45 protein-coding genes, 1 tRNA gene and 1 pseudogene (2 of these 47 cut by a window edge) are annotated in these 57,671 nt (G+C 62.4%); 32 read left to right on the forward strand and 15 right to left on the reverse strand.

What is annotated here, in order from left to right:
- The 4 genes in view from rpsD to rpmJ are tightly spaced (at most 32 nt apart) and all read right to left on the reverse strand, a layout consistent with a single transcriptional unit that may run on beyond the window.
- Positions 1-376, reverse strand: partial view of a 30S ribosomal protein S4 gene (gene rpsD / locus ACILSQ_RS18925; protein ID WP_395745216.1) — the 5' portion only. Its footprint begins 239 nt before the window's first position; only the first 376 of its 615 coding nucleotides appear in the window; the start codon lies at positions 374-376; its stop codon lies beyond the left edge, outside the window.
- A gap of 30 nt (positions 377-406) precedes the next feature.
- The gene (gene rpsK / locus ACILSQ_RS18930) at positions 407-958 is read right to left on the reverse strand and encodes a 30S ribosomal protein S11 (RefSeq protein ID WP_395745217.1); all 552 of its coding nucleotides are present in this window, start codon (positions 956-958) and stop codon (positions 407-409) included.
- A 32-nt stretch (positions 959-990) separates the two neighbouring features.
- Positions 991-1,365 carry a 30S ribosomal protein S13 gene (gene rpsM, locus ACILSQ_RS18935; RefSeq protein ID WP_395745218.1) on the reverse strand — a complete coding sequence of 125 codons (375 nt, stop codon included), beginning with the start codon at positions 1,363-1,365 and terminating at the stop codon, positions 991-993.
- 30 nt (positions 1,366-1,395) lie between these two features.
- Positions 1,396-1,509, reverse strand: coding sequence for a 50S ribosomal protein L36 (gene rpmJ / locus ACILSQ_RS18940; RefSeq protein WP_133796336.1), 114 nt, complete (start codon positions 1,507-1,509; stop codon positions 1,396-1,398).
- Between the two features lie 193 nt (positions 1,510-1,702).
- Here rpmJ and ACILSQ_RS18945 point away from each other — a divergent pair, with 193 nt between their 5' ends.
- The 7 genes from ACILSQ_RS18945 (at position 1,703) to ACILSQ_RS18975 (ending at position 7,174) form a co-directional block, all read left to right on the forward strand.
- The gene (locus ACILSQ_RS18945; RefSeq protein WP_395745219.1) at positions 1,703-2,359 is read left to right on the forward strand and encodes an SGNH/GDSL hydrolase family protein; all 657 of its coding nucleotides are present in this window, start codon (positions 1,703-1,705) and stop codon (positions 2,357-2,359) included.
- Positions 2,356-3,381, forward strand: a complete 1,026-nt coding sequence (locus ACILSQ_RS18950; RefSeq protein WP_395745220.1) for a quinone-dependent dihydroorotate dehydrogenase — start codon at positions 2,356-2,358, stop codon at positions 3,379-3,381. The genes ACILSQ_RS18945 and ACILSQ_RS18950 overlap by 4 nt, the downstream gene beginning before the upstream one ends.
- Positions 3,382-3,465: 84 nt before the next feature.
- On the forward strand, positions 3,466-3,708 hold the full coding sequence (locus ACILSQ_RS18955) for a CDGSH iron-sulfur domain-containing protein (RefSeq protein ID WP_395745221.1): 243 nt from the start codon (positions 3,466-3,468) through the stop codon (positions 3,706-3,708).
- A 98-nt stretch (positions 3,709-3,806) separates the two neighbouring features.
- Complete coding sequence (locus ACILSQ_RS18960; RefSeq protein WP_395745222.1) at positions 3,807-5,765, forward strand: thioredoxin family protein; 1,959 nt, start codon at positions 3,807-3,809, stop codon at positions 5,763-5,765.
- 117 nt (positions 5,766-5,882) lie between these two features.
- Positions 5,883-6,257: a leucine-rich repeat domain-containing protein gene (locus ACILSQ_RS18965; protein ID WP_395745223.1), complete on the forward strand. Its 375-nt coding sequence runs from the start codon at positions 5,883-5,885 to the stop codon at positions 6,255-6,257.
- Positions 6,258-6,262: 5 nt separating this feature from the next.
- Complete coding sequence (locus tag ACILSQ_RS18970; RefSeq protein WP_395745224.1) at positions 6,263-6,619, forward strand: VOC family protein; 357 nt, start codon at positions 6,263-6,265, stop codon at positions 6,617-6,619.
- 45 nt (positions 6,620-6,664) lie between these two features.
- The gene (locus ACILSQ_RS18975) at positions 6,665-7,174 is read left to right on the forward strand and encodes a macro domain-containing protein (RefSeq protein ID WP_395745225.1); all 510 of its coding nucleotides are present in this window, start codon (positions 6,665-6,667) and stop codon (positions 7,172-7,174) included.
- 77 nt (positions 7,175-7,251) lie between these two features.
- Here the strand turns inward: ACILSQ_RS18975 and ACILSQ_RS18980 are convergent, their stop codons facing one another.
- Both ACILSQ_RS18980 and ACILSQ_RS18985 read right to left on the reverse strand, forming a co-directional pair.
- Positions 7,252-10,932, reverse strand: coding sequence for an ATP-binding cassette domain-containing protein (locus ACILSQ_RS18980; RefSeq protein WP_395745226.1), 3,681 nt, complete (start codon positions 10,930-10,932; stop codon positions 7,252-7,254).
- Between the two features lie 166 nt (positions 10,933-11,098).
- Positions 11,099-12,451: a hypothetical protein gene (locus ACILSQ_RS18985; protein WP_395745227.1), complete on the reverse strand. Its 1,353-nt coding sequence runs from the start codon at positions 12,449-12,451 to the stop codon at positions 11,099-11,101.
- A gap of 289 nt (positions 12,452-12,740) precedes the next feature.
- Here ACILSQ_RS18985 and ACILSQ_RS18990 point away from each other — a divergent pair, with 289 nt between their 5' ends.
- The 7 genes and pseudogenes from ACILSQ_RS18990 to ACILSQ_RS19020 all read left to right on the forward strand — a co-directional run bounded on the left by ACILSQ_RS18990 (position 12,741) and on the right by ACILSQ_RS19020 (position 19,214).
- The gene (locus ACILSQ_RS18990; RefSeq protein ID WP_395745228.1) at positions 12,741-14,096 is read left to right on the forward strand and encodes a sigma-54-dependent transcriptional regulator; all 1,356 of its coding nucleotides are present in this window, start codon (positions 12,741-12,743) and stop codon (positions 14,094-14,096) included.
- A gap of 514 nt (positions 14,097-14,610) precedes the next feature.
- Complete coding sequence (locus ACILSQ_RS18995; protein WP_395745229.1) at positions 14,611-14,955, forward strand: hypothetical protein; 345 nt, start codon at positions 14,611-14,613, stop codon at positions 14,953-14,955.
- Positions 14,956-15,204: 249 nt separating this feature from the next.
- The gene (locus ACILSQ_RS19000) at positions 15,205-16,050 is read left to right on the forward strand and encodes a ferredoxin family protein (RefSeq protein ID WP_395745230.1); all 846 of its coding nucleotides are present in this window, start codon (positions 15,205-15,207) and stop codon (positions 16,048-16,050) included.
- A gap of 31 nt (positions 16,051-16,081) precedes the next feature.
- The gene (locus ACILSQ_RS19005; RefSeq protein WP_395745231.1) at positions 16,082-16,438 is read left to right on the forward strand and encodes a hypothetical protein; all 357 of its coding nucleotides are present in this window, start codon (positions 16,082-16,084) and stop codon (positions 16,436-16,438) included.
- Between the two features lie 30 nt (positions 16,439-16,468).
- Positions 16,469-17,119 (forward strand): annotated as a pseudogene (locus ACILSQ_RS19010) (DUF2625 family protein).
- A 131-nt stretch (positions 17,120-17,250) separates the two neighbouring features.
- Positions 17,251-18,513: a polysaccharide pyruvyl transferase family protein gene (locus ACILSQ_RS19015; protein ID WP_395745232.1), complete on the forward strand. Its 1,263-nt coding sequence runs from the start codon at positions 17,251-17,253 to the stop codon at positions 18,511-18,513.
- A gap of 176 nt (positions 18,514-18,689) precedes the next feature.
- Positions 18,690-19,214, forward strand: coding sequence for a hypothetical protein (locus tag ACILSQ_RS19020; RefSeq protein WP_395745233.1), 525 nt, complete (start codon positions 18,690-18,692; stop codon positions 19,212-19,214).
- A gap of 57 nt (positions 19,215-19,271) precedes the next feature.
- Here the strand turns inward: ACILSQ_RS19020 and ACILSQ_RS19025 are convergent, their stop codons facing one another.
- The 3 genes from ACILSQ_RS19025 to ACILSQ_RS19035 form a co-directional block, all read right to left on the reverse strand.
- Complete coding sequence (locus tag ACILSQ_RS19025) at positions 19,272-22,397, reverse strand: efflux RND transporter permease subunit (protein ID WP_395745234.1); 3,126 nt, start codon at positions 22,395-22,397, stop codon at positions 19,272-19,274.
- 6 nt (positions 22,398-22,403) lie between these two features.
- Entirely contained in the window at positions 22,404-23,612 is a 1,209-nt protein-coding gene (locus tag ACILSQ_RS19030; protein ID WP_395745235.1) for an efflux RND transporter periplasmic adaptor subunit, read from the reverse strand.
- A gap of 185 nt (positions 23,613-23,797) precedes the next feature.
- Positions 23,798-25,903, reverse strand: coding sequence for an acetate--CoA ligase family protein (locus tag ACILSQ_RS19035; protein WP_395745236.1), 2,106 nt, complete (start codon positions 25,901-25,903; stop codon positions 23,798-23,800).
- Between the two features lie 126 nt (positions 25,904-26,029).
- On the opposite strand from ACILSQ_RS19035, the gene ACILSQ_RS19040 reads away from it, so the two are divergent.
- The 5 genes from ACILSQ_RS19040 to ACILSQ_RS19060 all read left to right on the forward strand — a co-directional run bounded on the left by ACILSQ_RS19040 (position 26,030) and on the right by ACILSQ_RS19060 (position 43,408).
- On the forward strand, positions 26,030-27,262 hold the full coding sequence (locus tag ACILSQ_RS19040; protein ID WP_395745237.1) for a hypothetical protein: 1,233 nt from the start codon (positions 26,030-26,032) through the stop codon (positions 27,260-27,262).
- 149 nt (positions 27,263-27,411) lie between these two features.
- A complete protein-coding gene (locus ACILSQ_RS19045) occupies positions 27,412-28,647 on the forward strand; it encodes a DUF5722 domain-containing protein (RefSeq protein WP_395745238.1) in 1,236 nt (411 codons plus the stop codon).
- Positions 28,648-28,930: 283 nt separating this feature from the next.
- Complete coding sequence (locus tag ACILSQ_RS19050) at positions 28,931-29,800, forward strand: helix-turn-helix domain-containing protein (protein ID WP_395745239.1); 870 nt, start codon at positions 28,931-28,933, stop codon at positions 29,798-29,800.
- Between the two features lie 162 nt (positions 29,801-29,962).
- A complete protein-coding gene (locus tag ACILSQ_RS19055; RefSeq protein WP_395745240.1) occupies positions 29,963-38,557 on the forward strand; it encodes a beta strand repeat-containing protein in 8,595 nt (2,864 codons plus the stop codon).
- A 108-nt stretch (positions 38,558-38,665) separates the two neighbouring features.
- Entirely contained in the window at positions 38,666-43,408 is a 4,743-nt protein-coding gene (locus ACILSQ_RS19060) for a beta strand repeat-containing protein (RefSeq protein ID WP_395745241.1), read from the forward strand.
- Here ACILSQ_RS19060 and ACILSQ_RS19065 read toward each other — a convergent pair.
- Together ACILSQ_RS19065 and ACILSQ_RS19070 are read right to left on the reverse strand one after the other, a co-directional pair.
- On the reverse strand, positions 43,365-45,620 hold the full coding sequence (locus ACILSQ_RS19065; protein WP_395745242.1) for a hypothetical protein: 2,256 nt from the start codon (positions 45,618-45,620) through the stop codon (positions 43,365-43,367). The two genes, ACILSQ_RS19060 and ACILSQ_RS19065, sit on opposite strands and share 44 nt — an antisense overlap.
- Before the next feature lie 199 nt (positions 45,621-45,819).
- On the reverse strand, positions 45,820-46,842 hold the full coding sequence (locus tag ACILSQ_RS19070; protein ID WP_395745243.1) for a cytochrome-c peroxidase: 1,023 nt from the start codon (positions 46,840-46,842) through the stop codon (positions 45,820-45,822).
- Between the two features lie 152 nt (positions 46,843-46,994).
- Here ACILSQ_RS19070 and ACILSQ_RS19075 point away from each other — a divergent pair, with 152 nt between their 5' ends.
- From ACILSQ_RS19075 to ACILSQ_RS19115, 9 genes are all read left to right on the forward strand, one after another.
- On the forward strand, positions 46,995-48,362 hold the full coding sequence (locus ACILSQ_RS19075) for a right-handed parallel beta-helix repeat-containing protein (RefSeq protein ID WP_395745244.1): 1,368 nt from the start codon (positions 46,995-46,997) through the stop codon (positions 48,360-48,362).
- 15 nt (positions 48,363-48,377) lie between these two features.
- Complete coding sequence (locus ACILSQ_RS19080) at positions 48,378-50,099, forward strand: putative ABC transporter permease subunit (protein WP_395745245.1); 1,722 nt, start codon at positions 48,378-48,380, stop codon at positions 50,097-50,099.
- Positions 50,100-50,133: 34 nt separating this feature from the next.
- Positions 50,134-50,820: a hypothetical protein gene (locus ACILSQ_RS19085; protein ID WP_395745246.1), complete on the forward strand. Its 687-nt coding sequence runs from the start codon at positions 50,134-50,136 to the stop codon at positions 50,818-50,820.
- 29 nt (positions 50,821-50,849) lie between these two features.
- A complete protein-coding gene (locus ACILSQ_RS19090; RefSeq protein WP_395745247.1) occupies positions 50,850-51,230 on the forward strand; it encodes a hypothetical protein in 381 nt (126 codons plus the stop codon).
- 46 nt (positions 51,231-51,276) lie between these two features.
- On the forward strand, positions 51,277-51,531 hold the full coding sequence (locus ACILSQ_RS19095; protein ID WP_395745248.1) for a DUF4160 domain-containing protein: 255 nt from the start codon (positions 51,277-51,279) through the stop codon (positions 51,529-51,531).
- A 6-nt stretch (positions 51,532-51,537) separates the two neighbouring features.
- Complete coding sequence (locus tag ACILSQ_RS19100; protein WP_395745249.1) at positions 51,538-51,828, forward strand: DUF2442 domain-containing protein; 291 nt, start codon at positions 51,538-51,540, stop codon at positions 51,826-51,828.
- 189 nt (positions 51,829-52,017) lie between these two features.
- Entirely contained in the window at positions 52,018-52,227 is a 210-nt protein-coding gene (locus ACILSQ_RS19105) for a CsbD family protein (RefSeq protein ID WP_395745250.1), read from the forward strand.
- A gap of 112 nt (positions 52,228-52,339) precedes the next feature.
- Entirely contained in the window at positions 52,340-52,519 is a 180-nt protein-coding gene (locus ACILSQ_RS19110) for a hypothetical protein (protein ID WP_395745251.1), read from the forward strand.
- A 17-nt stretch (positions 52,520-52,536) separates the two neighbouring features.
- Complete coding sequence (locus tag ACILSQ_RS19115) at positions 52,537-52,863, forward strand: cupin domain-containing protein (RefSeq protein ID WP_395745252.1); 327 nt, start codon at positions 52,537-52,539, stop codon at positions 52,861-52,863.
- Positions 52,864-52,982: 119 nt separating this feature from the next.
- Here ACILSQ_RS19115 and sucD read toward each other — a convergent pair whose 3' ends face one another.
- From sucD to ACILSQ_RS19130, 3 genes are all read right to left on the reverse strand, one after another.
- On the reverse strand, positions 52,983-53,891 hold the full coding sequence (gene sucD, locus ACILSQ_RS19120) for a succinate--CoA ligase subunit alpha (protein ID WP_395745253.1): 909 nt from the start codon (positions 53,889-53,891) through the stop codon (positions 52,983-52,985).
- Positions 53,892-53,982: 91 nt separating this feature from the next.
- Entirely contained in the window at positions 53,983-54,351 is a 369-nt protein-coding gene (locus ACILSQ_RS19125; RefSeq protein ID WP_395745254.1) for a diacylglycerol kinase family protein, read from the reverse strand.
- Between the two features lie 4 nt (positions 54,352-54,355).
- Positions 54,356-55,420 (reverse strand): hypothetical protein, encoded by a 1,065-nt coding sequence (locus tag ACILSQ_RS19130; protein WP_395745255.1) that lies wholly within the window; start codon positions 55,418-55,420, stop codon positions 54,356-54,358.
- Between the two features lie 148 nt (positions 55,421-55,568).
- Here ACILSQ_RS19130 and ACILSQ_RS19135 point away from each other — a divergent pair, with 148 nt between their 5' ends.
- Together ACILSQ_RS19135 and ACILSQ_RS19140 are read left to right on the forward strand one after the other, a co-directional pair.
- Positions 55,569-55,892, forward strand: a complete 324-nt coding sequence (locus ACILSQ_RS19135) for a heavy-metal-associated domain-containing protein (protein ID WP_395745256.1) — start codon at positions 55,569-55,571, stop codon at positions 55,890-55,892.
- Positions 55,893-55,976: 84 nt separating this feature from the next.
- A tRNA-Ser gene (locus tag ACILSQ_RS19140) sits at positions 55,977-56,067 on the forward strand.
- 97 nt (positions 56,068-56,164) lie between these two features.
- On the opposite strand, the gene ACILSQ_RS19145 is transcribed toward ACILSQ_RS19140, so the two are convergent.
- Positions 56,165-56,884: a metallophosphoesterase family protein gene (locus ACILSQ_RS19145; RefSeq protein WP_395745257.1), complete on the reverse strand. Its 720-nt coding sequence runs from the start codon at positions 56,882-56,884 to the stop codon at positions 56,165-56,167.
- 155 nt (positions 56,885-57,039) lie between these two features.
- Between ACILSQ_RS19145 and ACILSQ_RS19150 the strand changes: the two genes are divergently transcribed.
- A complete protein-coding gene (locus ACILSQ_RS19150) occupies positions 57,040-57,432 on the forward strand; it encodes a DUF488 domain-containing protein (RefSeq protein ID WP_395745258.1) in 393 nt (130 codons plus the stop codon).
- A gap of 189 nt (positions 57,433-57,621) precedes the next feature.
- Positions 57,622-57,671, forward strand: the 5' end (the start) of a protein-coding gene (locus ACILSQ_RS19155) for a serine hydrolase (protein ID WP_395745259.1). Its footprint extends 2,638 nt past the window's final position; only the first 50 of its 2,688 coding nucleotides appear in the window; the start codon lies at positions 57,622-57,624; the stop codon falls past the right edge of the window.

A 57,671-nucleotide genomic window follows, 5' to 3' on the forward strand; every position in this document is an offset into this window, starting at 1 on the left:
CCTTGCCGTTCACGGTGATGTGGCGGTGGCTGACGAGCTGGCGGGAGGCCAAGCGGGTGTTGGCGAAGCCCATGCGGTACACCACGTTGTCGAGGCGGAGCTCAAGCATCTGCAGCAGGTTTTCACCGGTCACGCCCTTGCGGCGCTGAGCTTCGGCGAAGAAGCGGCGGAACTGCTTTTCCATGAGGCCGTACTGGTAGCGCAGCTTCTGCTTTTCAGCGAGGGCGGTGCCGTACTCGGAAGTCTTGCGGCGGGTGTTGCGCGCGCCGTGCTGTCCTGGCGGGAAATTGCGGGTTTCGAGGGATTTGGAAGGGCCGAAAAGCGCAATGCCGAAGCGGCGATTGATTTTTTCGCGAGGACCAGTGTAGCGTGCCATAGTGGGTGGTAGAAAGGTGCTGAGAAGTGATTAGACGCGACGGGCCTTGGGCGGACGGCAGCCGTTGTGCGGGATGGGGGTGACGTCCTTGATGGTGGTCACTTCGACACCGAGGGCCTGAACGGCACGGACGGCGGACTCACGGCCGGAGCCTGGGCCGCGGAGGCGGACTTCAGCTTCACGGAGACCGTGACCCATGGCCTGACGGCAGGCGTCCTGAGCGACGACCTGAGCGGCGTAGGCGGTGCCTTTGCGGGAGCCACGGAAGCCCATCTTGCCAGCGGTGGACCAGCCGATCACACCACCCGCGCGATCGGTGATCGTGACGATGGTGTTGTTGAAGGTGGCGTACACATGGACGATGCCCTGGGAGACGTTCTTGGAGCCCTTGGCCTTGACGACCTTCTGCTGCTCGGCGCTTTCGCCACCGATCTCAAGCCAGACGCTCTGGGAGACCTGCTTGTCACCACTGGTGGAGGTGCGCTGGTCTGCGGGTGCGGCAGGGGCAGCGGGGGTTGCAGGTGCGGCAGGAGCAGGGGCTGCTGCTGCGGCAGGTGCGGCGGGGGTCGTTTCGTCAGCCATGGTGTGTAGGAAAGGGGCGTTGCTAAATCAGATTACTTGGCCTTCTGGGCGCCCACGGTCTTACGCGGACCTTTACGGGTGCGGGCGTTGGTGTGGGTGCGCTGACCGCGCACTGGCAGGCCACGGCGATGACGGTGGGCGCGGTAGCAGTTGATGCCCAGGATGCGCTTCATGTGCATCTGCAGCTCACGACGAAGGTCGCCTTCGATCGGAATCTTCATCGCCTGAACGGTCTGAGTGATCGCGGTGATCTGCTCGTCGGTCAGCTCACCCGCCCGGATGTTCGGGTCGATGTTGGTGGCGGCAAGAATCTTGCGGCTGACGGGAAGACCGATGCCGTAGATATAAGGCAGCGAATATTCGATTTTCTTTTCGTTCGGGATTTCGACTCCAAGCAGGCGGGCCATAATTCAGTAGTGTGGGATTTGAAGAAAGGATTAACCCTGGCGCTGTTTATGGCGTGGATTTTTGCAGACAACACGGACAACACCTTTGCGGCGGATGACACGGCAAAGTTCGCAGAGAGGTTTAACGGAGGTACGGACGCGCATACAGGAGTAGTGAAAGAAGGTGAGTCGGGGGGAACTCAAAACCCCGCTTTTGGAGCGGGGGGCAGGATGTCTAACACAGACGAAAATCTGCGCAAGCTGGATTTTTACAGTTTTACACAGGTATTCGGGGAGTTATTCACAGTCGCGGAGAGCAGTTGCCCGGGCCCGGAGGAGCGCCATACATGCATGCCTGATGAAAAACATTCTTTGCTTTGGCGACTCCAACACCTGGGGCTTCATGCCCGAAAGCATCTCCGCCCCCTGCCCTGAACGCCACCCGCACGATATACGCTGGACCGGCGTACTGGCACGGGAGCTGGGCACCAGCTTCCGCGTGATCGAAGAAGGACAGAACGGCCGCACCACGGTGCATGACGATCCCTTTGCCCTGGCGAGGAACGGCAAGACAGTGCTGCCAGCCCTGCTGGAATCTCACAAGCCGCTGGACCTCGTGGTGATGATGCTGGGCACAAATGACCTGAAAGCGGTGTTTGGCGTGTCCCCGGGGGAGATTGCCACCGGCTTCAAGATGCTGGCGCAGATGATCCTGGCCAGCGATGCAGGCATCGGCCACAAGGCGCCGAAGCTGCTGCTCCTCTGCCCGCCCGCCATCGGAGACCAGATGCACCTGTCAGATGTGGCGGCCAAATTTCCAAACGGCCAGAAAGACAGCCGCCGGCTGCCGAAATACTATGAGGCGGTGGCCAATGCGCTGGGCTGCGGTTTTCTGAACACGCAGACCTTGATCGAGCCTGGCAGCGACGGCATTCATCTGGACGCCGCTGCGCATGGACGGCTGGGCAAAGCCGTGGCAGCCCTGGTGAAATCCATCCTCCCGCCTGACGCATGACTTTGATCGAAAAACTCTACCCCGTGATGAAACCGTGGCTCTTCCGCCTGGATGCGGAGCGCGCCCACACGCTGACAGTCAAGATGATGATCATGGCCCACAAGGTGGGGATGCTGAAGTCCGTGGTCAGCGGGCCGCAGCAGCCGCGCAGCGTGATGGGCCTCACCTTCCCCAATGTGCTCGGACTCGCCGCAGGCATGGACAAGTCCGCCAGCGCGGTGGAGGCCTGGGGTGCGCTGGGCTTTGGCAGCGTGGAAGTAGGCACCCTCACACCGCGCCCGCAGCCAGGAAATCCCAAGCCGCGCCTCTTCCGCCTGCCGGAGCACCAGGCGCTGATCAACCGCATGGGCTTCAACAATCCCGGCATTCAGTCCGCGGTGAAGAAACTCAGGAACCGCCGCACCAAAGCAGTCGTCGGTGTGAACATCGGCAAGAACTTTGACACGCCCAATGAAGATGCGGTGAAGGACTACCTCATCTGCCTGAAGGCGGCTTATTCCGTCGCAGATTACATCGCGGTGAACATTTCGTCTCCGAACACGAAGGGCCTGCGCGATCTCCAGGCCGAAGGCGCCGTGCGGGACCTGATCTCCTCTTTAAAGAAGGAGCAGGCTGCGCTGAAACAGGAACATGGCAAAACGGTGCCGCTGCTGGTGAAGATCGCGCCGGATCTCAATGACATGCAGATCGAGGCGCTGGCGCGCGTGTTTAATGAGCAGAACATCGACGGGGTCATCGCCACGAATACGACGATTGACCGCGAGTCCGTGGCTGGTCATCGGCTGGCGAATGAAGGCGGAGGTCTGAGCGGCGCGCCGGTGCGCGAGCGCTCCACTCTGGTGCTGCAGGCCTTTCGCATGCTGCTGAAGGAGCAGATCCCGCTCATCGGCGTGGGCGGCATTCTTTGCGGAGCGGATGCGGCGGAGAAACTCAAACTGGGTGCGTCACTGGTGCAGGTGTACAGCGGGCTGGTGTATCGCGGGCCGGGGCTGGTGCGTGAGGTGCTGGAGACGGTGAAGTAGCGTGCAGACGGAGGCCTGTCCTCCGCCGCTTTCCCCTGCTCGACCGCCTTGACGCTTTCCCCATCTCCTGCAAAGCTCCTGCCCATGGAGACTTCCCTTCCCAAGATTCACGACAAACAACCCGTCGCCGTCGAACTGCCTGCCGGAGACCATTGGTGGTGCGCCTGCGGCTTGAGCGGCCACCAGCCGAACTGCGATGGCAGCCACAAGGGCACCGGTTTTGGCCCGAAGAAATTCACCCTGCCCGAGGCGAAGAAGGTCTGGCTGTGCAACTGCAAGCACACCAAAAACCCGCCCTTCTGCGACGGCAGCCACAAGGCGCTCTGAGCCGTAGTCCCGATATTCCATTTCCATGCCACGCGCCGTGATGGGAATAACCCGCACGGCGCGTTCTCCTACCTGCCAATCCCCTTCTCCACCCGACCATGAACCGAAGCTGTTTCCTGTCTCTCGCCGCATTGCTGCTCGCCGCCGTCTCCGCCCAGGCGCAATCGTTTGGTTTTGGCGATCCCGGTGCGCCGAAGGCGCAACGCGTCACCGCCGAGGTCGTGGCCGCGGTCACGACCGCCGCGCCGGGCCAGCCTTTCCAGGCCGCGGTGAAACTGGTGCATGCGAAGGACTGCCACACCTATGGCAAAGTGCTGCCTGAAGGCGTGATCGGAAAGCCCACCAAGCTGACCTGGACGCTGCCGGAGGGCTGGCAGATCGAGGAACAGCCCTGGCCCGCGACTCATAAAGTGGCCTCCACCGATGGCGCGACCAGCGAGGGCTATGACGGCACCGTTTACCTGCCCGTGAAGATCACCCCGCCGGCCGGTGCTGCGGTGGGTGGCAATGTGGAGCTGAAGGTGAAAGTGAACGCCCTGGTGTGCGATCCGAAAAGCTGCATGCCCTTTGTCAAAGAAGTGGCGCTGACACTCGGCGTGGCCGCGACACCGGTGCCCAACGCCGCGAATGCCGCCGCGCTGGGTGGAGCGCCCTCCGCGGAAAAAAAAAACACTGATGCCGCCCCGGTAACGCCCCCGAGCGAGCCCAAGCCGGTCGCCACAGCACCGCCTGCGGTCGCGCCCAAGCCTGCTGTCACGGCACCTCAGGCAGGTGAGGCGAAGACTGCTGCCGCCCCGGCGGTGCCCGCGGTCAGCATCGCGAAAGAGCCCCAGCCGTTCTCCCGCCTGCTGCTGTACGCCTTCCTCGGCGGGCTGATCCTGAATGTGATGCCCTGCGTGTTTCCGGTGCTGGGCATCAAGGTGACGAGCGTGGTGCAGCAGGCGGGCATGGACCGCAGCAAGGTGGTGATGCACGGCTTCAGCTACACCGTGGGCATCCTGCTCTCGTTCTGGGTGCTGGGCGCGCTCGCCATTGCGCTGAACAAAGGCTGGGGCTCGCAGCTCCAGTCTCCTGCCTTCAACTACTGCCTGGCCGCCTTCTTCCTGGTCTTTGCCCTGAACATGGCGGGACTGTTTGAGATCGGAGCTTCGGCCGTCGGCGTGGGCTCCGGCCTGCAGTCCAAAGGGGGCCTGGGCGGCTCCTTCTTCTCCGGCCTGCTGGCCACCGTCGTAGCCACGCCCTGCTCCGCCCCGTTTCTCGGCACCGCCCTCGGTGCCACCATCACCCTCACGCCCGCGCAGTCGATCCTGATTTTCACCCTCATCGGCATCGGTCTCGCCAGTCCCTTCCTGCTGCTGTCAGTTTTCCCCGGCCTTATCTCCGCGCTGCCACGTCCTGGAGCGTGGATGGAAAGCTTCAAGCAGGGCATGTCCTTCCTGCTGTTTGGCACCGTGGCTTTCATGCTCTACGTGCTGACCACGCAGATCGAAGGCCTGCCGCTGATGTTCTCCTTCCTGAGCCTCGCGCTCATCGCGTTGGGCTGCTGGATCTACGGCCGCTGGGCGCTGCCGCACAAGGCCGTTCGCACGCAGAACATCGCGCGGGTGATCACCCTCATCGCCATCGTAGGCGGCCTGTGGGTCGGCCTGCCGAATGCTTCGGCCAAACGCCGGCACGTGGAAGAAGCCGAAAGCTCAACGGAAGCCGACGCCCTTCACTGGGAAACCTGGTCGCCTGAAAAAGTCGCCGCGTTGCGCGCCGCGAAGCAGCCTGTGTACATCGACTTCACCGCCTCGTGGTGCTTCACCTGCCAGGTGAACAAGCGCGTGTACACGGACGCCAGCCTGCGCGCCCTCTTCAAGCAGTACAAGGTCGCGACGCTCAAGGCCGACTGGTCCGACGAAAACGAAACCATCCGCCTCGCGCTCGAAGCCCTGGGCAAACGCGCCGTGCCGGTGAACGTACTGTATATCCCCGGTGTGGAGGAACCGTTTGTCTTGGATGAACTGCTCACCGTGGGGAATGTGACAGAGGCGCTGAAGAAGCTGGGGAAGTGAGGAGTGGCGATGTTTAAGCCGCCATTGATCACATCTCTCGAGGAAGTGGCGCGAGCGCCACACTGCGTGCGACGTTTGCAGCTTTTTGGCAAAACTTTTTCCAGCAATTCATTCTCCATGCGCGAATGCGCAGAGCTGCTGCCTTGGTGCACGCGCCTCCGTGAACTCAGCATTGGCTGGCTCGACTGGACAGAGCTGCCGCGCGAGCTGGCATCGCTGGAGAGTCTTCGCGCATTGATCGTTTTAAACACCCCCGTCAGGGAGTTTCCCAGCTTCCTTTCGAGATGCCCCAAGCTTTCGACTCTGACACTCCGGGGAACGGATATCACCGCCATTCCAGACTCCCTCGTGGATTTCCGGGCACTGCGTGAGCTTGACCTTGGCAACAACGCACTGACTTCATTTCCTGAAGGCATGCGCTCCGCGCGGCGGCTCCGCAGGCTCAACCTAAGAGACACACCTTTCGTCCAGGAGCAGCGCCAGCCTTCATGAGCCACATGACATTGAATCTCGTTGTTCTGCGCTCTGCTGATCTGGAACAGGCTGCGCGGTTTTACGAATGCCTCGGCCTGCGATTCACCCGCCATCGACATGCCAGCGGCCCCGAGCATCTGTCTGCGGAACTTGGAGGCTGTGTGTTTGAGCTGTATCCACAAAGCAAGGACGGCTCTTCAACTCTCGGCACGCGCATCGGGTTCAGCGTGCCATCGATCGAGGCGGCAGTCGCTGCTCTTGGCGATTTCCCGGACGCCATCGTCTCGCCGCCCAAGAGCTCTCCCTGGGGCTTCCGGGCAGTTGTGGCAGATCCCGATGGACATCGGGTTGAGCTTGTGGAGGTTTCCAGCAGTCCTTGATTCCACCAGGTCTGCCGGTTCATCGTCTTTCTCCATTCACGAAGTTTGAATTTGCATCTCATAGACTCCGACATGGAGGTTGCCTCGGCATTAAAAGATGCCTTTGCCTGTTTTAATGAAGTCGAAGTGATTCATGGAGACATTCTCTGCCGTGCCGAGGAATGCATCGTTTCGCCTGCGAACAGCTTTGGTTTCATGGACGGAGGATTTGACCGGGAGCTCTATTCGTTTTTTGGCCCCTCCATCCAGACGCGCGTTCATGAAACCATTCATCGCAGGCCAGAGGGCTGCCTTCCGGTGGGCGCGAGCTTGATTGTGCCCACCGGTCATCAACGGATTCCCTATCTCCTGATCGCGCCAACCGTAACGCTCCCGGAACAAGTCGGGCCGCTCAACGCATATCGAGCCATGCGTGCAGTGCTCCGGGCTGCAGAGGCCGCGAGCGACGTCTTCTCACATATCTTTTGTCCGGGGCTGACCACTGGCGTTGGAGGTGTGGCGCCCGAAGAAGCCGCTGAACAAATGGCAAAGGCCTTCAAAGACTTTTACTCATGAGCACCCCTAAAAAGCGCTCAAGACTGTGAAGGCGCTGACCGACGGACAGGAATGGCCATCGTACGGGCCTCGCCGCCCTACACCTTCGTCAGCTGCCGTCTCAAACTGATCTCCACGGCGGTGATGATGAGCGCCAGGGTGAACAGGATCACGATGCTGTTGATCCAGAGGGTGTTGTACTTGGTGCCGAGGTAGGTCTTGCGGGTGCCGAAGAAGACGTTGGGGCTGTTTTTGCGGCGGTAGTCTTCGCGCTCCATTTCGGCCTTGGTCACGAGGTCGAGCACCTTGCGGTTCACGTAGATTTCCTCGGCGCTGACGCCGTCGTTCTGCTCCAGCATGCGGTCCAGCATGGGGGGCTCGATGCGGCCGCTGATGACGGCATCGCGGATGGTGCCGAGGCGCTTGGAAATTTCCCGCGGATTTTCGGCGTAGAGACCCGACACCACGGCGAGGGACTGCTTGGTGAGCTCCAGCTCGTGGCGCTGGCGGTCGTTCATGTCCGCGCCTGAAGGCGGCACCAGGGACTGGATGCGCTCGTCCAGAAAGTCCTGATTGCGCGTGAGCGGGTTGAGCTTGGACTGGGAGATGACCATGCCCTCATAGGACCAGCGCAGCGGCATGAACTGGCAGATGAAGGGCACCTTGAGCTTGCTGGCGTTTTCCTCGTCGTTGCCGGATTTCCGCAGCCAGCGGCTCACCGAGTACACCAGGTCGAGGTTCTTGTTCATCTCCTCATATTTGATCAGGGCACCACCCAGAATGATCTGCGGAATAAGGATGAGCGGGATGGCGTTCACCGCGGTGCGGTTGTCGCTGACGATGCTGGAGATGAAGAGGCCGAGACAAACGCCCGTGAGGGAGGTCATGAACATCCACCATAGGTGGATGAGAAACATGTCGCGGATCTCCAGCACCCAGTTGCCAATGAGCAGGTAGATGACGCACTGAATCAGCGCAAAGGTGGAGAGCGAGATGATCTTGCCGCTGAGGTAGTAGAACGTCCGCAGGTTGTGATTGCGTTCCCGGCTCAGCGTGTGGCGGTCGCGGATGATCTCATCGGCGCTGTTGGTCAGCCCCAGGAACATGGCCACCACGAGGCTCATGAAGAGATACGTGGGGATGTGGAAGGCGGTGGCAAAGGTGTAATGCTTCTCCTCCGAGTACTTCAGCACGCTGGAGATGAGCCAGGCGAGCAGCGGCGCCTCCAGCAGGGTCGTCAGCAGGTTGGTGCGGTTGCGCAGCTTGCTGAGGAAGGCGCGCTTGAGCAGGGTGAAGAACAGAATGCTCTCCTCACGGAAGGTGTGCTTCGGCGGCTTGGGCGTGCTGCGCATGCGGCTGGCGCTGTGGCTTTCGTCCCGTTTGGGCCGGGCGATGAGGCTGGTGCTCCCTGGAGCGGCGCGCTGCTTGGCCATGCTCTCCATGATGAGGTGGCGCTGGTAGGAGTCCCGCCAGAAGTTCGGCGGGAACCGGCGCGCGGCCACCAGATGCCCGTCCGCACTGCGCTCGTGGATGATGTCCCCGCTGATGTCTCGCAGCGGAGTTTCGAGCACGTCGAAGACGAAGTCGGGAGTCAGATTGTTCGGCGGCTGCGCCTCGGCATCGCCAGACTGGCCCGTCTCGGTGTGGTACACACGCCAGAAGTACTCGATCATGCCCTGCGGCGTGCCGTAGTAGGCCAGCTTGCCGCCCTTGTCCAAGAGCAGGGCCTTGTCAAACATCTGCAGCAGGCGCGAGCTGGGCTGGTGAATGGAGGTGATGACGATCTTGTTGCGCGCGAGGCTGCGGATGATCTCCAGCACGTGCTCGCTGTCCTTGGATGAAAGGCCGGAGGTAGGCTCGTCAAAGAGGTACACGTCGGAGATGCCGATCATGTCCAGGCCGGCGTTGAGGCGCTTGCGCTCGCCACCGCTGAGGAACTTCTGCTGCGCTGTGCCGGCCAGGCGGTCGCGCAGGTCGGCCAGGCCAAGTTCGGCCAGCTTGGCATCCACGCGCTTGCGGCGCTCCTCGGTCTTGAGATGCGGGCAGCGCACGGAGACTGAAAAATCCAGGTTTTCCTGCACCTTCAGCAGCGGATCAAAGGCATCCTCCTGAGGAATGTAGGCGATGTAAGGAGTGAGGTTGTGCAGGTTCTCATACAGCGCCATGCCGTTCATGAGCACCTCTCCGCCCTTCGGTTTGAGCTGGCCGCCGAGGATGCGCAGCAGTGTGCTCTTGCCGCAGCCGCTGGGACCCATGACGCAGATCATCTCCCCGCGCCGGGCCAGGAAGCTCACGCCATCCTGCGCGGTGTCGCGGCCGTCGAAGCGGTGGCTGAGCTCGCGCACTTCGATCTGGCGCACGGTGTTGCGCTCCTCCTCAATGATGCGGTCGGCAAAGTGGCAGCGCAGGTACTGTCCCTCCCCCAGAGTGATGGTGTCGCCGTCATTGAGGTTGATGCGGTCACGCACCGGAATGAGGCCGATGTAGAGCGGGCGCGAAGAGCGCAGCACCTCCAGCACGCCGGTCTTCTGCGCGTAGTTGCACTCGATGCGCAGGAGGATTTCGCCGTCTGTGTCTTCAGAGAGGAGAATGTCCCCCTCGTCCAGCAGCTCGGGCTTGTTGGAGACGAGGTAGGTGTTGCGGCTGCCCTCCAGGCGAAACTGGCCGCCAAACTCCTGCGCGCGCACGCGCAGATCGCGCAGGGCGATCTCCACCTCCCCATGGGCGATGATGCTGTCCTCGATGCTGGCCTCCACCACGGTGCCGCTGCTGAGCACGACGCCATTGAGGGTGGCCTTGGTGGTGCGCAGCGCCTCCACGGTGACACCCAGGCCAAAGCTGAGGCGCAGGTTCGTACCTCGCGCACGCTGAGGGGCGATCTCCGCGCTGCCATTCTCCGTCAGCGTGAGGTAGATCTGGGTGCCTGAGAGGGTCTTCTTGGAGTTGAAGTAGGTGAGCAGGTCATTGTAGTCCAGCGTCACGTCCTCCAGCACCACGCGTTCGCCGGGATACAGCCGGGAAAACTCCCCTGGGGGCTGCCGCCGGCTGCGTACCAGAATGGAGATGCTGCCGGTGTTTTTCAGCAGCACGAGGTTTTGAAACCGGAAGGCCACCACGGAGCAGTCGTCTGAAAGCGAGCGCAGCAGCACATCGCAGTTTTTCGTGGCGCCGATGCGCAGGGTGTCCAGCGGCTGGCCGCCTTTCGTGGAAAAGCCCTCCTCCGGCGGCTTGTCCCCGGCATTGAGCTGATAGACGATGTCGATGGCCTGGGCGGCGATGCCCAGGTTCGTCATGAAGAGGTAGAACTCCACCATCTGCCGCTGGTTCTGCTGCGCGCGGGAGATGAGCAGGTACAACTGCACGCCCAGCAGGATCTTCTGCTCCTGCGTGAGCTTCTGGCTCAGCTCCTTGGCGCGCTGCGTCAGGTCCTGCGGCTCCTGCAGGGCCTCAAAGTAGAGGCGGCGCATGTCGGCGTAGATGGCCTCAGGGTAGTCATAGCGCAGGTAGCCGAGGCTGGATTCGACTTCCTCCTCCTCAATGTTGCCGTCCAGCTTGCTGAAGGCGGCGAAAACTTCGATGAGCACCGGCAGCATGGTGTTGGCCGTGGCGGCAGTGGCAGCAGAAGCAGCCGCTGCGGCGGATCCCGGGGTCTTGCCATTCCAAAGGTGGGCCCAACGATCCAGCGACCACCATGGCAACTCCGCCGGGCCGTCAGCGCCGTTCGCAGAGGGCTGCGCGTTCGGGCTTAACTTTTTGGCGAGTTTTTTGACCAGGCTCATGCGGTGGGTTTCGGGGCAGCCCATGGGGGCCGCGGGGCGGACGCGACTATGGAGTTCGTTTGTGCAAACACAACTCACCAGACGCAAATGCCGCGCGCAAAGATGCAAAAAAAAGCGGCCCGGTTGTCCGGGCCGCCATCGCGCAGAACTCAACACTCTCGCAAACTCACACACTGCGATCCCGCCGGTCGCCTTCGAAGCCACGCTGATGCCGCATCGGCGGCGGGCCCTGCGGGGCGCGTTCGCCCGGGTTCATCGGTGGTGCAAAGTACGGATGGCCGCCTGGCTGCGGACCAGCCCCTGGGCCGTGGTTTCCACCGTTCATGCCGGGCTGCGGCTGGTACTGATGCTGGTGCATCGGCCCCTGGAAGGACTGCGGGCCGGGGCCATGAGGGTGCCCACCGCCCTGCGGCTGTCCAAACGGCTGCAGTCCAGGCCCTTGGTTTCCACCGGGCATACCGGGCTGTGGTTGGTGCTGATGCTGGTGCATGGGTCCCTGAAAAGGCTGCGGGCCCGGGCCGTGATGCTGCCCGCCGCCGAACGCCTGTGGTCCAGGTCCCTGATTCCCGAAATTCATGCCGGGCTGCGGCTGGGGCATGGGACGGTGGAAGTGCTGCGAGTTTGGGCCCGGGTGCTCGCCACCACGCGGCTGTCCGAACTGCTGGGGGCCGGGGCCGCGATGCTGATCAAAGCGCGGCGCAGGACTGCTGCGCGGACTGCCGAATCTCAGATCGTCACGCGGGCCGCCAAACTGCTGCGGCTGCTGGCGGCCGCCAAAGCGACGGCCGAAGCCGCGCCCCATGCCCCTGCCGCCCTGTGCCCCGTGACCACGGCCGCGGTGCATGTGTCCAGGCTGAGGTCCGCCCTGAGGACGGAAGCCCTCACCACCACGCGGTGCTCCAAATGTGCCCGGCTGGGAAAAGGACTGCGGCGCGCGGCCTTCGCTCCGCGGCTGGAAACCACGCTGCCCCTGCCCCTGCGGTGCCGGAGGCTGACGGAAAGCATCACGCCCGCCCATAGGCGGCTGCCCCCTGTGTCCTTCATGCGGGGGATTCACCGGCCCCGGATTTCCCTGCGGCTGCGGGCCACCTCGCTGGGGCTCGGCTCCTGGCTGGCCGTCCATGGGCGGACGGCGAAAGCCCTCGCGTCCATGTCCTGGCCCCTGGTCGGGGGTGCGACCGCGGGCGTCGGGTGGATTCATCGGTCCCGGACCGCCATTGGGCGGTGGATTCACCGGGCCTCGGTCGCGCTGCGGCTCCGCGCCCTCGCGTGGGCCGCGCTGGCCGTCCCGCTGCGGCTCACGGAGATCGCCAGGCTGGGGGCCATTGCCATCACGGCGCTCTTCTGGGCGTGGCTGGGCCGGCGGTCCTGGAGGGGCCGAGGGCATGTCCCTGCGGGGAGCCGCCACCGGAGGAGGCGCGGCGGGGTCAGCAGGCTTGGCGTCCTGGGCCAGCAGAGGGGCGGCGCTGAGGGCCAGCGCCCCGCACAGGCAGGACAATCGGTTGGTCTTTGGTTTCATAGGAGAGTGCTGTTTAGGTTGACTGCGGGAGCTGAAACCCAGTTCGGGAACGAGAGTTTCAATGCCCCAACGCCGCCGCTTCGAGCCCTTGTGTAAAAATCGCGGAGTGGGAGCCTGACAGCACCCACAAACTTCTTCCAGTCACCTGCGGGAAGCCCTCTAAAACAAGGTCCTTTTTTGGTCACTCTGAGCCTTCATTCTCTTTTTTGAGAATCCGGGATTGACGCAATCCTGCGAGCCGTTTAGCTTATTTAACAATCAACCATGCCTCTCACTTCACGAAAATAATATGGCTAAACTAGTAATCATAGACGACGAAGCCGCGATTCTGGAGCTCATGACCAAGCTCTGCAAAGCGGCGGGGCACCAAGTGTTCGGCTGCACCACCGGTATTGATGGCATCGCGGCCATTCGCTCCAACCAGCCCGACCTCGTCATTGTGGACCTCCGCATTGGCGATGTGAACGGCCTCGATCTCGTCAGCATGTGCCGGGACCAGTTCCCCAGCACCGCCGTCATCATGGTCACCGGCCATGGCAGCGTTGAGACCGCCGTGGAGGCCATGCGCCTGGGCGCCTTTGACTACCTCACCAAGCCCTTTGACCTGGGCGACCTCATCAAGACGGTGAACCAGGCGCTGCAGCGCAACGGCATCGCCGCCGCCACGCCTACCAGCATTCCCAGCACCACCCTGCGCTCCGCTTCAGCCTCCAAGCTGATCGGTCACAGCGATGCGATCCAGCGCATTTTTGACATCGTGCGCCGTGTGGCAAACAACGACAGCCCGGTGCTGCTGGAAGGCGAATTTGGCGTGGGCAAGCACATGGTGGCCCGCGCCCTGCATGAGGCCAGCCGCCGCAGCAGCGCCCCCTACAAAGAACTGCAGTGCAGCGCCATGCCGGAAGACGCCCTGGAAACGGAGCTTTTCGGCCAGACGGCCATCTTCAACCGCGCCTCCGGCGGCACCGTGCATCTGGCGGAGGTGAACCAGCTCCCCGCCCGCATCCAGGCCCAGCTTAACACCTTCCTCGATGAGGCGCAGTCCAAGAAAAGCTGGGGCACCGGATCCAGCAGCGGCGACTTCCGCCTGGTGGTCTCCAGCACCGTCTCGCTGGAAGACGCGGTGAAGGCGGGCAAATTCCGCGAGGACCTTTTCTACAAGCTCTCCGTGGTTCCGCTCAAGATCCCGCCGCTGCGCGAGCGCCGCGTGGATGTGAAGCCCCTGGTGGAGCACTTCCTCAAGGACCTGGCCGACCGCACAGACACCAAGCCCAAGACCATCGAGACCAGCGCCATCGAGTTTCTGGAGAAGTACACCTGGCCGGGCAACGTGAGCGAGCTGCGCAACGCCATCGAGCGCGCCTGCGCCTTTGCCGAAAACGACCGCGTGCGCCCCTCCGACCTGCCCACCAAGGTGACGCAGCAGATCGAGGTCCCCACCCCTTCCACCAACGAGGGCATCACCAAGCTGCCCATCGGCTCCACGCTGGACGACTTCATCAAGGGCCAGGAGCGCGCCTTCATTCAGGAAACCCTCAAGTACAACAGCGGCTCCCGCGAGAAGACGGCCAGCATGCTGGGCGTCTCCATCGCCACCCTGTACCGCAAGATGGGGCTGAATGTGGAGCGCAAGACCACCTCATAGGAGGCGGCCGAAGAATTCAGTCAGGGCATGAAGCCGGCCGCAGGGCCGGCTTTGTGTTTTTCGGGGAGCCGCTTCCAGTGCCAACCCGGCTTCCTGCAAGCTGCTTCAACAACTTCAACCAATTCAACGCCGGGGGTGTCCCCGGCCCGACTGGTTGGTAAAAAATGGGCGGTAAAAGATTTTTCCAAACCTCTGGGTCTAAAATCTTTTACCAGCCCTCTGATCCAAGCAATCTGCAGAGCCTCTGCCCCGGACCCGGCCCTCCGGCAGGAGAGGGATCATCCTGATCCCTCAACGCTCCGCGTTCATCCACTGCAACGCCCTCCATGGCTCTCCGCTTTCGAAATGAAGCCAGCCCTCCTTTCAACCGTTGGTGGCACGAAAAATCAAAATCTCAGCGTTCTCCGAATCTCCGCATCGTCCCGGCCCGTTCAGTGTTCTCAGCAGCAATCGTTTCCGAAGGTTGCAGAGCCCCTCCCCTGCGCCCACATTAGAACTTCCCATTCCCCTCCATTTGAGCACCCCCGCTACCATCCTCTACTGCCGCTGTGCCTACGCCCAGGTCGTTCCATCCGGCGTGAAGAACGACGTCCTGCAAAAGCTCTGCGCCTCGGACACCAGCTTTGAAACCGTCTCCGACCTCTGCGAGATGGCCGCCCACCGCGATCCCCGCCTCAAAGCCATCGCATCCTGTGGCAAGCTCCGCATCGCCGCCTGCTACCCCCGCGCCGTGAAGGGCCTCTTCCAGCAGGCGGGCACTCCCCTGCCCGATGATGCGGAGATCCTGAACATGCGCACACAGACGGCGCAGGAGATTGCGGATGCGCTGCTGAGTGCGCCAGCTTTGACCGCTGTTTGACCCTTCTCAAAAAATGACGAAACCAGAGCCGAACGAAGTGAGACAGACGACTGAAAGGAACCCGCAGGGTGAGCGTAGCGAATCAATGAGGAATGACGAATGAAGTTCCAATGACCAAGTTCGAATGCGCGATGACACCGCATTGTCCTTCATGGACACTTCGAGCTTCGTCATTCATTCGTCATTCGCCATTCTGGTTTCGTCATTCCTCCCCCGCCTTGCCCGTCCATTAGCCCCCTAGCTCATCCGATGATCACCCACACCCACCGCCCCCTCCGCGTCGTCCTTTATGAAGGCAGCGGTAGCATCCAGCTTCCCGCCGAGGCGCGTGCCAAGGTCATGATGGCCCTGCTCGACAAAGGTTACACCGTCACCCGCAGCGGCCAGAGCGCCACCACCATGCCGCATGACGAGCGCAGCCTGCTGGTGCTGGGCCTGTTTGAAGGCCGGGCCCCCGCGCTGGAAGACGCCACCGGAAAAGTCGCCATAGACACCCGCGACATCACCGGTCTGGAGCCCGAGGCCATCGTAGCCCTCGTGGACAAATCACGCGGCGAGAAAACCATGAACGAACCCGGCAAGTGGAAGCCCTGGTTCCCCGTCATCGACTACTCCCGCTGCACCAACTGCATGCAGTGCCTCAGCTTCTGCCTCTTCGATGTCTATGGCGTCAGCGACGACAACAAGATCCAGGTGCAAAACAACGACAACTGCAAGACCAACTGCCCCGCCTGCTCCCGCGTCTGCCCGGAAGTCGCCATCATGTTCCCCAAGTATCAGGCCGGCCCCATCAACGGCGACGAGATCAACGAGCAGGAAGCCGGACGCGAGAAGATCAAAGTGGACATCTCCTCCCTCCTCGGCGGCGACATCTACTCCGCCCTCAAAGACCGCAGCGCCGCCGCCAAATCCCGCTTCAGCAAAGAACGCAGCCCCGACAAAGCCCTCGATGAGCGCAAAAAATGCCTCACCAAACTCGTCGGCGACGGCTTCATCCCCGCCGACGTCCTCGCCAGCCTTCCGAGCACGGAAGAGATTTTGAAGAAGGCGGAGATTGCGAAGGCGAAGGCTGCGGCGGCGTTGGCGGCGCAGTAGGTATGACCGTTCGGCCGAGAGATTTTGCCAAATGACTGATGGATACGAAATCGGCGAGATGGAGGAGGACGGAGCGCTTGATGAGCGTTACGCGTTGGTCGCTTGGCTTGAGCAACGCATCGAGAGTTCTCTGAATTCCGCCGGATTTTGTGGCGTGGATATTTCTGGCGTGAGAGCGAATATCGCCATGCTTGCTACCGTCATCGCCCAACATGGGGGAGCGTACCAAATCAGCAAGTCCAATGTTTTAAAATGGGCACAGAGGCTTGATATGCCATTCGTCAACGAAAGCATGTGGGGGTTTACCCCCTGGCCAGAACAAGTGAAAGTGGAGTGGCGGGACGGCTGCAAACACACCGTTGAAAAACTGCTTGCTGTTCTAGAATGAGTTGCCCCCCCGATCACGTTAGGTGACGTCATGCGTCCACTCAATGAGCTGATCAACGAGGCTGAGTCAGCCCTGCCCTTTGTGACTGAAACGGCGCTGAAATGTCCGGGGCGTTGTGCCCTACATCCTGCCTCGTCTGCGGCAGCAGACGTTCTGCATCGCACGCAGGTGACGACTCGGTCGCCCACGGGAGCCATCTCCTATCACACGTGAGGAATTTCAGTACTCGGTGGATGGCTCCGAATTCTAGGCTCCGGCAGCCCAGCGATTCCTCGCACTTTACCAGACTGGAACCTGGACAGATCATCTGGTTTTTATCTAGTGGCAGATGATGTATTCGGCGGTTTTTTTGCGCTGAACGGCGGCGCTCTGGGACCAGATGCCAGCCAGATTTATTACTTCTCGCCTCGGAGCCTTCGATGGGAGGCATTGGAATGCACTTACACCCAATTTTTGATCTGGGCCTGCACTGACTTCGAGGACTTTTACGAAGACATGGCATGGCTAGGTTGCGAGGAGGTCATCTCGCGAATGGCACCTGACCGCTGCCTCTTTTTCTACCCACCGCTTTGGACGGCTGAACGCATGCTTCCACCTACGCATATACGCGATGTGCCAGTCTCCGAGACCTGGGCCTCTCAGCTCTCCGTGGCACGGCAACTCGACGGCTATCCAGCCTGAAAGACATTGAATAACGAAAAGGGCTTTTATTTTGTGGTTCAGCTATGCAGTCGTGCTGAATCTAAGCAGCTGCTTGTGTGTTGTAACCTCGCAAAATGTCATTTACCGACACTTATCCCACGCAATTTCCCATGCCCACCCGCCGCCGTTTCCTCCGCACCTCCGCCCTCGCCCTCGGTTCCTCCGCCTTCGCGCAAACCGCTGCTGCCTCCCAAAAAACCGTCCTCCTCCACTGCGGCTGGGCCACCAAAAACATCGGCGACATCGGTCACACTCCGGGCACGCTCCGCTTCCTGGAGCAATACCTCCCAGAAGCACGCGTCGTGCTGTGGGCGGCAAACACCAATGAAGCGGTGGACGCCATGCTGATGAAGCGGTTTCCGAAACTGGAGATCGTGAAGGGCTATCTTTCCAAAGAAGGCGGCGCGGTGCAGGAAGCGGTGAAGAAGTGCGACTTCTTCCTCCAAGGGCCGGGCATGGGCCAGAGCACCGACTTCATGGCCTTCTGCCAGAAGATCGGCAAGCCCTGGGGCTTGCAGGGGCAGTCGTATTTCCCGGACATGGTCACGGGCAAGGATGCGGAGAAACACATCGCTCTGCTGAACAGCGCGGCCTACATCTACTGCCGCGATTCCAAGACGCTGAAGCTGCTGCAGGACACGGGCGTGAAGCCGCCAGTGCTGGAGTTCGGGCCGGATGGGTGCTTTGGCATCGACGTGCGGGACGATGAGAAGGCGCTGGCGCGAATGAAGAAGCACGGGCTGGAGGAGAAGAAGTTCATCACCATCCAGCTCCGCACGCACTCGCCCAGCAGCCCGGGCGTGGATGACAAGCGACCGCAGAAGCTCAACCCGCTGCACCCGACGCCGGAGAACATCGCCGACGACACCCGCCGCGCGAAGGTTTATCAAGACCTCATCGCCATGTGGGTCAAAGAGACCGGCTTCAAAGTCGTCATCGCCCCCGAGGTGCGGAAGGAGATGGAGTACAACAAAAAGTTCATCTACGACACCCTGCCGGACGATCTGAAACCCTACGTGGTGAACTTCGACGAATTCTGGAACGTGGACGAAGCCTGCTCCTTCTACGCCCGCGCTCACACCGTCATCTGCCACGAGCCGCACACGCCCATCATGGCCCTGGCGATGGGCACGCCGATGATGCACACGTTTTCGGAGTTCCACTCGCCGAAGTGCTGGATGTTCAAGGACATCGGCCTCGAAGAATGGGCCCCCGAATTCGACTCCACCCCCGCCACCAAGATGTTCGATATCCTCATGGGCATCCACAAAGACTACGCAGCCGCACAGGCGAAGGTGAAGAAAGCGATGGCGTTCGTGGAAGAACGGGCGGCGGCGCAGATGAAGGTGCTGAAGGGTGTGATCAAGGCGTGATATCCGGAGAACTTTCTCAGAAGTCCTAACCGCTGATATGACGCTAATCAGACGCTGATAAAGGCATTCCGGAATTCTGCATTAGCGTCATATCAGCGTCTCATCAGCGGTTAAAAGACTCTTCCTGCATTTTTCAAAACGTTCCTATCCAGCCCCCCATTAAGCCAGTGTCATTCTTGTCTGATCTCTCTTCTTCGCCTGCCCGCCGCTGGCTGCTCCCCGGCCTCAGTGGGATCATGGCCGCGCTGACGCTGCAGACATTCTGGCAGGGTGAAGATGCCTGGCACTCGGCGGCTTTGCTCCTCCTCGCCCTGACCGTGGGCTGTGCTGTGTTTGTGTTGATCTGGCTGAAAGGGCTGCTGACGAAGCGTCTGTCCCGGGCGCTTCGTGAAAGCCTTGGACTGGTAGCACTTTTCATCCTGTCATCAGTGGCGGGAAACTCGCTGCGCAAAGCCGACCTGAGACCGACAAAAGAGCGGGTGGAAGCGCTGGCTGGAGCGATCGCCGAGCACCAGCGCTCTCACGGCAAGCTGCCAGATTCTCTCAACGTGATCGAAGGCTCATTGCCCCACTCCTCGCACAAACTGCATGAGATTTCCTACAAGCCGCGACCTGACGGGACTTACACCCTGTTTTTCCAGCCGTCTTGGTACCGCCACGAATACTTCCCGGGCACGCGTTCGTGGGTAATGACGGATTGAAGCTTTGGGTGGCTCTCCAGAACGAGCTGCTGCGAAGCCTCGAAGCGAACCTCTTGACTACTTTGTTTGAGCCGCCTTCAGCGGCTTCACGCGGAACAGGTGCAGGATCACCACAAAGTACAACGGCACGAAGAAGAGACCGAGCAGCGTCGTCGTCACCGCTCCGCCCACAATGCCGGTGCCGATGGCGTTCTGGCTGCCGGAACCCGCGCCGGTATTGATGGCGAGCGGAAGCACGCCGAGGCCGAAGGCGATGGAGGTCATGAGGATGGGGCGCAGGCGCTGGCGGACGGCATGCAGCGCGGCATCGATGAGGGTGGCGCCTTGATCGAAATGCTCCTTGGCGAATTCCACCACGAGGATGGCGTTTTTGGCGGAGAGGCCGATGATGGTGATGAGGCCGATCTGGAAGTAGATGTCATTGGGCATGCCGCGCCACTGTGTGGCGGCGACGACGCCCAGCGCTCCCAGCGGCATGTCCATCATCACCGAGAACGGGATGGCCCAGCTTTCATACAGCGCCGCCAGGCAGAGGAAGACCATGAGCAGCGCGATGATGTAGAGCTGAGCGGATTTGGAGCCTGAGAGCTGCTCTTCATAGGAGAGGCCCGCCCAGGCGACGCCAATGCCAGGAGGCAGCGTTTTCGCCAGGCGCTCGATCTCCTTGATGGCCTCGCCGGAGCTGTGGCCGGGGGCGGGTTCGCCGAGGATGGAGAGCGAGGGCGAGCCATTGAAGCGCTCCAGCTTGGGCGAGCCCATTTTCCAGGAGGCGTTGGTGAAGGCGGAGAAAGGCACCATGCCTCCCTGGAGATTGCGCACATACCAGCGGTTGATGTCTTCCGGCAGCATGCGGAAAGGGGCGTCCCCCTGCATCATCACGCGTTTCACGCGGTTCTTGTCGATGAAGTCATTGACGTAGGTGGAGCCGAGGACGGTGCTGATGGTGGCATTGATGTCGGCCAGAGAGAGGCCCAGCGCGCTGGCTTTTTCCTTATCGACCTCGATCTGGTAAACTGAGGTGTCGGCAAGACCGTTGGGACGCACGGAGGCGAGAATGGGATTCTTCATCGACATGCCGAGAAGCTGGCCCTGGGCCTCCATCAGCGCGTCGTGCCCGAGTCCGCCGAGATCGACGAGCCGCATGTCAAAGCCGGTCGCCGTACCGAGCTCCAGCACCGCAGGCGGAGCAAAGGCAAAGGCCATGGCCTCTTTGATCTGCATGAATTTGGCCATGGCGCGCCCGTGGATGGCCTTCACTTTCTGCGAGGGAAGCTTGCGCTCCTCCCAGGGCTTGAGCTTCACAAACATGAGCACCTGGTTCTGCGCGTTGCCGCTGAAGCTGAAGCCAAGAACTCCGAAACCGCCTTCGACCACGTCCTTCTCCTCTTCGAAGAAATGCTTCTCCATTTTCTTCAGCACGTCATCCGCCTGCTCGCGAGTGGAGCCGGGCGGAAGCTGGGCCATGGCGAAGAGCACGCCGGTGTCTTCGTCTGGCAGGAAGCCGGTGGGCGCGCGCTCGAAGAGAAAAACCACGGCGGCGGCGATGGCCGCATACGGAATGAGCGCGAGCACGTAGTGCTTCAGGAACTTCCCCACAGCGTAAGCATAGCCGTCCGCCGTACGCTCAAAGGCGCGGTTGAACCAGCCGAACGGACCGCGCTTGTTGATGCCATGATCCTTGGGCACCGGCTTGAGCAGGGTGGCGCAGAGCGCGGGCGTGAGAATCAAAGCCACGAGCACGGAGAGCGTCACGGAACTGACAATGATCAGCGAGAACTGCCGGTAGATGACACCGCTGGAGCCGGTGAAGAAGGCCATGGGTACAAAAGCCGCGCTGAGCACCAGGCCGATGCCCACGAGCGCGCCGCTGATCTGGTCCATGGACTTGCGCGTGGCCTCCTTCGGCGGCAGGCCTTCCTCCTGCATCACGCGCTCCACGTTTTCGACCACAACGATGGCGTCATCCACCAGCAGCCCGATGGCGAGCACGAGACCGAAGAGGGTGAGTGTATTGATGGAATACCCGGCTGCCGCCATGACACCAAAAGTGCCGAGCAGCACCACCGGCACGGCGATGGTGGGGATGAGCGTGGCGCGCCAGCTTTGCAGGAAGACAAACATCACCACAAACACGAGAATGATGGCCTCGATGAGCGTCTTCACCACCTCCTTCACCGAGATGCGCACGAACTGCGTGGTGTCGTAGGGGTAGATGGCCTTCACGCCCGGCGGGAAGAACTGGGAGAGTTCCTCCACCTTCTTCTTCACGATGTTCACCGTCTCCAGCGCATTGGCGCCCAGCGCGGGACGGATGGCCATGCCGCTGGCCGGCATGCCGTTGTAGCGCGCCATGACGTTGTAGGATTCACTGCCCAGCTCCGTGCGCGCGACATCACGCAGGAAGACGCGCGAGCCATCCTGGCTCACGCGCAGGAGGATGTCGCCAAACTGCTCCGGCGTCTGCAGGCGGCTCTGCGCCATGACGGTGGCATTGAGCAGCTGGCCCTGCGTGGCGGGAAGAGCCCCGAGCGCACCGGCGGAGACCTGCGCATTCTGCGCGCGCACAGCAGCGATGACTTCATTGGTGGAAAGCTGGTACTTCGTCAGCTTGTCGGGGTCCAGCCAGATGCGCATGGCATACTGGGTGCCGAAGGCCTGGATCTCCCCCACACCCTGCAGACGGCTGATGGGATCGCGCATCACACTCGCATTGTAGTCGGCGAGGTCGGTGTTGCTCATGCTGCCGTCCGTGGAGATGAGGCCGACGACGATGAGGAAATTGCGCACGGATTTGTTCACCTGCACCCCCTGCTGCTGCACTTCCAGCGGCAGAGAGGGGATGGCCAGCGCCACCTTGTTCTGCACCTGCACCTGCGCGGTGTCGGCATTGGCCTCGCCATCAAAAGTGACGGTGATGGTGGCGGTGCCGTCCGAGGTGCTGGAGGCCTCGATGTAGCGCAGATGGTCGATGCCGTTGAGCTTCTGCTCAATGACCTGCGTCACCGTATCTTCCAGCGTTTTCGCGGATGCGCCCGGATAAGTGGCGATGATGGCGATCGTGGGCGGCGCGATGCTGGGATACTGCGCAATGGGCAGCGTCTCAATGGAGAGCGCGCCCGCCAGCATGATGATGATGGCGATGACCCACGCGAACACGGGCCTGTCGATGAAAAAGCGTGACATCGTGAATTACTTGGCGGGGGCGGACGGCGCGGGGGTTTTGGAAGGAGGCTGCGCGGGCTCTGATGCCGCAGGCGCCGGGGTCTGGGGAGCCACCTTGACCTCGACTCCCGGACGGATTTTTTGCAGGTTGTTGATGATGAGCTGATCCCCTGGCTTCAGCCCGGAGGCGACCAGCCACTGATTGCCCACGGCGCGCGGCGTCTCCAGCACACGCAGCTCCACCTTGTTTTCCGCGCCCACGACCATCGCCGTCGGCTCGCCCTTTGAATTGCGGCTCACGGCGAGCTGCGGCACCAGGATGGCGTCCGGTGTAGTTCCTTCCTCCAGGCGCGCGCGCACAAACATGCCCGGAAGCAGGTCGCCACGGGGATTGGGGAAGACCGCGCGCACGGTCACGGAATTGGTCAGCGTGTTCACGGTCACGTCCGCCACTTCCAGCTTTCCCTCCTCGGGGTAGATGTCGCCGTTTTCATGCACCAGCTTCACGGGCGGCTGGCCGGAGGCGTCCGCCTTGAGCCTGCCGCTGGCGATGGCCTTCCGCAGCCGCAGCAGGTCGCTGCTGGGCTGGTTCACATCCACATACACACGGTCAAGCTGCTGCACGATGGTGAGCAGCGTGGCCTGATCTGTGCGCACATAAGCGCCCTCCGTCACCTGGGAGATGCCGATGCGGCCAGTGATGGGTGCGGTCACCTTGGTGTAGTCCAGGTTGATCTTCGCGGTTTTCACGGCGGCCTTGCCCAGAAGCACCTCGGCCTGGTTCACGCGCTGGCTGCCGGAAGCCTCGTCGTAGTCCTGTTTGCTGACCGCGTGGGAACCAATGAGAGACTGCATGCGGTTCAGCTTCAACTGCGCCGAGTTCAGGCTGGCCTCGGCACGCGCCAGCGTCCCCTGGGCGCTTTCGTACTGGGCCTCATACTGGGCGGGGTCGATCTCATAAAGCACCTGTCCCTCCTTCACATCGCTGCCTTCTTTGAAAAGACGCTTCAGCACGATGCCGCTGACACGCGCGCGCACCTCCGCCACGCGAATGGCCGAAATGCGCCCCGGCAGATCCTGCGTGAGTGTCACCGGCGTCTGCTTGATCACCAGCACGCCGACTTCCATGACCGGCGGCGGGCCGGGCGGCGCGGGAGGAGGACCGGAGGGATTTTTCCCACAGCTCACGAGGCCCAGTGCCAGTGCAGCCAGGGAATGCTTCAAAAATGTCTTCATGCTCAAGGAATTCGTTTTCTGCGCCCATGTGGACGCCGCTGATCTCACGCAGCCCCGTCCATACAAGCAACCAACGAATCTGCCAACTTTGAGCTGCGTCTGATTTAAACCAGCGCCAGCCGCCACAGAAAGGCGGGAAAATCTCACTACGCGAACCGTGCGTGCACACGGCAGCTCCGCGTGCCTCATGCCCGCACCACCACCCGCGCATCCAGCGCCATCACACCCTCAGGCGTCGCGAGGAGAGGATTGATGTCGAGTTCCACAATGCGCCGCTCGTGCTGCACGAGCCGTGCAAACTGCACCAGCGCATCATCCAGCGCGGCCAGATCCGCCGCGGGCTGGCCGCGTACGCCCTGCAATACCCGCGCAATTTTCGTCCGTCCCACCCAGCGCCGTGCCAGCGCATGATTCAGTGGCGGCAGCGCCAGTGCGTGATCCTTCAGCACCTCCACCAGAACACCACCGGCGCCGATGAGGAGCACCGGCCCAAACTGCGCGTCCGTGCTGGCTCCAAGAATGAGTTCGGTGCCCCGCTGCGTGATCATGCGCTGCACGGTCACGCCTTCAAAAGCGGCCAGGCCATGAAGGCGCGTCACGTTCTCACGGATCAGCCGCCAGGCCTGCCGCACTGCGGTGGCGTTCAGGAGATTGAGCTGCACTCCACCGCAGTCGCTTTTGTGCGTGATGGTGGGGGAGAGCAGCTTCACCACCACGGGATAACCCAGCGCCTCCGCCGCGGCGGCGGCCGCTTCTTCATCATAGGCCGCGCGCGTCTCCACCACCGGGATGCCGGCCACCTGCAGTAGTTGCTTGGCCTCCTGCTCGTTCATCAAAGTACGCCCGCTTTTCAGCACGGTGTCGATCATGCCGGCGACAAGCGGCGGAGCCTCCACATCATCATCGTCGGCATGCGCGCTGAGAGTTTCGCTGAGCCAGACCCGCCGCAGACGGTGCTCGCGCATGCGCACAAAGGCCTCCGCTGCTTCGTCAGGGTAGTCATAGGTGGGAACACCTGCCGCATTGAGAATGCCGCGCCCCTCCTGCACACTCTGCGCGCCCATCCAGCTCGCCAGCAGGGGCTTGCTCAGATCACTCACCATCCGCGCCACCTCGCGCGCGGTTTCAGCGGGATTCGTCATGGCCTGCGGAGTCAGAATGGCCAGCACACCGTCCACACCCGGGTCCGCCACCACCAGGCGCAGGGCCTTGGCAAAGCGCTGCGCATCCGCATCGCCCAGCACATCGACGGGATTGTGGTGGCTCCAGCTCGCGGGCAGCAGAGTGTTCAGCTCAGTCAGGGTCTGCTGCGAAAGTTCGGCCAGCTCTCCCTGCCCCAGCACCAGGGCATCCGTCGCCAGGGCGGCGGGGCCGCCCGCGTTGGTCACGATCGCGAGCCGGCGCCCCGCAGGCAGCGGCTGCTTCGCCAGCACCTCGGCCATGTCAAAGAGCTCTTCGATGCGCTCCACACGCAGCACGCCGCTCTGGCGCAGCGCCGCGTCCAGCACGGCGTCACTGCCGGTCATGGCTCCGGTGTGCGAAGCCGCCGCGCGCGAGGCCTCCGCCGTGCGCCCCACCTTGATCACCACGATGGGTTTCTGCGCCGCCACGGCCCGCGCCGCCGCCAGAAACGCCGCCGCATCATCTCCCACGGACTCCATGTAGATCACGATGCTCTGCGTCTGCGGATCATCGCCGAAATGCCGGATCAAATCTCCCCAGCCCACATCGGCCATGGCACCGGTGGAAACGAAGGCGCTGAAACCCACATGCTGATCATGGCTCCAGTCCAGGATGGCCGTGCACAATGCGCCGCTCTGGCTCAGGAAGGCCACCCGTCCCGGCCGCGCCATGCTGCTGGCAAAGGTGGCGTTCAGTCCGGAGTGCGGATTCATGAGGCCGAGGCAGTTCGGGCCGATCAGGCGCACGCCGTGCCGGAGCGCCGCGTTCTTCGCCTCTGCCTCCCGTTTCGCGCCTTCCGCGCCCGTTTCCTTGAAGCCCGCCGAGATCACCACCACGGCCTTCACTCCCGCGGCGCCTGCTTCTTCGACCAGCCCCGGCACGGTGGCCGCGGGCGTGACGATGATCGCCAGCTCAGGCACTTCCGGCAGCGCGGTGATGTGCGCATGACACTTCACGCCGCACACTTCCGACCGCCTGGCATTCACGGGAAAAACGGTGCCGGAAAAGCTGCGCAGATTGTCCCAGATCGCACGGCCGACACTGCCCGCGCGTTCCGTGGCGCCGATGAGGGCAATGCTGCGTGGCTGGAAGAAGGAGGCGAGAGACATGCCAGACTCTACGAATGGAGCAGGTGCTGTCTCGGCCCAGATTGCGCATTGTTGCGAACATTCTGGCGGCAGCGCTCCCCGAATGGCTCCGCTGCAACATGGCGGCTCCTCCATCGTTGTGGCGGCATGATCAAACTCCCCTGCCCCGCCCTAGCTTCTCTTTTCATTTCAGCGCTGAGCCTTTGGCCCCTGGCTCAGGCCGCCGAACCTCTCGCGCAGGATCATGTGGTGGTCTGGCACAATCCGGATCCCGAATACTATGTGGAGGGCCCCGGGCTGGCACGCATGGATGACGGCACGCTCATCGCCGCCGTGCCGGTGGTGCCGCGGGAAAAGTGGAGCGAGGAGCGCCGCGCGGAGCACAGCGTCACCCACATGCTGCGCAGCAGCGACGGCGGCAAAACCTGGCAGCACACCGCCGACCTGCCCTACTACTCCGCCGCGCCGTGGGTGCATGCCGGCAAACTGTACCTCTTCACCAACAAGGCGGGCCTCGGCAAAAAGCGCAATGCCGACCTGCTGCTGCTGCGCAGCGATGACGCCGGCAAGACATGGTCCACTCCTGTGACGCTTTTCACCGGCTATTACTGGAACTGCCACACAGGCATGGTGCAAAACGAGAAACACATCTACTGGGCCACTGATGACATGAGCTTTGGCATGCGGCGCGGCCCACGCCTCATCGCGGGAGATCTGACGGGCGACCCCATGAACCCAAAGGCCTGGCGCATCTCCGAGCCCGTGACCTATCCCGGCACGCCGGAAGGTCTCTACGATCCCAAGTTCACCAGCATGCCGGATCAGTTTCTCGAAGCCAATGTGATCGAGGTGCAGGGCCGCCTGCGCCTGCTCGCGGTGACGAAGATCAAGCGTCCGACCGTCGCGGGTCTGTGCACCGTGTTTGATGCGACGGACGACGGCACCAAGCTGGAGCTGAAGTTCACCCAGTTCAGCGCCATGCCAGGCGGCCAGCTCAAATTCTGCGTACTGCGGGACGAGCCCTCCCGGCTTTTCTGGTGCACGGCCAATCTCGTGGCGGACAGCCAGGACATCTTCGGCTGGCAGGCGGAGGCGCGGAAGAAAGACCGAATGAAGCCCAGCGCCAACGACCGCCGCTTTCTCATGCTGCAATATAGCATCGATGGACTGAACTGGTTCCCCGCAGGCTGCATCGCGCAGGCGCCCAAGATCTCCCAGTCCTTCATGTATGCACGCCCCGTGGTGGACGGCGATGACCTCGCCATCATCGCCCGCTCCAGCATCAAGGCGCCGAACCAGCACGATGCAGACACCGCCACGTTTCACCGCGTGAAAGATTTCCGGAAGCTCGCACTGAAGCTGGTGCCGGAAAAGGAGTGAGCTACTCCCCCCCCGCGCAGCAGGAGCCGCACTCGGTGTAGCAGTCGTCGCAGATAAGCTCCTCGCCAAACCTCGCCGCTCCCGGCCTGCCACAGCGTTCGCAGGCAGCTTGCGGCGTCTCGTTTGCTGCGCTGGTTGTCTCATCACTCATGCGTCATCTTCTTCTCGGCCTCCTCATCGCGCAAATCGCCTTTGCACAAAACAACGATCCTTTTCCCACGCCGCCGGATCAGAAAGGTCTGCAGGTCCAGATGGTGGAGGATGCGCTGGCGCTGGGCATTCACCATGCGGGCATCAATGTGAACCTCACCGCGTTATTTGATGCAAAAGCATCCAAACCGGAGACGCGTGAGTTTGTCTTCAATCAAAACTATCTCACTGCGCTGGACCGTCAGATCAAACCGCTCTCCGACAAAGGCGTCGTTGTTTACCTCATCCTCATCGCCTACCCCTCAAAGACCCCGGCCATCGACGCGGTGGTGCTGCATCCCGGACACCGCAAGGACTGCAAGTTCAGCGTCGGCGCGGTGAACACCGCCAGCGGTTATCTCGACGCGGTGATAAACCTGCTGGCGGAGCGCTGGAGCGGAGCGCACCCGGAGCATGGCCGCGTGTGGGGCTGGATCATTGGCAACGAGGTGAACTCGCACTTCCTCTGGAACAACATGGGGCTCGTGCGGCTGGAGACCGCCGCCAGCGAATATGAGAAAGCCTTCCGCATCATGCACAGCGCCATCCGCAGGCATTCGCAAAACGCCCGCACCTACCTCTCCTCCGACCATCACTGGAGCAGCAGCATGCACAACGTCAGCCCGCAGGAGGCCACGCCCGGACGCGACTTCCTCGACACTTTCGCACGTCTGGTGCGTGAGCGTGGCGACTTCGACTGGCATGTGGCCTGGCACCCCTATCCCGAAGACCTCGGCAATCCGCGCGCATGGGCGGATAAAACCGTCACCCATGATGACAACACCAACAAAGTCACTTTTAAAAATCTCGAAGTGCTGCCGCGGCATCTCGCCAAAACAGAATTGCTTTATCAGAACAAACCACGCCGCATCATTCTCAGCGAGCAGGGATTCCACACGCTGCCCACGCCGGATGGCGAGAAGCTCCAGGCCGCCGCCTACGCCTATGCCTGGGAGAAGATTCAGGCCCTCCCCACGGTCGATGCCTTCATTTATCATCGCCATGTGGATCATGCCCACGAGGGCGGCCTACGTCTGGGCCTGTGGCGCAATGCGCCAAACTCCGTGGCCGATCCATTCAGCAAAAAAGTCATTTACGAACTCTTTCAAAAAGCGGGCACACCGGCATGGCGCACCGCGGCAGATGCCCTGCTGCCCATGACGGGCCTGAAGACGTGGGCGCAGCCTGAGAAGTGATACGAATGTCGCAGATGAACACACATCTGTGCGAAGCACAGGCGCGGCGCCCGCGGATGGCACGCATGCTGCACAGGCATCCTGCCAGCACCTTCTGAAGATTGATTCATTCAACCCTTTCATCCCGCCTTGTGTCTTCACTTCATTCTGCCCTCCCGTTTTTACTCCATAAATGAACTCCTGCGCACCGCTTTGGTTCGTATTCAGTTCATGAACGATCTCTTGCGTTTGCCATCCGTGACGGCAGGCGGCAGAACCGGAACGCCTGCCGCGCCCGCAGTCGATGAAACCCATTGTTGAAATGCTCTCCCCTCTGGCCGCCGCCGAACCGGTGGTCTGCGAGGTCGTGCGCGGCAAAGACTTCGGCTGTGTCTGGCACTACCACCCGGAGTGTGAGATCACCCTCGTCCTGCAAGGCGGGAGCGAACGGCTGGTGGGAAACAACATCTCCCCGCTCACACCCGGCGACCTCGTCCTCATCGGCTCCAATGTGCCGCATGACTACCGCAACCACCCCCAGCCCGGCAGACCGGCCACGGGGGTGGAGGCCATCGTGGTGCAGTTCATGCCGCAGCTTCCCGGGCATGAGGACTGGCTGCAGCGCTCTTCCATGAAGCCTATCCGCCACCTGTTCCAGCGTTCCGGACAGGGTCTTGAGGTCACGGGCATCACCCGGCTCACAGCCACGCGCATGGTCCAGCAGATGCTGCATGAGCACGGCATGAAGCGGGTCATCTCCCTGCTTCAGCTTCTCGATCTCCTCTCCCATTCCGAAGAGCTCCGTGAAATCTCCTCCCCCGTCATGCCCCAGCCGCGTCCTGGCGCGTCCGACCGCGTCGGCGTGGCCTGCGAATACATTGCCTCCCATCTGCCCGAGCCCATTTATGTGGCCGACCTCGCGGCCATCGTGGGCCTGGGAAAAAGCGCCTTCAGCCGCCTGTTTAAAAAGAGCACAGGGCGCACGGTGCCGCAGTATGTGAATGAGCTGCGCATCGCGCGCGCCTGTCTTCTGCTGGCCGAGACGGATCTCACGGTCAGCCAGATCGCCATGGACTGCGGCTTTGTTTCACCGGCGCATTTCCAGCGCCAGTTCAGAGAGCATCAGCACTGCGTGCCTCTGGTTTATCGCAGCCGGGTGATGCGGTCGTCCTGAGTTTGTTCCGCTTGGTCTGCGGCTTTGCCGGGCCATGGCCTCAGTTTTCTTGCTGCTGCCCGGATGCCGACGCCTCATGCACAAATAGAGTCTTCTTTGCGCAATTCGGGGTCTGCATGATCGGATTGATGGTCACGCATATGCTTAACCGGCAGGGAGCTTATGCCACATTCCTTCTTTGTTTGCCGCCTTCGTCGTGCCTGCGGACTGGTCATCGCAGCGTTGCTTCTCTCCGCCGTCACCGCATCGGCACAGCTCACCTGGGATGCCAACACCTCCACCGCCGGCATCCAGGAAGGCGATGGCACCTGGAACACCACCTCCACCAACTGGTACAACGGCACCAGCAATGTGGCCTGGAACAACACCACCAATGCCACCACCACGGCGGTATTTGGTCTCAACACGGCCACGGCCGGCGGCACCATCACCGTGAGCGGCACCATCAATCTCGGCGGCATGAAGTTCAGCTCCTTCGCCTCAGCGCCCACCTTTGCGCACACCTTCACCGGCGGCACGCTGGCCTTTGCGGACAATGCCGTCATCGAAATGGCGGACCTCACCAGCACGGGCAGCACGACCAATCAGTTTGTGAATTTGAATTCCACTGTCACCGGCAACAACCTCACCATTCAACGCTCCACCGGCGCCTCAGGCTCGTTTCAATACCTGAAGTTCGGCGGCACCGCCAATGCGAACCTGGTGGGCACGCTGACCATCAAGGCCAACTCCGCCTCCGTGGGCATCTTTGTGCTGGTGGGGGCGGCGGCGGCAAACTCCTCCCTCTCCCGCGTCGTCGTGGAGTCCGGCAGCACCTACGCCATCAGCGGTGCGGGCAACACCTACGCCGTGCCGATGACCATTGCAGGCCTGGGCCAGAACAGCGGCGCCATCCGCCTGGACTCCAACAATCAAATTCTCAGCGGCGCCATCACCCTCAGCGGCAACGCACTCATTCACAGCAACACCACGACCACCGGCACCGTCATCAGCGCCGCCATCGGTGAAACCGGCGGGTCCCAGGGCTTCCAGCGCAGCGCCATTCTGTCCACGAGCACGGTGACCTTCACCGGCATCAGCAACTTTACCGGCTCCACCACCTGGGGGCGCACCAGCGCGAATGGAGGCGTCAGCATCTTTGATTTCACAGCAGCGGGAGCCCCCGTTTCAAACATGTTTTACAACGGCGTCACCGCCGGTGTGCTGAACATGATCGGCGGCAACAGCGGCTCTACCGGTTTCACGCTGCTCGGCAAGGCGGGGACCAGCAACAGCCAGGCTTTTGGCAATCTGATTGCGAACGGTTCCGCGAGCACGGTCGGCGGCCTGTCCGTGATCACGCTCATCTCTGACACAGGCGGCAGGATGGATCTCAGCCTGGGCACCATCACACGTTCGGGCCAGGGTCTGCTGGCGATCAACGGCGCGGCCGCGGGAGATGTCACCTCCACCTTGGCCAGCGGCTTCCTCGGCCCCTGGGCCACCTACCGCGGCTACGGCGGCACGGCGGGCTGGGCGCAGGTCGTCGGTGGAAAAGTGACCAATGGCTTTGTGGGAGACCTTCTCTACGCCACAGGCACGGCGATCTCTTCCCTCGCTGGATACTCCACCGGCGGCAATCTGAACGTCTCGGTCAAATCCACCGGCAACATCACCGTCACCGGCACCACCACCGATTTGAACACGCTGACCATGAACGACTCCTCCAGTGATCGTCTCATCGCGCTTCCCTCCAGCACGCTGCGTCTTGGCGTCACCGGCGGCATTCAGATCGATGCCGACGCACGCAGCCTTGTCATCGGCCAGTCTGGCTCCGCGGGAACACTGACGGCAGGCGGCAGCACCAATAACACGACCGGGCAGTTGATCGTAACCAACAACAGCAGCACCAGCACGCTGACGATCAATTCCCTCATCGCCAACAACGGCAGTGGCGCGGTCACTCTTCTGTTCAATAGCACCAGCGGTGGCAAAACCATCCTCACCAATGCCAACACCTACACCGGCGGCACCACGATCGTATCCGGCGTGGTCGAAATGCAGAATGCGGCGGCGCTAGGCAGCTCCGGCACGGTCACGGTGCAGGAGGGCGCCGCCCTGCAGCTCAGCGGCAGCATCAGCCTGACTCGCGCCCTGAGCATCGGAGGCTCGGGAACTTCCGCGGATGGCGTGATCCGCAACCTGTCCGGCAGCAACAGTCTCGGCGGCCTGGTCACGCTGCTGAGTCCCTCACGCATCAATGCGGACTCCGGAACGCTGACGCTCTTCCTCACCAGCACCTCCACCAACATCATCACCGGAACTCAGGCTCTCACCTTTGGGGGCGCGGGCAGCATTGTGGTCGGCAGTCGCATCGCCACGAGTTCGGGAATCCTGGTCAAGGACGGCACCGGTACGCTGACGCTGGCGGGCGACAACACCTACACCGGAGCCACCACCGTGAGCGCGGGCACCCTGAAACTGGGCAGCACGACGGGACTTGGGGCCAGCAGTTCGGTAACGATCAGCGCCGGAGGCACCATCGACCTCAACGGCCAGACCAGCGACCGCAACTACTCGATGAACGGCGCCGGCACGGCAAACATCGGCGCCTTGATCAACAGCAGCGGCATCACCGCCACGGTCACCGGCACCACGGCGCTGGGCAGCGCCACCAGCCTCGGCGGCTCAGGCAACATCACCATCAGCAACGCCACTGGTCTGACAGGCAACGTGCTTCTGACCAAGACCGGTGGCGGCACTCTCACCGTGATCGATTCCACCACCACCAGCGCCCGCACGGGCACCAACGAGATCGATGCGGGCACGCTGCGCATCCAGTCCGCCTCCGCCATCGCCCCGGTGGGCACAGGAGCCTATGCCATGAACGGCGGCACCCTGAGCCTGGGCTTTGATGTGGCCGATACGATGACCAACGTGGTGAATGTCATCAGCAGCAGCACGATCATCTCAGACCGTGCCAGTGCGGGCGCGGGCAGTTTTGTGCATACACTGAGCACGCTGACCATCGGCAGCAGCACGCTGACGGTGAAAGCCGGTGACAATGTGACCAGCGGCACGATCGGCCTGACGCTGGGCGCGGTAAGCATCGGCGGCGTCTCGATGCGGCCTGGCAATCCCGTATTCGACGTCCAGAGCTCGGCCAATGCCGCGATGACACTGACACTCGCTGCTCTGAGCGACCAGGCTATCGGCCCCCGCACCATCACCTTTCAAAACAGTGGCGCCGCAGCCAGCACGGTTGTCCTCGGCACGCTGGCCACCAGCCTGGTGGACGGCACCGTGGTGAACATCAACAGCGGCGCCAATGCCGGCGTCACCGTCAATATGAATGTGGTCGGAGCTCTGGGCGGCCTCTCCCAGGTGAACGTGTATGGCAACAGCACGCTGACCACCGGCATCACCAGCGTGGTGCTCGGCTCCCTCGGCGGCACCGGCACGGTCAATGCCAGCGGCGCGTTTACTTTGATCGTAGGCAATGCGAGCAATGCCACGCTTCTAAGCAGCACGTTCAGCGGCGTGCTGGCCAATGGCTCCGGAACCCTGGCGCTGACCAAGGCCGGACTGGGCACGCTGACACTCAGCGGCAGCACCTCCAACACCTACACCGGAGCCACCACGGTGAGCGCCGGCACTTTGATCCTGGGAAAAACGGGCGGCGCTGTCGCGGTTCCGGGTGCTCTGGCCATTGGCGCCTCCGCGGCCAGCACGGCGGGAAATGCCACGCTGCAGTTGAATGCCAGCGATCAGGCTGTCGCCGCCACGACGGCGCTGACCATGAATGCCGGCTCAACGCTGAATCTGAACGGTTTTAATCTCACTGTGCTCACCTGGTCCTCTTCGTTTGGCGCGACGGTCACGGGCTCCGGCATTCTGGCGATCAACAATACCAGCGGCACCCTCACCTTCACCGGTGTCAGTTCCATCAGCAGCAGCAGCACGCTGCAGCTCACCGCCACGGGTGCCTCTGCCAGCCGCACCATGGCCATGACAAATGTGACTGACCAGCTCACCATCAACGGCACCATCACTCAGGGCACCAATGCCGGAAACATCGTGGCGGGCAATTCCACCCAGACCGCGCTCGGCACCCTGATCCTCACAGGCACGAACACCTACACCGGATCCACCACGGTCAGCTCCGGCATTTTGAACATCCGCAGCGCCGCCGCCCTGGGCAGCACCGCTGGAACCACCACAGTCACCAGCGGGGCCACTCTGCAGATTCAGGGCGGCATCACGACCCTGGCGGAAACGCTGACTCTCAATGGTGGTTCGGGTTTTGCAGGCTCCAATGGCATCAACATGCAGACCGGCGCCTTCGTCAATGTGAGCGGCGTGAACAACTATGCCGGCACCATCACACTCGGCGTCTCCGCCGTCACCATCTCTTCGGACAGCGGCACGCTCAACCTCACAAATGCCGGCAATCTCGGCGGCGCCTTTGGACTGACGCTCGCGGGTGCTGGAGACGGCAGCATCACCAGCATCATCAACATCGGCGTGGGCGTCGTCACTAAAAACGGCACCGGCACCTGGACGCTCAAAGGCGTGAACACCAGCACTGGCGGCATCGTCATCAATGCGGGCACCTTGAAGCTCGGAGACGGCACCACAGGCAGATGGAACAACGCGCTTCCCCTAAGCTACACTGGCAGCGGCACCTTTGAGTTCGGTGGTTCCACCACCGCCAGCACGCAGGCCCTCGGGGCGCTCACCCTCACCTCCGGCAGTGGAGTGCTGAAAGTGGATGCCCCGGCCTCCGGCACCAATGCGCTGACCTTCGCCTCGCTCGTCACGCCCGCACTGGGCTCCGGGCTGAACATCGTCTCGCCAGCCGGCACCAGCGTGACCATCACCGGCACCTCCAACACGAACGGCATCATCGATCCGCGCATCACCTACAACGGCGCAAATTATGCCGCGTCCGCCTCCGGCGTCATCGGCGCTGCCGCCACCACCATGGCCAGCAGCAGCATGAGCGCGGGAAACAGCACTCCCTACCTCATCAGCGGCTCCTTCACGCAGACGGATTCCGTCACCATCAATGCGGGATTGAAATTCTCCGGCGGCGACACACTGACCCTCGGCAATGGCACGCTGCTCACGCTCAACAACGGCGCCAACACCGCCGGAGGCATTCTCGTCACCGGCGGCGTGAACGCCATCATCGCGGACGAAGGCACGGCCGCCGGCCTCACCACGGGCGGCGCCGGCGACCTCGTCATCGGCACGGACGCCGCGGGCGATAGCCTGGACATTCAGGTGGTCATCACCAGCACCACCACCGGCGGCCTCACGAAAAACGGCGCGGGCACCCTCACTCTCACGGCCACCAATGCCTACACCGGAGCCACCAGCCTCAATGCAGGCAGACTGGTGCTGGGCAACGCAGGCGCGCTGAGCACCTCCACCGCCACCGTGCAGGTGGGCGCGGTGCTCGATCTCAATGGCAAGATTGTCATCAACACCGCCGTGCTCAACGGCACGGGCATCAGCAGCGGCGGTGCCTTGATCAACAGCAGCGCTGCCGCAGCCTCCATCGGCGCGCTGACCATCGGTCTGGGCAATGGCACCGGCGGCATCGGCGCCAGCATCGGCGGCACCGGAAGCATCACCTCCACCGGCGTGCTCACCGGCAACAGCCTTCTCGTCAAATCCGGCTCCGGCACCCTGACTCTGGGAGACAATGCCGGCACCCCCCTGGCGAGCACACGCACAGGATACACCCGCATCGACGCAGGCACGTTGCGCATCAGCAATTCCACCTCCGCCCTCGGCACCTCCGCGGCGGCCATCATTCTCAATGGCGGCATTCTCAGCCTGGGCAGCACCGCATCGGTGGTGGCCTATCCCGTTTCGGTTACGGCGAGCTCCACCATCATCTCTGACGTTTACACCTCCGGTGCCGGACTCACTCACACGCTGGGCGTGCTGGCCATCGGCACGCAGACTCTGACCATCCAGGCCGGGGGCAATGTCACCACCGGCGGCACCAATGCGGGCGTCACATTCGGAGCCACCACCCTGCTCGGCAGCCCGACCTTTGACGTGCAAAGCCCCACCACCGCCGCGGCCGGCACCACCACGCTGACTCTCGGCGCGCTGAGCGATCAGGGTGTGGCAAAGACCATCACCTTTGCCAATTCAGGAGCCTCCACCACGAACAGCATTGTCATTCTCGGCACCGCCATGGCCAGCCTGGTGGACGGCACCATGGTGTACGTCAACAGCGGCCCCAACGCGGGCGTGACGCTGAATCTCAACCTCGCCGCGGCGCTGGGCACGCTGGCGCAGGTGACTGTGAATGGAAACAGCATCCTCAACATCGGCGCGGCGCAGACCATCGGCTCCCTGAGCGGCAGCGGCACGGTGACCGCCAGCGGCGCCTTTGCGCTGACTGTTGGCAATGCCAGCAGCGGCACGCCTTTGAGCACCAACTTTACCGGCACCCTTGGCAATGGCACAGGCACTTTGTCACTCACGAAAAGCGGTCTCGGCACGTTCACGCTCAGCGGCGCCAGCACCTACACCGGCACGACAACGGTGAGCCTGGGCATCTTGAAACTAAACAATGCCACCGCGCTGGGCTCCACCAGCGGAGTCACCATCAGTGCCGGAGGCACGGTGGACCTGAACGGCCAGACCACCGACCGCAATTTCAGCTCCGTCAGCGGCACCGGCCACGCAGGCCTCGGTGCCATCATCAACAGCAGCAGCACCATGGCCATCATGACAGGAACCCTGGTGCAGGGAGCCGCGGCAAAAATCGGCGGCAGCGGCGACATCTTCATCAACAACGCCGGCGGCATCACCGGCAGTGTTCTGCTCACCAAGGTGGGCAGCGGCACGCTGATGTTCACCAGCACCGCCAGCAGTGCGCGCAGCGGGACCAATCAGATCGACGAAGGAGTGCTGCGGCTTCAGGCGGCCACGGTCATCACGCCCGTCGGCACCGGTGCTTTTGCGCTCAACGGCGGCACCCTGAGCCTCGGGTACGATGCAGGCGGCTCGCTCACCAATGCCGTGAACATCTTGTCGAGTTCCACCATCATTGTGGACCGCGCCAGTTCGGGAGCCGGAGGCTTCACCTTCAGCCTCGGCGCGGTCATCACCGGCGACAGCACGCTCACCGTGAAAGCAGGTGACAACGTCACCAGCGGCAGCATGGGGCTCACTCTCGGCAGCATCACGATCGGCGGCCCCTCCATGGCCCCGGGAGATCCGGTCTTCGATGTGCAAAGCACCGCGAGCGCCGCGATGAACCTGACCCTCGGAGCCCTGACGGACCAGGCCATCGCCCCGCGCACCATCACCTTTCAAAACAGCGGCAGCACCGCCAGCAGCGTCACCCTCGCCACCGCGGCCACCAGCCTGCTGGACGGAACGGTGATCAATCTGGCCAGCACCGGCGGCGCCCTGACCCTCAGCGCCAACATCACCAGCGCGCTTGGCACTTTTGCCCAGATCACCGTGGGCGCTGGCAACACGCTTTCCCTTGGAGCTTCGCAGACTATCGGCGCTCTGAACGGCTCCGGCACCGTAACTGCCACCGCCAACTCCACACTGACGATTGGCAACGCCCTCAGCACGACCGCGGGCAGCTCCACCTTCAACGGGGTGCTCTCCGGAAGCAGCCTGTCGATTGTGAAATCAGGATCAGGCAGCCTGACACTGGGCGGCTCTGACTCCAATACCTTCAGCGGCTCGGCAGGCACCGTCATCAACAGCGGCACTCTCATTCTCGCCAAAACCGGCGGCGCCGTCGCCATCTCCACCAATGTGACGGTCGGCACGGCCAATGGCACGTCAGGCACAGCGGTTCTTCAGCTCAATGGCAGCGAGCAGATCGCCAGCACCGCGACGCTAACTGTGAATGCGAGCTCGACCGTGAACCTCAACGGCAGCAACCAGACGCTGGGAAATCTCAATGGCTCTCCCGGCGGTACGATCTTCAACAACGCCACCGGCACCAACAGCACGCTCACCATTGGCTTCGGCGATGCGACCGGGGGCCTGTACCAGGGAAGCATCGCCGACAACTCCGGCGGCACCGGCACCGTCGCACTGACCAAGACCGGCAGCGGCACGGCCACGCTGGGCGGCTACAACAGCTACAGCGGCGCCACCCTCGTCCAGGATGGCACCTTGCAGGCTGGCAGCGGCGGCATCGGCACCACCGGCACGGGGGCGGTCACTGTACAGGATGGCGCCACGCTTCTTGGCACCGGCATCGTGCAGGGCTCCAGCTTCACTGCGGCGGCCGGTTCCACCATTCAGGCCGGTGACAGCAGCGCCCAGGCCAGCTTCGGCACGCTCACCTTCAAACCAGCCTCCGGCTCCGGTGTCATCGATTTCCAGTCCGGCAGCACCGTCATCCTCGACATCACATCCGGGGGCACGGCGGATCTGCTCAGCATCGCCGGCACCGGCAGCAACACGCTCCTGTTCAATGGCAACCTCACCGTCTCAGCCACAGCCTTCGTCCCCACCGTGCCGATGGTGTTCAATCTGCTCGACTGGTCAGGCCTCTCCGCCTCTCCCATCTTTGCCAGCCGCTTCAATTATACCGGCAGCCTCTTTGGCAATGGCGATGAAGCCAGCGGCCTGGATCTTCCGGACATTTCCGGCACGGGTTTTTACTGGGACATCAGCAGCTTCACGGTCAACGGCACCATCATTCTCGTGCCCGAGCCCTCGCGCATGATGCTCCTGGCGCTGGGGCTGGCCATGCTCCTGGTGCGACGCCGTCGCTGAGCTTTCCTAAGTAGAAAAAATGAGGTGCACAAAAAGGGTCACCTTCGCCTCATTTAGCGTCTGCTCGGCGTGCCCGATGGTCCCGCCTTTGCTTAACAGACAGGGGCCATGCCTGCCCCTTCCGCCATTCATCCCCGGACTTCGATGCTGCTCTGCTGCGCGCTACGGCTCGCGCTCTTTGGCTTTCCTGCGTTTTCTTTTGCCGCCTCCACTCTGACCTGGGATGCTGATGGCACCGCAGGCGGAGCCACGGGAGGCAGCGGCAATTGGGACACCACCTCCACCTTCTGGAACAAATCCGGCACGATGGTTTCCTGGATCAATGCCAGCAACGACATCGCTCTCTTTGCAGGCACGGCTGGCACGGTGACTCTCACCGAGGCCATCACCACCGGCGGGATCACTTTCAACACCGATGGCTACACCCTGGCGGGAAATGGCAATACGCTGACGCTCGGCGGCAATGTGACCGTGACCAATGCAAACACCCTGGCCCTGCTGCAGACCAACATCACCCTCTCCGCCAATTCGGGCTTCGCCGGATCTGGAAACGCGACCTATGACACCGGCTACAACATCACCGGCGGCAATTTCACCCTCACTAAAACAGGAAGCGGCACGCTCAATTTCAAAGGCACGATCACAGACGCGGGAACTCTGACCTTCAGCGCCGGCGCCACCAATTTCTCCGGCAGTGCCACGCGCAGCACTTATTCGACTTCGTACGGGCTCACGGTCAGCGGCGGCACTTTGAATGTCACGGGCACGCTGGGCAGCGCCGCCAATCCCACCGGCCAGACCGCATTCTCCGGCGGCAGCGTCACCAATTTTTCCGGCACCGAATATCTCTCCGGCGGATCATCCACGCTTCGCATCGGAGACACCTCCAGCGCCACGGTGAATGTGACGGCGGGCACGCTCACCTTGGGCACAAGCTCGGGAGGGCTGGTGGTAGGGCGCAGCAACCCCTCTGGCAACGGCCTCCTCAGCATTTCAGGCGGCTCAGTCATCGTGACGAGCAGCTCCAATGTCATCCGCATCGGCGCGGGTTATTCGGACGCGGAAAGCAGCGGGGCCAGCGTGGTGACTCTTTCCGGCACGGGCCTCTTTGACACCGGCACTGCCTTTAACACAACGACCGGCGTCCTCCTGCTAGGCTCCAACCTCAGTGGAAACACCACCAGCTCCGGCACGGTCAATCTGGATGGCGGGATTCTGGCCACAAACCGCACCATCACCGGAGGCAGCGTGGGTGCCTCGATCTTCAACTTCAACGGCGGCACCCTCAAAGCCAACGGAGCCAACATGACTCTGAGCACCACGCTGACCACGGTCAATGTGCGCAATGGCGGAGCGGTGATCGACACCAATGGATTCAATGTCACCATCGCCCGCGCCCTCACGCACTCCAGCATCGTGGGTGACAACGCCACCGATGGAGGCCTGACCAAAAACGGCCTCGGCACGCTGACACTCACCGGCACGGACGCCAGCACCTACACCGGCATCACCCTCATCAATGCCGGCGAGCTCGATCTCTCGAAAACTTCCGGCGTCAACGCCATCGCCGGAGACATCACCCTCGGCAATGGAACCACGGGTGCGGTGCTCAAGCTCATCAACAGCGACGAAATCGCCGACACCAGCCTCATCACCTTCTACGGCAGCGGCGCCAGTGCGGGCATCCTCCGCCTCAACAACAAAAGCGAAACTCTCGGCGGCCTCAGCAGCAGCGGTGGCGCGGGCATCGTGGAAAACGAGTCCGGCAGTGCGTCCACCGGTACGCTCACGGTCAATCTCGCCTCCGGCTCCCAGACCTTCAGCGGCATCCTGCGCAACGGCGACAGCACCGGCACCGATGGCACGCTCGCTTTCACCAAATCGGGCGCGGGCACGCTGACGCTCAGCGGTACGAACACCTACACTGGCGCGACCATCGTCAATGCCGGCACCTTGATCCTCAGCGGCATCAGCACCTATGCAGGCAGCCTCACCATCAATGGCGGCACCTTGAACCTCTCCAGCGGCAATACGTTTTCCAGCACCACGGCCATCGGCGGCGGTACGCTGCTCGTCAGCAGCGCCAGCACCTTCGGCGGAACCATCACCATCACCTCGGGCGGCACGCTGCAGTTTGGCACAAACAATGCGGTCTCTTCCACGGCGCTCCTTCTCACCGGCGCGGGTGGCGGCAGCGCAGCCACGCTGGATCTCGGCGGATACTCCTGGACCTCCGGAACCCTCACCTTTTACGATGCCACCTCATCCCCCACCAGCCAGGGCACCATCAGCATCGGCAGCGGCGGATTGCTGACGCTCGGCGGCAATGTGACTCTCAGCGCCACCAACAATGCCCTCGGCGCCCTGATCACGGGCGGCACGCTCGATCTCGGCGCGGCCGCGCGCACCTTCACCATCGGCGACAGCAGCAATGCCGCGCACGACCTCACCATCACCTCCGCCATCACCTCGACCAGCGGTGCCTTTGGCATCGTCAAAACCGGTGCCGGCAATCTGCTCCTGAGCGGCAGCGTCAACATCGCCGGCAGCGTGACCGTTTCCGCCGGCGTGCTGGAAGTCTCCGGCGCCTTCACCACGGGAACCGCTAGTACTTCCGTGGGCGCCGCCTCCGGCGCCAGCCTGCTGCGCCTGAGCACCGGTGCCGACTACTCGACCACCACGCTCTCCCTCGGCAACAGCACCAGCAATCAAGGCGCGCTCTCCATGCGCGGCGGCGCGCTTACCATCACCACCACCAGCACACAGTCCGGCATCAGCCTGGGCGGAGCTGGCTACGGAGCGCTGTCACTGGCCTCCGGCACCATCACCACGAACCGCGTGGATTCTCTCGATGGCACCACCAGCACCGCCATCTCCGTGCTGCAGGTCAGCGGTGGCACACTGAATACGGCGAACTACATCATGTTTCGCAATGAGCGCTGGGAGTTCACCGTCACAGGCGGCCAGGTGGTACGAACGGGGGATGCCATCGCGCTGGGCTTTCGCAGTGGAGGCAATGCAGCCACCGCCACCACCACCGCGCAGGGGGCCATGACGATGGCTGGAGGCGTCGTGAATAATGCTGGCCTGAGCATCACCATCGCCCAGCAGAACAATAACACCGCGCTGGGCACCACCTATCTCAATCTCGATGCGGGCACCTTGATCACCAATCAGATCGTCCACTACAACAACACCGGCGCCGCCAACAATGCCATCGTCAATTTCAACGGCGGGCTCCTGCAGGCCGCAATCACTTCCACCGCCTTCATCTCAGACAGCGGCACCGGCGGCACTGGAACGCTCACCACATACGTCAATGGTGCCTTCGGCAGCTTCAGCGGCGGCGCTGTGGTCAATACCAACGGCTACAATGTGACCATTCCCATCGCGCTGAACACACCGACGGGGAACGGCATCACCAGCATCGCCGTTACCGACGGCGGCAGCGGGTACTACGGTGCGCCGTATGTGGAGATCAGCGGTGGCGGCGGCTCTGGAGCCACGGCCTTCGCCACGGTGGATCTCGATCCTGCCAGCGCCACCTATGGCAAAGTGCTCAGCATCACCATCAGCAATCCCGGCGTCGGCTACACCTCCACACCCACGGTTGCATTGCTCGGTGCTGGCGGCAGCGGCGTGGTGCTGGGCTCGATCACTTCCGCTGCGAACACTTCCGGTGGCCTCACGAAAAGCGGCCTCGGCATCCTCACCCTTTCCGGCAGCACTTCCAACACCTTCACCGGCACATCCAGCGTCAATGCCGGCGAGCTCGATCTGTCAAAAACCAGCGCCACCGCCATCGCAGGAAACCTGACCATCGGTGATGGCACGACCACCGCCGTGGTGAAGCTCATCAACAGCGACCAGATCGCCGACACCAGTGTCATCACTTTCACGGGCAGCGGCGCCAGCGCCGGCATCTTCCGCCTGAACAACAAGAACGAAACCATCGGTGGACTCAGCAGCATCGGCGGCGCGGGCATTGTCGAAAATGAATCCGGCGCCTCGGGAACAGGCACGCTCACCGTCAATGTCGCCTCCGGCTCACAGACCTTCAGCGGCACGCTGCGCAATGGCGATGGCAGCGGCACCGACGGCACGCTCGCTTTGTCCAAAACCGGCGCGGGCACGCAGGTGTTCACCGGCACGAACACCTACTCCGGTGCAACACTCGTCAGCACGGGCGTGCTGCAGGTCGGCAGCGATGGCTCCGGCACCTCAGGCACGGGCGCTGTCACAGTGCAAAATGGCGCGACGATCCTCGGAACGGGCATCGTCAAAGGCAGCAGCTTCACCGCCAGCAGCGGCTCCACTGTGCAGGCGGGCGATGGCTCGGCACAAAACAACTACGGCACCCTGACCTTCACGCCGGTGTCTGGCTCGGGCGCGCTGGATTTCCAGGCAGGCAGCTCCGTCATCCTCGGCATCAATCCTGGCGGCACTTCCGATCTCCTCAGCATCATCGGCACCGGCAGCAACACCCTGCTCTTCAACAGCAACCTCACCGTCACCGCGGACGCCTTCGTCCCGACCGCTCCGGCGGTATTTAATCTGCTCGACTGGTCCGGCCTCTCCGCCTCGCCCACCTTCGCCAGCCGCTTCACTTTCACCGGCTACCTCACCGGCAATGGCGATGAAGCCAGCGGCCTCGATCTCCCGGACATCTCCGGCTCCGGCTACTACTGGGACATTCATAACTTCACCAGCGACGGCACCATCGCCCTCATCATGCTCGCGCCCGAGCCTGCGCGCACGCTCCTGCTCGGCATGGCACTCGGGCTTGCGATGCTGCGGCGCAGACGTCTCAGAACGTCTCGTCCTTCTTCGGCTGGGTGTCGGCGGGCTTGATGGGGACGACGGGGATGATCTCCTCTGCCTTCACCATGGCCTTGTCCCCAGGTTTCTGCGCGGGTTTCTCTGGGGTGGGCGCAGGCTTGGCGGCCACCACCGGCGCGGGCTTCGGTTTTGGCCTGGGCTGCGGCAGCAGCAAAGCGTCCACGCTTTTGCGCTGATCCGCCAGCGTGGGATCCACGCAGAGCTTTTCCAAAACGGCCCCTGGGTTTTTGACCCGGGAGGCCAGGTAGTACACCGCGATGGCGGTGGCATACGCGGAGCCGGGGCTGATGTTGTTGTAGTATGAGTTGTTGGACGGCGTCACGTGCCAGAGACTGATGTGCGCCTTGTTCAGCTCCACGGGCACATCCAGCCGCCATGCCTTCCAGACCTGTCCGGGCAGGTTTTCCAGGGCTTTGAAGCGCGCCCGCGAACTGCTGGTGATGTACGTCCGGCGCAGCTTCGCGCCCCAGGCCCCGTCCGCATCCGCACCGAGGATGAGATATCTTATGAGCTGGGTGGTTATCTCATCAGCCAGCACCGTGTCAGGCTCATCCCCCTGCAGCGGACGCATCAGCGGCAGGAAAAGGTCGATGCGATCGTTGTTGATCCCCTGCGGGCGCTGTGCGGGCTTCGGCCACAGCACCTTCAGCAGCTCCTGGTACGCGGTGTTCCTCCCCATCGCCCCCGCGTTGTATTTGGTCTGAAACTTCGCCAGCTTGTCCATGCCCACGGCGCGGCCGATGCTGTCCAGCGCGGAGATGCCCATCGCAGCGCTCGTCGCTGTGACGGGAGAGTCGAGCGCGGGAAAGCTCGCAGGATCCACCGGCACGGCGAGGAATTTGCTGAAGGCGTCGAAGTCTTTGACGGGCTGGTGAAAATTGCACTCGCTCCATCCGCCGCGCTCCGGCAGCAGCGCCACTAGCGCATTGGCCGCCCGCGCCAGCACGGCCATGGCTGCTTCCGGCGGCACCGTGGCCTCGTTCATTTGCGAGCCCGCTGTGGGGCCTTTCGGTCCGGTCGCCGTCGCGCCTATCTTCTGCACGGCATCGTAGGCCGCCGGCATCAGCGGACGCTGCGAGGTCTTCGGCAGGTGCTTCGTCTCCGCGCAGACAGACAGCGCATGCAGCGCCACCCAGGTGCTTTCCATGTCCGCGGAGCGCTGGTTGTAAAAGAAATCCGTCGCCCCCGCAAACTGCACCTTCTCCGTCATCATGTCCTCCCACGTCATCGGAAACTCCACCGTGGCAAACTTCAGCGCCAGATGCGTCCAGCTGTCCGCATATTTTTTCAGCCGGTTGCGCGCGCCTTCGGCCTGGGAGAGCAGCACCTGGTTGGCCTTGGTGGGGCGTTCCTTCTGCTTGGCCTGCATGCGGTTCACCTCGGCCTCGCTCGCCAGGTAATCGCTGATCAGCACGGAAATGAGGCGCGGGTGAAAACACATCGGCCCCCACAGCCCACGCGCGGGTCCATCCGTGATCTGCCCGTCCAGCAGGCGTGACGCCAGCTTTTCCGCCCAGTCCGCGGCGATGCTGTCGTCCGTCTGTGCCATCGCCACCGCCAGCCATGCCACATTCCACGTCTGATCCGGCGGACCATAGGTGTCCAGATAAAGCATGAGGTTCTCCACCATGTGCACCATCACCGGGTCGTTCTCAGGCACTCCGGCGGCACGCAGCGCCGTCAGCGCCATGGCCGAGTCTCCTATCAGGCTGTAGCTCCAGGAGGTGTCTCCCACATGCTCATAAATCGGCTGCTTGTAGATCCTTTCCAGCGGGCCGTTCGGGTCATAGCGAATATGCGTCTCCTTGCGCGTGCCTATCTGCTTCGTCGGCTGCTGCACAATGCGGCGCACCGGAGGATCTCCCGGCGAAGGGCCCGGGGTCAGCACCACCATGTCGGTGTATTCATAGATGGGCACATCACGCTCGATCAGCCGGTATTTGAGCGGCACGTCCTTGTAGCCCGTCAGCGTCACCTTCTGGATCGGCGGGATGATCCAGCCCTGCGGATCTGCCTGCGCAAATTTCTTCAGCGTCAGCACCCCCTGCGCCAGAGCCGTCTGCGTGGCATAGTTCATGTCGGTTTCAGACACCTGCGGGATCTCGCCGGCCGCAGCGGGCGGACCGTCCGCCGAGTGACCAGGCTGCCAGGCAGCGATGGTTAAAGACAAAACCAGACAGCACATCCTCAGCAAGGGATGCCTGGGCGTGAGCTTTGCATGCATGGTGCTTCCTCCTGGTAGGTTGGCGGACGGGTTGCGCGTAATGCCCGCGGATACAGGCACGAGCCCATAACGCGTTCACCCCGCCGTTTTATTCTGGAAATAAACCGGGTGTCAAGCCTTGAAGGGCAGACAATCAATCAGCCGGGCTTGCGGGCCCGGCTGATGCAAAAGTTGATGATGTATGTGAGAAGCCGTTCGCTTACGCCTTGGGCGTGTCAGCCGTGCTCTCCGGCAGCTTGGGCGCCTTGATGTAGTCCGCGGGAAGTTCGCCCTTCAGCGACTTGAGGAAGGTGATGATCGAGGCGGTCTCTTCATCGCTCAAAGTCTTGCCAAGCTGGTGCTCGGCCATTTTTTTGACCATCTCATCCAGCGTCTTCACCGAGCCGTCATGCAGGTAAGGGTAGGTTTCAGTGATGTTGCGAAGGCTGGGGACCTTGAAGAAACCCTTCTCACCCACGTTCTTGGAAATATCCGCACGTCCGTTGTCCTTGAGGTCGGGCCAGGCTTTGATGAGGCCGAGCTTCTGATACATCATGCCGCCCACACCGACACCGTTGTGGCAGGTGACACAGCCGGTTTTCACAAAGATGGAAAAGCCCTTCTTCTCCTCCGCGGTCAGGGCCTCCTTGTTGCCTTTGAGATAGGCGTCCCACTTCCCGGGCGTGAGCAGCTTGCGCTCAAAGGCGCCCACGGCCTTGCCGAAGTTGTTGTAGTTCACTGGGTCGGCCTCGCCGGGGAAGGCGGCCTTGAAGGCCTCCACGTAGCCGGGCATGCTTTTGAGCACCTTGACCACAAAGGCCTCGTCCGGTGCGCCCATTTCCACGGGGTTGAGCACCGGGCCTTTCGCCTGCTCCTCCACGCTGGGCGCGCGGCCATCCCAGAACTGCGCGATGTGCAGCGCGGCATTATACACCGAAGGCGAGCTGCGGCCGCCGAGCTTGCCTTCGTGGCCTGGCGAGAAGGGCAGGTTGTCGTTGCCATATTTTTCCAGGATGTGGCAGGAATTGCAGGACATTTTGCCACCTTTGGAAATGCGGGTCTCATAGAAGAGCTGGCGGCCGAGATTGATCTTCGCCTCCGTCAGTTCGTTGCCGGCGGCCGCTGCCTCCGCAGGCAGTGGCATGAACATCGGCAGGTACTGATCTGACAGATCGACCTGCGCAAAGGCGGAGGCGGTGCTCAGGCCGGCGAGAAGGGCAAGGATGCGTGCGGTGGAGTGCATGAGAGTGTGGTGTTGGGAGGCAGCGACTCGATACGTGGCGTGGAAGCCGCGGGTTTCAAGCGAATGCACAACCGCATGGCATGAGACGATTTCTCAACATCAACCACAGCTTCAAATTGACGAAATCCCCGCCGCGCAGCTAGGCTCATCAAATGTTCTCAAAATCTTTTCTTCTTCTGCTGCTCACCGCAGGCAGCGTGGCCCTGGCCCAGGAGCAGCCCGTGGGCGATGGCAAGACCGATGACACCGCGGCCATTCAGCATCTTTTTGACACCCTCGGCAGCGTGAAGCTGCCCAAGGGCACCTACCTGCTCACGCAGACCGTGAAGATTGATCTCGCCAAGACCGGCTTCGCGGCGCTGACCGGAGACGGCACCGTGCGGCTGATCATGGCGGGTGAAGGCCCTGCCCTGCATTTCGTCGGCACGCATGAGGGCTCGGCGGACCCCGCCAGCTTCAAACCCGAAGTCTGGGAGAGCCAGCGCACACCCATGGTGGACGGCATCGAAATCGTCGGCGCGGACGACAAGGCGGACGGCATCGAGGCCACCGGCACCATGCAGATCACCCTCAGCCGCGTCGTCATTCGTGAATGCCGCCACGCCGTGCATCTCTCTGTACGCAACCGCAACGTGCTCATCTCCGCCTGCCACTTCTACAACAACAAGGGCATCGGCGTCTTCTACGACAATGTGAACCTGCACCAGTCCAACATCGTCGGCAGCCACATCAGCTACAATGATGGCGGCGGCGTGGTGTCCGTGGGCGGAAACGTGCGCAACCTCCACATCGGCACCTGCGACATCGAGGGCAATCACGGCAAGGACGGCCCGCCCAGCGCCAATGTGATGCTCGACTCCCGTGGCGGCTCCATCGGCGAGGTGGCCATCACCGGCTGCACCCTGCAGCACACCCACAAGTCGCCGGACTCGGCCAACATCCGCATCATCGGCTCCGGCACAGACCCCTCCCTGCTGCGCCGCTCCGGGCGGGAAACCACCCGCGAAGGGAACGTGACCATCACCGCCAATGTCTTCAGCGACGTCCAGGTGAATGTGGAGGTCCGGCACTCCCGCGGCGTCACCATCACCGGCAACACCTTCTGGGAAGGTTTTGAGCACGATCTCATCGTCGCGGACTGCGACAACATCGTCATCACCGGCAACAACTTTGACCGCAATCCCCGCTACCTCGTCAATGGCAACGACAATGCGGAGAAAAACGGCATCCTCATCCAGCGCTGCACGGACAGCATCTTCAGCAACAACATCATCAGCGGCGTGTGGAGGCAGCGCGCGGCGGTGGACGTCGAGTCCTGCAGCCGCCTTCAGATCTCCCACAACAGCATCCTGGACTCCGACGGCAACGGCCTGCGCCTCGAAAAGGTGACCGGCAGCATGGTCGTCGGCAATATCATCCGCGATGACCGTGCCGAGGAAAAGCGCAGCAAGGAATCCTCCCTCAGCGTGGTGGAAGGCAAGGACAACGTCGTGGAGCTCAATGTGCTCGGCACCAAATAGCGCTGCCATCCGCGAATGACCACTGCATCCGCCACATGGCTGCTGGCCCGCGCCCACGGCCGCATGCTGCGGCACAAGCTGCGCTTTGGCCTGCGTGAAAACCGCCTGCTCAGCGCCACCGTTGCGGGCTTTCTCGGCCTGTACAGCCTCGCCGCCTACCTGCTGGTGGCACGCGGCCTGGAGTTCATGATGAAGCTTCCCCTCATCGGCCCCCTGCTCACGGAGCGGCTGGTGTTTCTGCTGTTCTTTTTCTTCCTGGTCATGCTGGTCATCTCCAATGCCACCATCACCGGCATGAGCCTCTTCCGGCGCAAGGACATGGAATGGCAGATCGCGCTTCCCCTGCCCCCGCGCAGCCTCGTGCTGTGGAAGACGCTGGAGGGCATGCTGCTGGCAAGCTGGGGCCTCCTGCTGCTCAGCACCCCCATCCTCCTGGCGCTGGCTCAGAGCTACAAGGCGGATGCGAAGTTCCTTCTCGTAGTCCTTCCAGCGCTGCTCGCACTGGTGATGATCGCCGCCAATGTTTCGACCTGGCTGCTCATCATCCTGGTGCGCTGGTCCCGGCGCTGGATGTGGAAGCCCCTGGTCCTCATCCTCGTGCTTCTTCTCGTCCGGACCCTGCCGATCTGGCAGTCCAGCGTCGAGACTTTCAACTCCGGCGACATGAGCGCGAGCCTGAATCAGATTCTCAAACACACCGAGATCTGCATGCATCCCCTGCTGCCCAGCTCCTGGGTGGCTGAAACCATCCAGGCCGCCGCGCGGGGCATCTCTGAGCGCGCCCTGTTTTTCAACCTCGTTCTGCTGGCCAATGCGCTGATGAGCATTCTCATCACCACCCGCATCGCCAGCGCCTTCTATTACCCCGCATGGAACCGCATCATGAGCGCCGCGCCAGGCGCCGGCAGCAAGGCCAAAGCCGCGGCACCCCGGCCCCAGTCCAGCGCCAAAAATCACTGGCTGCGGCGCATGCTCGGCCTGGACCGCGCCTCCTTCGCGCTTCTGGTGAAGGAAGTCCGCACCTTTCTGCGCGAGCCTGTGCAGTGGGGCCAGACGGCCATCATCTTCGGCCTTCTGCTGCTCTATTCGATGAACCTGCGCAAGCTGGGCTATGATTTGCAGAGCCCGTTCTGGATCACCGTGGTCAGCCACCTGAACCTGCTGGTCTGCTGCCTGGCTCTCTCCACCCTCACCACCCGCTTCATCTACCCGCAGTTCAGCCTGGAAGGACAGCGCCTCTGGATTTTGGGGCTCTCCCCCCTGCCCCTGCACCGCGTCCTGGCCCTGAAGCTCCGCCTCAGCGCCAGTGTGCTGGCTCTCGTCATGGTCACCTTGGTCGTAGTTTCGGGATTCTCTCTCGGCCTGCCCGGGCAGCGCATCCTCTTTTTCAGCGCGTCCATTTTGTTGATGAGCTACGGCCTTACCTCCCTCGCGCTCTCTCTCGGCGCGCTGGTGCCGAACTTCCGCGAGTCCAATCCCGCGCGCATCGTCTCCGGCTTCGGCGGCACCGTCTGTCTCATCGCCAGCTTTGTTTACATCGTCGGCGGCATCGTCCTGCTTCTGATTCCTTCCTGGCAGAATCTCCGCCAGGATGCGGTGACCTTGGTCCGCTATAACACTCAGATCGAACTCGCCGCCCTGGCTGGAGTGGCTTTGCTCACCGTGGTTTTTGGTGCCCTGCCTTACTTTTTTGCTAAAAGGCAGACGAAAAATCTGGAATATTTAAGACATCTGTAGTATCTGGATATTGGAAATAATTTCCAGTACTCCCATGATCACTCGCAAAGCATCTGCTCCCGCCCCCGTTAACGGTCACCATGAGGACAATCTCCTCGTCTTTGAAGATGCTCCCGAGTTCATGGACGGGCATGCCGTGACTTCCTCGCTGGAGAATGTGGACTCCAAGGTCAAGGCCGCGCAGGAGCAGCTTCTTGAGCTCCGCCGGCAGCAGGAGGAGATCGAACGCCAGAAGCAGCATCTCGAAGCCCTCCGCATCAAGCAGGAGCGCTTTGTCGCCGGAAAGCGCGACCTCCTCGAAAAAATCAGCCGCTCCGCCAGCCTGGTGGAACGCGAACTCTACGACGCCCAGAAGCGCGTGGAGGACCTCGCCTCCATCCACGACGACTTCCGCCGTCATCAGGAAATTTTGAAATCCCTCCAGCCCGAAAAATGGCACCGCGCCCAGGTGAGCGAGGAGCTTGACTCCGCCCTGGCCGCGATTGACGACGCCGAAGGCGACTACGCCAAAGGCATCCGCCGCCTCCACGCCATGGGCCCGCAGGAGGGCGTCTCTGCTGGCGGCCCCGTCAGCCTCGATGAAGCCAATGCTCCAGTGATGCCCGCTTTCACCTCCAGCGCGGACGACCTTCAGACCTGGCTGCGCCGTGGCTTTGCCTTCACCCTTCCGCTCATCGGAACGGTGATCGTCGCCATCGTCCTGATCCGCCTCATGTTCTGATTTTCATCCACCCTTCACCGCATCTCCTTATGGCTCTGTTTTCTGGCAACCGTAAAGTCCGCTCACGTCGTTCGAAGCCTGCCCCGGCCTTGAAAGAGGAGGCCTCGCCCAAGAGCAAGTCGCGCCATCTGACCAAACGCGCGGATGAACTCAACAGCCAGATCCATCGCCTGGAGTGCTTCATCACCGCCGCACCGCGCATCCAGCGCCAGCACCGCCTCGCGAACGTGAACATGGTCCCGCCCATGGAGCTCTCAACGCCGGCGCCGCGCAGTCGTCGCGTCCCCATCGCCAAGCGCCGCGCCCAGCGCAGCGAACGCCTGCGACTCCTCACCGAAGGCCTCCTCGTCGTCGGCTCCATCGCCGCGGTCCTCGGCTGGCTGAACCAGTGGTTTCACTTCTGGAGCTGATTACGGCAAGCGGGACGCTTACCGGAAGACCATTGGGCTTTATTTCATGCCAAGACTAACTCGTCAGCTGCTCCAAGGCATCAAGCTTACGATGAATTTTCGTGAGCATAATCCGCCACATTTCCATGCATCTTACCAGGGCGATGAGGTTGCCATGCTATTCAACGGCATAGCGCTTGTCGGCAGCCTGCCTCAGGCGCAGTTGAAGCTTGTCTCTGAGTGGGCTATCTTGCACCAGACGGAGCTCACTGAACGCTGGAATCTGGCGCTCGCCGGCTTAAATTTCACCACCATTGACTGACACGCCATGAGCACTATCCTCGACACCCGGCCAACGCTGCTGGACTGCAAAGTCACCACGTTACGTGTCACGGACGAGCATCGTCTCACCCTGCGCTTTCGTGATCGCCTTGTGGCAGAGCTTGATTTCACCGATGAGGTGAAGGAAAATCACGGCCCGATGGCGGAGCCCTTGCGCGATCCCTCCTACTTCGCCCAGGTGACCATTGAAGACGGCGTGATCACATGGCCTAACGGCTACAACATTGATCCGGTAACGCTGCACAGCTGGGCAAGCCAGGGCTTCATCACCGCGTGATCGCAAAATAGCGGCGCAGCCGCTTCATTGGTTTGGACAACCACGGTCAGCCATCGTCAACGACTGTAAACAACCGTCCCACCCCGCCCCTACTCGCGTGCGGGCCACCGCCCTGACGCTGAAAAGGCGCGCCCACGCCGATTTCCTGTTGCCGCCATACGGCGGTCAAAACCCCAACCCCTCAATGTTATGACTGCAACAGAAACCAAAGGCAACTGGAACATCCTCAAGGGCAAGCTCAAACAGAAATGGGCCAATCTGACGGACGACGATCTTCAGTTTGCGGAAGGAAAATCGGATGAGCTTATCGGCCGCATCCAAAAGCGCACCGGCGAATCGCAGGAAGCGATCAAACGCTACATGAAGGAAAACTGCGACAGCGAGTGCGGCTGCCATTGATGCTTCAGCGGCCCGGCATGCCCTTCTGAGTGTATGCCGGGCCCGGTGCTGGCTCAGATTCGCTGAGCCTTGCATACACCCATGAGGGCTGCTGGCAGCGAAGAAGGGATGTATGAAAGCGCATCCAACCTTCACCCTCCTCGCACTCCTCGGTGGTCTTTCTCTGTCGTCCTGCATCTCCATCGTCAGCCACGACAAACCCACAACCACCACCGTGACCAGAGAGACAGTGCCCACTCCCTCCGGCATGTCTCAAACGACCCAGACGACCACCACGCGCTCGCGCTACTAGCGGCTTGCCATCAATCCATGAACATCGCCAACATACGGGGCTCAGACGAAGATTTCCACCTTCTGGTCACCACCGGCCGCAGCCAGTCCGCCACCATGAGACTGGCTCCCGGGGACGCCACCTCCGAGGAACCCAACACCCACCCGCATAGCGATCAAGTAGTGCTCCTTTTGGAAGGTGAAGTCGTCGCAGAAATCGGCGGCGAACGCGCCACCCTGCGGGAGAACCAATGCGTGACCGTCCCCGCCGGCGTGGAGCACCGCTTCATCAATCAGGGCACCTCACCAGCCTTCGCCTTCACCGTTTACGGTCCGCCCGCCTACCCGACGGACGACCCCACGTAAGGTGGCACGAGGGGCGCTCGTGTCCCGCGCCCAGCGTTCTCGCCATCTTCCGGGCGCTCATTTGTCCAGCGCGAAGAAAAGCCTGTCGCGCTGGATCAGTTCAAGACCGCCACTTCAAATCACGCCTTGCCCCAGCGCTTCAGCAGCGTGGCTGCCATGTCGGCAGGCGAATCAGAAACAGCGATGCCGCATTCGGCGAGGATCTTCTTCTTCGCAGCGGCCGTGTCATCAGCACCGCCAATGATGGCCCCGGCATGCCCCATGCGGCGGCCGGCAGGAGCCGTGGCTCCGGCGATGAAGGCGGCGATGGGCTTCTTGCAGTTGTCCTTGGCCCAGCGACCGGCTTCGACTTCGGCATTGCCGCCGATTTCACCGATCATGATGATCGCCTCGGTTTCCGGATCATCGTTGAACATCTTCAGCACATCGAGGTGATTGGTGCCATTGACCGGGTCACCGCCGATGCCCACGCAGGTGCTCTGGCCGTACCCACGCGTGGTGAGCTGCCACACCGCCTCATAGGTGAGCGTGCCGGAACGGCTGACCACGCCCACATTGCCACGCTTGTGAATGTAACCCGGAGCGATGCCGATGCGGCAGCCGCCGTGGGACTTCTCTCCGTGGCCGGGGGTCACCAGACCGGGGCAGTTCGGGCCGATCAGGCGCGTCTTGCTGCCTTTCATGGCCGCCTTGACCTTGATCATGTCATTGACCGGAATGCCTTCGGTGATGGCCACCACCAGGTCCAGACCGGCGTCCACGCCTTCGAGGATGGCGTCAGCGGCGAAGGGCGGCGGCACAAAGATCACGCTCACCGTCGCGCCGGTTTCACGGGCGGCTTCGGAGACGGTGTCAAACACCGGCACCTTCTTGCCAGCGTGCTCAAAAACCTGGCCGCCCTTGCCTGGCGTCACACCCGCCACGAGCTGGGTGCCGTACTCAATGGATGCCTTCGCATGGCGCGAGCCGAAATCTCCGGTGATGCCTTGAACAAGAATGCGGGTGTCGGTTTCAACAAGAATAGCCATCGGGAGTGATTCGGTAAGGGTTTTGGGGGCGCAAAAAAGCCTCGCATCATAGAAGTGTGCTTCGCGGCGTCAAGGCGGCGGCGGAATATTCTCAAAGCAGCCGCCAGAGCTTCGGCAGAAACACCACCAGTCCCACTCCCAGCGCCGCCAAGGCCGCCATCAGCACCGCCGCGGCGGCGGCATCCTTCGTCCGGCGGATGGGCTCCTCACGCTCTTTGCTCACCCGGTCCGCCAGCACTTCCAGCGCCGTGTTCAGCAGCTCGGCGGCAAAGACCAGCCCCACCGCCAGCAGCACCGCGCACCACTCCCACGCGGCGATCTGCAGCCACAGGCCGCAGCCGCCCGCCAGCACGGCGGCGAGCACATGCGCCCGCAGGTTCCCCTGCGTTTTCAGCGCCCATGCCAGTCCCGCCAGCGCGGGACCAAAGCTGCGGAGCACTCCGGCAAGCCAGCGGAACATGCGGCTATTGCACTCCCGCGGGTTTTTCCGTCGCAGCCGCCTCGGCGGTCGGCTCGGAGACCTGCTTCACCAGCTCGCGGAAATCCTTCAGCCAGTTCATGGCGTCCGGATGGCTCGGGTAGGCCTGGATCACCTTCAGCATGTCCGCCAGCGCCTGCACCGGCAGGACGTTGTTGGCCACCAGGTAGTTGTCCTTCTCCCACAGCATGCGCGGGCCGGCGTCCTTGCTGTACTCGGCGAATTCCGTCTCGCTCATCAGCGCCTTCCGCAGGGCTGTGTCTGCATTGATCCGCGAATCCCACTGGGCCGGCAGGTCCGTGGGCTTTTGCGCCAGATAATAGGGGAAGATGATTTTGCTGTAGATGCCCTTCACATTCAGCGGCTGGTACTCCCACTCCTCCCGCTTCATGAAGTCACCCAGCGAGTAGGCCTTGGCAAATTCGGACTCCGTCACGTCCTGGCGCAGCGTGCCCAGGATGTCTCCCGCAGGGACATTGCCGCCGCCCCTGCGTCCGCCTTTGGAGTCCTTGTCCGTCACCGCGCCCGAGGCGGAGTGGGAGGTGGTCCCCTGGATGGCCGTCACCGCCTTGCCCAGAAACGCCTGCATGGATGTCACAATGGGTCCCATTTTCACGGGATCCTCGATCTCCTGCGCCTGGATCGTCATCACCAGAAACTCCAGTTGCAGCCACAGCGCCCTCTTGAAATCCTCATCCTTCAGCTTGGCCTCGTTCTTGTTGCGCCAGTCCGTGTAATCCGCCTGTTTTAGGTTTTTGCGGTCAAAGTGCTCCAGCTTGTAGCAGTCCAGATACAAAGCCAGGGCCGCCGTGGGACTCGCCATGCCCTCCCGAAATTTCGCCATCGCCGCCGTAAACACCGCCCCTCTGCCCTTCCCAATCTGCGACTCCACCTTCTCCAGCTCTTTGAGGATGTGCTCCGTCTGCGCCGGCGTCAGCAGCACCTTGTTCTCCACAGCCGGAGGTTCGGTGGCAGGGTTGGCGGGCGTTTGCGCACCGGCGGGCGATGCCAGCAGCACGGCCAGCACAGGCAGGAATGGGGTCAGTTTCATGGTTGGGTTTCAATAAACACGGCAAAATACGAATAGGAGCACGAAAACTCTTTATCCGGCTAAAATCTTCCACTCAACGTGCCAGACCGTCATAAACTTGGACTTGGAAGCACAAAGCCTGCGTATATGTGTTTCCCCCCCTCCGCCTATGACACGCCCCGCATTCATCCTCGCCCTCCTCTCTCTTTTCATCGGCTCAGCCATCGCGGCTGACGCCCCTGTCAACTACATCGCCGAGATGACCGGCATGGTCTGCGCCGGCTGCAAGGATCACGTCACCGCCTCCTTCACCAAGCTCGAAGGCGTCTCCAAGGTGCAGATCGTCCCCGGCGACAAGCCCGGCACGCAGAAGGTCACCGTCACCTCCACTTCCCCCTCGCTGACCAAGGAGCAGGCCGTCGCCGCTCTGGGCGCCTCCGCCTCCACTTACATCGTGCACGCCTGGAAGAAGTCGGACCAGCCCGACAACTGAGTGAAAATCAGCGGGCAAAATCGCTTGCCTGTCTCCCCGACTGCGCCACTATCCGCGCTCTCCTTTTGCCGGAGCAAGAAATTTGGACAGGTGTCAGAGTGGTCTAATGAGCACGCCTGGAAAGCGTGTGTAGCCTAAACAGCTACCGAGGGTTCGAATCCCTCCCTGTCCGCCATTCTTCACCGACGAAGGAGGTGAAGAATGCCCTCCGTAGCTCGAAGAGCGAAGGACGGGCCACCACCCCCTCGCTGGCCCAAAACTGCACGCCGACCTCAAGCCAGCCGCGCCGCAAATTTCGCCGCCAGCCCCGCCGCAACAATCGCACGCTGCGCCCCCGCGATGTCATACGCGACCCGCCGCCACCACACCTCCTGCTGGCTGCGCCGATAGAGGAGATAGCAGGCGCGCTCATCCCGGTCGCGCGGCTGCCCCACGGAGCCGACATTGATCACCTGTTTCCGCTCCGGGCGCAGGCTCTCCAGGCTCGTGGTTGCCAGGGCGCGCTCCTCCCCTTCCAGCCAGAACTTCGGCTGATGTGTGTGCCCCACAAAGCAGACCTGTTTCACCTGATGTTTCAAATGCAGCGCGGCATCGCCGGTCTGCAGCAGGTAGGGCCACGTTCCAGAGTCATGCAGTGATGCATGCACGGCCTCAAAATCCTCACCCTCATACCGCATCGGCAGCGAGCTCAGCCATGCCAGATGCGCATCATTGAGCTGTCCCCGCGTCCACTGGATCGCATGGCGGACCTCCGGCCCCACCTCTCCCAGGCCCTTCCCGCTGAGTGTGTATTCATCGTGGTTTCCCAGCAGCGTCCAGGAGCAGAACTCCCGCACCCGCTCGATGCACTCCGCGGGATTTCCCCCATAGCCCACCGTGTCCCCCAGGCAGATGCATTCAGACACCCCCTGCGCGCGGATGTCCTCCATCACCGCCTCCAGCGCCTGGAGGTTGCCATGCACGTCGCTGATGACCGCAATGTCCGAATTCATAGGTTGCTCCCGTCTCGCCTGGCCCCTGGTGGCAAGGTAATGAAAAACACATCCCCTGTCATCGTCATTCTTTGCGGCAAGACGGCCAGTCGCCTGCCAGTCGCGTATTCCATACAAGGCCTCCATTGCGAGGCTACGCGATTTCCACTTCTCCGATGAAGCACGCCCCCGGCATTTATCGCTATGGCTCCGCCCGTTCGAAGGGCGAAGGACTCCGCATTGGCGTGTCCCGCCATGTGCCCCGCGGTGTGCGGCGCGAGGACTGGGCCAAAGACGGCTACTTTGACCTCTGGCTGCCCCTGCTCTCCCCCTCCGCGGATCTCGTGAATGCCTATCTCTCCGACAAAATCACCTGGGCTGTCTTTTCCCGCCGCTACCGCTCCCAGATGAAAAAACGCGAATGCAGCCAGATCATCGATCTGCTCGCCCTGATGTCCCAGCAGGCCACTTTCTGCCTGGGCTGCTTTTGCGAAGACGAAACCCGCTGTCATCGTTCCTTGCTGCAGCAGCTCGTCGCCGAGCGCTGCAAGGTTTTGAAACCGCACTGATGGACTTCTGCGGCGGCAGGAGCGGAGCCCGAAACGGAACGCTCCTGCCAAACAAGCGACGTCTTCGCTGTGCGCAGATCACAAAAAAGCGTGTGAAGGCATGGAAACATCCGCCAGCGCCGTATGCCTGCGACACCCGCGTTCAATCGTGTGAACCACGAACGCCCTGTGCCCAATCTCCCCCTTGCCATGAAACACCTCCTCACACTCATCGCCCTCCCACTGGCTGCACTTTGGGG

The sequence above is a fragment of the Prosthecobacter sp. genome (genome assembly GCF_044227185.1).
In the GTDB taxonomy this organism is placed as follows: domain Bacteria; phylum Verrucomicrobiota; class Verrucomicrobiia; order Verrucomicrobiales; family Verrucomicrobiaceae; genus Prosthecobacter.

Coding starts and splice junctions, on each gene's coding strand:
- ACILSQ_RS19045 (WP_395745238.1), top strand. CDS start 27,412: ATGCGTCATCTTCTTCTCGGCCTCCTCATCGCGCAAATCGCCTTTGCA.
- ACILSQ_RS18945 (WP_395745219.1), top strand. CDS start 1,703: ATGAAAAACATTCTTTGCTTTGGCGACTCCAACACCTGGGGCTTCATG.
- ACILSQ_RS19015 (WP_395745232.1), top strand. CDS start 17,251: ATGCCCACCCGCCGCCGTTTCCTCCGCACCTCCGCCCTCGCCCTCGGT.
- ACILSQ_RS19085 (WP_395745246.1), top strand. CDS start 50,134: ATGATCACTCGCAAAGCATCTGCTCCCGCCCCCGTTAACGGTCACCAT.
- rpsK (WP_395745217.1), bottom strand. CDS start 958: ATGGCTGACGAAACGACCCCCGCCGCACCTGCCGCAGCAGCAGCCCCT.
- ACILSQ_RS19050 (WP_395745239.1), top strand. CDS start 28,931: ATGAAACCCATTGTTGAAATGCTCTCCCCTCTGGCCGCCGCCGAACCG.
- ACILSQ_RS18985 (WP_395745227.1), bottom strand. CDS start 12,451: ATGAAACCAAAGACCAACCGATTGTCCTGCCTGTGCGGGGCGCTGGCC.
- ACILSQ_RS18960 (WP_395745222.1), top strand. CDS start 3,807: ATGAACCGAAGCTGTTTCCTGTCTCTCGCCGCATTGCTGCTCGCCGCC.
- ACILSQ_RS19080 (WP_395745245.1), top strand. CDS start 48,378: ATGACCACTGCATCCGCCACATGGCTGCTGGCCCGCGCCCACGGCCGC.
- ACILSQ_RS19075 (WP_395745244.1), top strand. CDS start 46,995: ATGTTCTCAAAATCTTTTCTTCTTCTGCTGCTCACCGCAGGCAGCGTG.
- ACILSQ_RS18950 (WP_395745220.1), top strand. CDS start 2,356: ATGACTTTGATCGAAAAACTCTACCCCGTGATGAAACCGTGGCTCTTC.
- ACILSQ_RS19005 (WP_395745231.1), top strand. CDS start 16,082: ATGACTGATGGATACGAAATCGGCGAGATGGAGGAGGACGGAGCGCTT.
- sucD (WP_395745253.1), bottom strand. CDS start 53,891: ATGGCTATTCTTGTTGAAACCGACACCCGCATTCTTGTTCAAGGCATC.
- rpmJ (WP_133796336.1), bottom strand. CDS start 1,509: ATGCGCGTCCGTACCTCCGTTAAACCTCTCTGCGAACTTTGCCGTGTC.
- ACILSQ_RS19105 (WP_395745250.1), top strand. CDS start 52,018: ATGACTGCAACAGAAACCAAAGGCAACTGGAACATCCTCAAGGGCAAG.
- rpsM (WP_395745218.1), bottom strand. CDS start 1,365: ATGGCCCGCCTGCTTGGAGTCGAAATCCCGAACGAAAAGAAAATCGAA.
- ACILSQ_RS19095 (WP_395745248.1), top strand. CDS start 51,277: ATGCCAAGACTAACTCGTCAGCTGCTCCAAGGCATCAAGCTTACGATG.
- ACILSQ_RS19130 (WP_395745255.1), bottom strand. CDS start 55,420: ATGAAACTGACCCCATTCCTGCCTGTGCTGGCCGTGCTGCTGGCATCG.
- ACILSQ_RS19060 (WP_395745241.1), top strand. CDS start 38,666: ATGCCTGCCCCTTCCGCCATTCATCCCCGGACTTCGATGCTGCTCTGC.
- ACILSQ_RS19065 (WP_395745242.1), bottom strand. CDS start 45,620: ATGCATGCAAAGCTCACGCCCAGGCATCCCTTGCTGAGGATGTGCTGT.
- ACILSQ_RS19025 (WP_395745234.1), bottom strand. CDS start 22,397: ATGTCACGCTTTTTCATCGACAGGCCCGTGTTCGCGTGGGTCATCGCC.
- ACILSQ_RS18980 (WP_395745226.1), bottom strand. CDS start 10,932: ATGAGCCTGGTCAAAAAACTCGCCAAAAAGTTAAGCCCGAACGCGCAG.
- ACILSQ_RS19070 (WP_395745243.1), bottom strand. CDS start 46,842: ATGCACTCCACCGCACGCATCCTTGCCCTTCTCGCCGGCCTGAGCACC.
- ACILSQ_RS19035 (WP_395745236.1), bottom strand. CDS start 25,903: ATGTCTCTCGCCTCCTTCTTCCAGCCACGCAGCATTGCCCTCATCGGC.
- ACILSQ_RS19100 (WP_395745249.1), top strand. CDS start 51,538: ATGAGCACTATCCTCGACACCCGGCCAACGCTGCTGGACTGCAAAGTC.
- ACILSQ_RS19150 (WP_395745258.1), top strand. CDS start 57,040: ATGAAGCACGCCCCCGGCATTTATCGCTATGGCTCCGCCCGTTCGAAG.
- ACILSQ_RS19090 (WP_395745247.1), top strand. CDS start 50,850: ATGGCTCTGTTTTCTGGCAACCGTAAAGTCCGCTCACGTCGTTCGAAG.
- ACILSQ_RS18955 (WP_395745221.1), top strand. CDS start 3,466: ATGGAGACTTCCCTTCCCAAGATTCACGACAAACAACCCGTCGCCGTC.
- ACILSQ_RS19000 (WP_395745230.1), top strand. CDS start 15,205: ATGATCACCCACACCCACCGCCCCCTCCGCGTCGTCCTTTATGAAGGC.
- ACILSQ_RS19145 (WP_395745257.1), bottom strand. CDS start 56,884: ATGAATTCGGACATTGCGGTCATCAGCGACGTGCATGGCAACCTCCAG.
- ACILSQ_RS19030 (WP_395745235.1), bottom strand. CDS start 23,612: ATGAAGACATTTTTGAAGCATTCCCTGGCTGCACTGGCACTGGGCCTC.
- ACILSQ_RS19040 (WP_395745237.1), top strand. CDS start 26,030: ATGATCAAACTCCCCTGCCCCGCCCTAGCTTCTCTTTTCATTTCAGCG.
- ACILSQ_RS18965 (WP_395745223.1), top strand. CDS start 5,883: ATGCGCGAATGCGCAGAGCTGCTGCCTTGGTGCACGCGCCTCCGTGAA.
- ACILSQ_RS19055 (WP_395745240.1), top strand. CDS start 29,963: ATGCCACATTCCTTCTTTGTTTGCCGCCTTCGTCGTGCCTGCGGACTG.
- ACILSQ_RS19110 (WP_395745251.1), top strand. CDS start 52,340: ATGAAAGCGCATCCAACCTTCACCCTCCTCGCACTCCTCGGTGGTCTT.
- ACILSQ_RS18970 (WP_395745224.1), top strand. CDS start 6,263: ATGACATTGAATCTCGTTGTTCTGCGCTCTGCTGATCTGGAACAGGCT.
- ACILSQ_RS19125 (WP_395745254.1), bottom strand. CDS start 54,351: ATGTTCCGCTGGCTTGCCGGAGTGCTCCGCAGCTTTGGTCCCGCGCTG.
- ACILSQ_RS19135 (WP_395745256.1), top strand. CDS start 55,569: ATGACACGCCCCGCATTCATCCTCGCCCTCCTCTCTCTTTTCATCGGC.
- ACILSQ_RS18990 (WP_395745228.1), top strand. CDS start 12,741: ATGGCTAAACTAGTAATCATAGACGACGAAGCCGCGATTCTGGAGCTC.
- ACILSQ_RS19115 (WP_395745252.1), top strand. CDS start 52,537: ATGAACATCGCCAACATACGGGGCTCAGACGAAGATTTCCACCTTCTG.